The sequence below is a fragment of the Caballeronia eucalypticola genome (assembly GCF_047608185.1).
Lineage (GTDB): Bacteria > Pseudomonadota > Gammaproteobacteria > Burkholderiales > Burkholderiaceae > Caballeronia.
The window spans coordinates 1-54,811 of sequence record NZ_JBLKRU010000048.1; the positions used below are offsets into that span (position 1 = coordinate 1).

A 54,811-nucleotide genomic window follows, 5' to 3' on the forward strand; every position below is an offset into this window, starting at 1 on the left:
GGCATGCGCGTGGGACCTATCCTGCACTGGCTGCACACGGCCTCGACCCAGGCGCTGACGTGGTATGGCTCGCACCGCACGCGTGGCCGCGAAGCACTGGACAGCTTCGGCATCCTGCCCTTATTTACCGGGGTCGCGGTGCACGACGGCTGGGTGCCTTACACCTACTACGACTGCGAGCATGCGTTATGCAACGCGCATCATATGCGTGAGTTGATCGGGGTATGGGAATCCACCCAGCAGCCCTGGGCCGAACACATGCTCAAGCTGCTGCGCCAGGCCAAGCGCGAGGTCGATCACAGCATCGCCAGCGGCCATACGAGCTTGAACCACACGCGCACAAACCACTATCAGCGACGCAGCCGCGCCTTGATCAAGCAAGGCCGTAAGCTTAACCCGCAGCAGGCTCGTGACCCGACGCGTCAAGATGTGCGCGGCAGAATCAAACAAAGCGAAGCCTACAATCTGTTGGGCCGGCTCGAGCGTCATGCCAAGCAAGTGTGGCGCTTTATCGCCGACCATCGCGTCCCATTTGACAATAACCAAGCCGAACGCGATATCAGAATGCCCAAGCTCAAACAAAAGGTGTCGGGGTGCTTCCGCACCGCGCGCGGACTTCAGGCGTTTTGCATCATCCGATCGTATCTGGCTACCCTGCGCAAACAACGTCGCCCGCTCATGGCCGCGCTCGCTCTCAGCTTCGCTGGACACGTTCCCTCGCCTTTAGCTGCTGACTAGTTACCTTTGGACAAAGAAATGACGTGCCGCCACGCACAGTGGCTAATAGTGATAAAGAAGACATCCAACACTAAACTCGCGAAGACTTGGAAAGCAACAACCCGGCATTGAACCAGACCGCTAACGCCAAAACCCGTGCAACCCAACAAAACCCCCGACCGCCAACGCCAGAACCTGCACCCGAAGCGAACCCCGGGTGCGAACCCACACCTTAGGCCGCTTTCAACATCCCATGCGGATCGATCACAAACTTGCGCGGCGCACCGCCGTCAAACTGCCGATATCCATCCGGCGCCTGATCGAGCGTCACCACCGACACATTAACGATATCCGCAATCGGCAAACGATCCCACAAAATGGCTTGCATCAGATTCTGGTTGTACTTCATGACCGGCGTCTGCCCAGTAAAGAACGAATGTGATTTCGCCCAACCAAGCCCAAAGCGAATACTCAACGCGCCCTTCTTCGCGGCAGCGTCAGCGGCACCCGGATCGTCCGTGACATAAAGGCCCGGAATACCAATCGCCCCCGCCACCCGCGTGATTTCCATCAGCGAATTAAGCACCGTAGCGGGCGCTTCCTGATGACTTCCGCTGCTGCCATGACCATGCGCTTCAAAGCCGACGCAATCGACCGCGCAATCCACTTCTGGCGTACCGAGAATAGCCGCGATCTGCTCGCCAAGCGTCGCATCCTTCGACAGATCCACCGTCTCGAATCCCACCTTGCGTGCGTGCGCGAGACGCTCCTCGTTCATATCGCCGACGATCGTACAAGCCGCGCCAAGCAAACGCGCCGATGCCGCAGCAGCCATCCCAACCGGCCCCGCACCTGCGATATACACGGTCGAACCCGGCTTCACGCCGGCCATCACGGCGCCGTGATAACCCGTCGGCAAGATATCGGAAAGGCACGTGAGATCGCGAATCTTCGACATCGCCTGGTCGCGATCGGGAAACTTCAGAAGATTGAAATCAGCATACGGAACCAGCACGTATTCAGCCTGACCGCCAATCCAGCCGCCCATATCCACGTACCCGTAAGCGCCGCCCGCGCGCGACGGATTGACGTTAAGGCACACGCCCGTGTTTTGCGCCTTGCAAGTCGGACAACGGCCGCAAGCCACGTTAAACGGCACGGACACCAAATCGCCAATCTTGAGCGTCTCCACATCGCGCCCAACCTCGATCACCTCACCGGTGATCTCGTGCCCGAGCACGAGGCCGACCTGAGCCGTCGTGCGGCCTCGCACCATGTGCTGGTCTGACCCGCAAATATTCGTGGTGACCACCTTGAGAATCACGCCATGCCCGATTTGCCGGCCGCGTGGATCGACCATCTTCGGATAGTCGATGGATTGCACTTCAACCTTGCCCTGCCCCAGATACACGACACCGCGATTACTGCTCATTGCCTGTCTCCTAGTCTCGATCCTTGTCTCGTGGACGATCTGCACGGCAAAACACAACCATGCACCGCCTAACGAGCGTAGACCTGTGGCGCGCCTCGGACGCGCATCGAACGCGACATGGGTTTGGCAGAAACCGACATGGCGGTTTTATATTGATTGACCAATCAATATAAAATACCTAGGATTCAATCCTTGTTTTCCTGAAGCTTCTTCGATAAAAACCCATGCCCAAGCTAGGAATGCGCGAAATCCGCCGGGCGCAGCTGATCGACGCCACGCTGCTGAGCATCGACCATGCGGGTCTAGCCGGCACAACGCTGGCATCGGTTGCGCAGCGCGCAAGCATCTCCACGGGTATCGTCAGTCATTATTTCGGCGACAAGGACAGCCTGCTCGAAGCCACCATGCGCCATGTGCTACGAGACCTGTGGAACGCAACATCGCGCAGGCGCCGGGCCGCAAAAGACGATCCACGGGCGCGTTTGCGTGCGGTAGTGGCGGCGAATTTCGATGCCGCGCAAGTCAACAATCCCGTGATGAAGACGTGGCTCGCGTTCTGGTCGGAGAGCATGCACAAACCGCAATTGCGGCGGCTGCAAAACGTCAACACGCGTCGCCTGTATTCCAATTTATGCGCCGATTTTTCGAAGGCGCTGCCCCGCGCCGCCGCGCGTCGCGCGGCAAGCGGATTGGCGGCGCTGATCGACGGCTTGTGGTTGCGCGGCGCACTGTCCGGCGAGCCGTTCGACACGAGAGCGGCCATGCGCCTTGCCAACGATTACATCGACCTCATGCTTGATCCACGCGACACGCGGGGCCGGACCCTCACTTAAAGGACTACACCATGCCCGTTTTCGAATTGCAGCGCTTGTACATTGGCGGCGCTTACGTCGACGCCACCAGCGGCGAAACCTTCGACACGCTCGACCCCGCCACGGGCGAAACGCTCGCGAGCGTTCAACAGGCAAGCGCAGCGGATATTGATCGCGCTGTACGCTCGGCGCGTGGAGGACAGCGTGAATGGGCCGCGATGACCGCAATGCAACGCTCGCGCATCCTGCGGCGCGCGGTGGATATCCTACGCGAGCGCAACGACGAACTCGCCGAGCTCGAAACCCGCGACACGGGCAAGCCAGTCGCGGAAACGCGCGCCGTGGATATTGTCACAGGCGCCGATGTCATCGAGTACTACGCCGGGCTTGCAACGGCCATAGAAGGTCAGCAAATCCCGCTGCGCCCGAGCTCGTTCGTCTATACGCGGCGCGAACCGCTGGGCGTGTGCGCGGGAATTGGCGCATGGAATTATCCGGTCCAGATCGCCTGCTGGAAGTCGGCGCCCGCCCTCGCCGCAGGCAACGCGATGATCTTCAAGCCCAGCGAAATCACGCCGCTCAGCACATTAAAACTCGCTGAGATCTATTCCGAGGCCGGTGTCCCCGACGGCGTGTTCAACGTCGTGCAGGGCGACGGCCGCGTGGGCGCATTGCTCGCTGCGCATCCGGACATCGCGAAGGTGTCGTTCACGGGCGGTGTCGAGACAGGCAAGAAAGTGATGTCGATGGCCGGCGGTTCGTCGATGAAGGAAGTGACGATGGAACTGGGAGGCAAGTCCCCGCTCGTCATTTTCGACGACGCCAATCTCGAACGCGCCGCCGACATTGCAATGAGCGCCAACTTCTTCAGCTCCGGCCAGGTCTGCACGAACGGTACGCGGGTGTTCGTGCAACGCCCGGTATACGAACGCTTCGAATCGCTCATTCTGGAGCGCGTAAAGCGCATTCGCGTAGGCTTACCAACCGATGTCAACACCAACTTCGGCCCGCTTGTCAGCGCTGCGCAATTGCAAAAGGTTTTGGGCTTCATTGAAAGCGGCAAGCAAGAAGGCGCACGGCTGATTGCCGGCGGATCGCGCATCATTCATGACGCGTTCGCCCAAGGGCAATACGTCGAGCCGACCATCTTCACCGATTGCAGCGACGACATGCGCATTGTTCGCGAAGAGATTTTCGGGCCGGTCATGAGCATCCTCGCATTCGATGAGGAAAGCGAAGTGATTGATCGTGCCAACGCCACCGAATACGGTCTCGCCGCGGGCGTGGTCACGGAGAACCTGTCGCGTGCGCATCGTGTGATTCATGCGCTTCAAGCGGGTATCTGCTGGATCAATACGTGGGGTGAATCGCCTGCTGAAATGCCCGTGGGCGGATACAAGCAGTCGGGCGTAGGCCGCGAAAACGGTATCACCACGCTGGAGCACTACACGAGCATCAAGTCCGTGCAGGTCGAGCTGGGTCCCTACCAACCCGCATTCTAAGAACCAAGGAGCCAAGCGATGAGCGCGAACGAGTTCGACTACATCGTCGTGGGAGCGGGTTCGGCGGGCAACGTGCTCGCCTCGCGTCTCACCGAAGACCCCGACCTAACCGTGCTGCTGCTCGAAGCGGGCGGACCGGACTACCGCTTCGACTTCCGCACGCAAATGCCTGCCGCGCTGGCGTTTCCGCTGCAGGGAAGGCGCTATAACTGGGCGTACGAAACCGATCCCGAGCCGCACATGAACAACCGTCGCATGGAATGCGGCCGCGGCAAAGGACTGGGCGGTTCATCGCTGATCAACGGCATGTGCTACATCCGCGGCAACGCGCTCGACTATGACGGCTGGGCCGAGCGACAAGGCCTTGAAAACTGGACCTATTCCGATTGCCTGCCATATTTTCGCAAAGCCGAAACACGCGATGCCGGACCGAACGCATATCACGGCGGCGACGGTCCGGTGCACGTGACGACCTCCAAGCCCGGCAACAATCCTTTGTTCGCAGCGATGGTCGAAGCGGGCGTGCAGGCCGGTTATCCCCGTACCGGTGACCTCAACGGTTATAGCCAGGAAGGTTTCGGCCCGATGGACCGGACCGTGACGCCGAAGGGCCGCCGCTCGAGTACCGCCCGTGGATATCTCGACCGCGCGAAAGGTCGTCCGAATCTCACGATCGTCACGCATGCTGTTACGGACCGCGTCCTGTTCACTGGGAAAAAAGCGATTGGCGTCGCGTATCTTCATGGTGGTGAACGCGTCACCGCGCACGTGCGCCGGGAGGTGCTGGTATGCAGCGGCGCGATTGCGTCTCCGCAATTACTGCAGCGTTCCGGTGTCGGCCGATCGACATGGCTGCGCGAACTTGACGTGCCTCTAGTGCATGACTTACCGGGCGTCGGTGAGAATCTCCAGGATCATCTGGAGATGTACATGCAATACGAATGCCTTGAGCCCGTGTCGCTTTACCCTGCGCTGCAATGGTGGAACCAGCCGCAGATCGGGCTTGAATGGATGTTGAACGGTACCGGCATTGGTGCGAGCAATCAGTTCGAGGCGGGTGGCTTCATACGTACGCGCGACGACGATCTTTGGCCCAACATCCAATACCATTTCCTTCCCGTCGCGATCAATTACAACGGTTCCAACCCGATCAAGATGCATGGCTTCCAGGCGCACGTGGGTTCAATGCGTTCACCAAGCCGCGGGCGTATCAAGCTGAAGTCACGCGATCCGAACGCGCACCCGAGCATCTTGTTCAACTACATGTCGGACCCGCTCGACTGGCGAGAATTCCGCGACGCGATCCGCATTACGCGCGAGATCATGCATCAGCCGGCATTGCAAAAATATCGGGGACGCGAGCTGCATCCAGGCGCGGATCTCACTACAGACGATCAACTGGACGCGTTCGTCAAACAACGTGCTGAGACGGCGTTCCATCCTTCGTGCTCGTGCAAGATGGGTTACGACGAGCTGGCTGTGGTAGATAACGAAGGCCGCGTGCACGGTCTTGAATCGCTGCGCGTGGTGGACGCGTCGATCATGCCGCTGATCGTGACCGGCAACCTGAATGCGCCGACCATCATGCTGGCGGAAAAAATCGCGGACAAGATCCGGGGACGCGAGCCGTTAGCGCGTGTTGATACGCCGTATTTCGTCGCGCATGGAGCGAAGGCGCGGAAGGCGGATGCGATCGCTGCGTTGTAGTGAGTAATGCATACAAAAGGGGATGGCGGCTTGGCAGCCGCTATGCCCTTTAGATTTAGTCGACTGGAAGCACAGAAGCTAGATCACCCCTCGATCCGAGCACGCGCGGCCATCGCTATGCGCGCGATCGTCTCGGTACTTAATCGTGCAGCCACTTTGTGAACATACTCATGGTGGCGCCGCTCCAGCGGCGCACCCAGATACTGCGCATGCAAATAGCGGATCAACGCAATTCGCCGATGCCCGAGCGCGAGGCTGTGATCAAGCAATGCGAGCGCCGCATGAGGATCACGCTGCTCGCATGCAAGTTGCGAAAGTCCGGCAGTTTGAACGCGCGTCGACGTCATGGCCGTTTCAGCCCTTAACCATCGCATGCTCTGTATTCACCCCAGTTGACGCTCGCCACGCATCGAAATCCGCACGATGCCAGTCGAGTTCAACGCCCACGCGCCGCGTGCCTTCGCGAATCTTCGGCTTGTAAAGCTGCAGCGTCAGCGCGTCGAGCGCGGGCCATTGCGTAAACGACATTGCCGCTATTTCCACCGCGAGCGTTTCGAGCAAGCGTGTATGCGGCTTGCTCTCCAGATAGTCCGACACACCGGCGCACCACGCCTCGTAATCAATCAGTTCGTGCGCATTCTCTTCGGCCGGCACGCCTCGATAATGCAGGCTTGCATCGATGGCAACGGGCTGCGGCGCCAGATGCTCTCTGGCATACAAGCCGATGCGCGTAGGCACCACGAGCTCATCGACAACGATGCGCCAGCCTCGTCCGCCGGGCCTTAATGTTTCGAATGGTTCGTACGGTTTCACGACATCAGCGGCTCGGCCGCGTCGAGCATCATCTTCACGAAGTAGTCCGCAAAACTACGGCGGATCACGAGGTCGAAGCTGTCTTCACCGGTTGGTAACACCGTCACGGAGGCCTTGAAGTAATGGCTTTGCGCACATTGGCCGACGCCGAACAAACTCGGATGCAGATCGAGCGGACAACCGCGCGCGAGCACTTCACGCGTGCGCGTGCCGCTGATTTCGAGGACGGTGTAACCGCTGCCGATATCGACTGCCGCTGCGAACAATCCGTTGAACGCCTCGCGCAACCTGGCTTCCATTGGCGCGGCGTGCGTTGCGGAATGCGCAGCGGCCGAGCGCACCAGCCACTCATCAGGACCGAGCCACATCAGGTCATAGCCGTTGCCCGTCGCCGTTGTATTCGGCTTCTCGGGCGGCTTGCAACCAATCACGCTTTCAACTGCGGCAACGAACGCGGCATCGCGCAAATCACCACGAAGATTGACCAGTTCGAGGAACGGCCGCTCGACCAGACGGAACGCTTTCGATGCACTCGCCTGATGTTTTTTCAGCAGGCCATCTACGCCCACAAGCGGTGACTCCTGCCACACGCCTTGCCCGATTGCGCGATCCACGACCGTCTGGTTGCTTCTATTTTCATTCCACATGTTGACGTGCTCCTTCGCTGTCGTAGAACACCGAGCTGGTGATTTTTGCCGGCATCTGTTTGCCGTTCGCGAGCGGGATCATCACCGACTCGCCGATCTTGTCGAGACCGCCCTTGATGACGGCCATCGCGATCGAGCGCTTTAAAATGGGGCTGAAATAGCTCGATGTGACGTGGCCAAGCATGGGCGCGGTGTCGCCGGTGAACGGACCCGGCACGATCTGCGAACCTTCGGGAAGCACGAACGACGCATCTTCGGTCAGCAAGCCGACAAGTTGCTTCCTCCCCGCCTTAGCCGTATCCGAGCGCGTCAGCGAACGCTTGCCGAGGAAGTCCTTCGACTTCGCGACCAGTCCGCCCATGCCGAGGTCGTACGGGGTCATCGAGCCGTCGGTATCCTGCCCGACGATGATGTAACCCTTCTCGGCACGCAACACGTGCATGGTTTCCGTACCGTAGGGCGTAATGTCGAACTCGGCGCCGGCGGCCATCAGCGCTTCCCACACAGCACGCCCAACATTCGCCGGCACGTTGATTTCATAAGCGAGTTCGCCGGAAAAGCTGATGCGCATGATTCGCGACGCCGCTCCCGCCACCGTCCCCTCGCGATAACTCATGAACGGGAACGCAGCGTTGGCGAAGTCGATATCGCGACAGACCTTCTGCAACACCTTGCGGCTGTTAGGGCCGACAACTGCGAACGTCGCCCAGTGATCGGTTACCGATGCCAGCCGTACCCGCATGTCGGGCCACTCGGTTTGCAGCCAGCGCTCGAGCCATGTCAGCACGCGCGCAGCGCCGCCGGTCGTGGTCGTCATCATGTAGTGCTGGTCGGCGAGGCGCACGGTCACGCCGTCGTCGAAGATCATGCCGTTTTCATCGAGCATCAGGCCGTAGCGGCACTTGCCGACTTCCAGCTTGCTCCACGGGTTCGTATAGACCCAGTTGAGCAGCTTCGCAGCATCGGGGCCCTGGATGTCGATCTTGCCCAGCGTCGATGCGTCGAGAATGCCGACGCTCGTGCGCGTTGCCAGCGACTCGCGCGCCACTGCCGCGTGCATGCCTTCACCGTTCTTCGGGTAGTACCAAGGCCGTTTCCAGTTGCCGACATCTTCGAACTCCGCGCCGTTTTCCACGTGCCATTCGTGCACAGCGGTCTTGCGAACCGGATCGAGGAACTCGCCCAGCTCACGGCCCGCGAACGTACCGAACGTGACCGGCGTGTAGTTCGGACGGAAGGTCGTGGTCCCGGTTTCAGGGATGGTCTTGTTCAGCGCCTGAGCAAGAATCGCCATGCCGTTGATGTTGCCGAGCTTGCCCTGGTCCGTGCCAAAGCCCATCGCCGTGTAACGCTTCACGTGCTCCACCGACTCAAACCCTTCGCGCGCGGCGAGGAAGATATCGGCGGCGGACACGTCGTTTTGATAATCGATAAATTGCTTAGGACCCCGTGTCGCCAGCTCACGGCCACCGACGAGCCACAACGGCATGAGCGGTGCTTCGCTGACCTCGGCCACTTGCACGGGTGTCGGGCGCGCCACGATCAAACCTGCGGCACGCGCGGCGTCCACGCCTGCATCGACGGCGAAACGGATTGCACGGGCGAGCGTGAATTCACCGGCGCACGCGCCTACGCTGCTCTCGGCCTGCATCGCTTTGCCGGGGACGAAGCAGAGCTTTTCGTCGTGCCAGTGCGCCTTGCCGCCGGACTGTGCGAACAGGTGCAGGATCGGGCTCCAGCCGCCAGAGACCGCGAGCAGATCGCAAGGCAGGTCCGCTTGCTTCACGTCAACGGTTCCGATCGAATAGGCACTGACCTCAACCGACGCCACGCGCAACTTGCCGTGCGCCACGGTCACCACGGAGCCATTCAGGACCTTCACGCCATGGCGTTTTGCTTGGCCCTGAAGTGCGCCCTTGTCGCTGGCGAGACGCGGATCCACTACCGTCACCTGCGCGCCTGCCGCTTTCAGATCGAGCGCGCATTGGTAGCCGCTGTCGTTGTTCGTGAACACGATTGCATTGCGTCCCGGCAGGACCGCATAGCGATGCAAATACGACGACACCGCCGACGCCAGCATCACGCCCGGCAGATCATTGTTGCCGAACACAATCGGACGTTCCTGCGCGCCCGTGGCGAGAATGACGCGCTTTGCACGCACTTTCCACAGCAACTCGCGCGTGCCTTTGCGCATCGATACCGGCAGATGCTCGGTCAAGCGCTGCGTGATGGTAACGAGATTGTGGTCCTGATATCCGAACGCCGTGCTACGGCACAGGATCTTCACATCCGGCATCTTGCGCAATTCAGCTTCAATCTTTTGCGCCCACTTCAAGCCGGGTGCGCCGTCTATTTCGGTGCGATACGAGAGCAGCGAACCGCCGAGTTCCGGCTGGTCATCGACGAGAATCACGCGTGCACCTGACAGGCCGGCCGCATGCGCCGCAGCCAGACCCGAAGGGCCGGCGCCGACCACGAGCACGTCGCAATGCGCGAAGCACTTGTCGTAGCGATCTGCATCGACGTGTTCCGGCGCCTTGCCGAGACCGGCTGCATCGCGGATCACTTCTTCGTATTTCGGCCAGAACTTGCGCGGCCACATGAAGGTCTTGTAGTAGAAGCCCGCCGGAATAAACCGGGCGATCTTCTGGTTCACCGCCATGCGATCGTTCTCGATGCTCGGCTTGGCGTTCACGCTGTTGGCCACCAGCCCCTGATACAACTCGATCTCGGTGGCGCGTGCATTCGGCACGGTATAAGCGCCGGTTTCAAGCTGAACGACGGCATTCGGTTCCGCCACATCGGCCGTCACAATGCCGCGCGGCCGGTGGTACTTCCAGCTGCGCGCCACGAAATGCACGCCGTTTGCGAGCAGCGCGGAGGCGAGCGTATCGCCTTGATGGCCCTGATACGTCTTGCCGTTGAACGTGAACGTAAGCGCAATGGCGCGGTTGATGCGCCCGCCCGTGGCGAGTCGGTCTTTCTGGCTCATGTCGGTTGTCCTTCGTCTTTCTGTTCCATCACGGCAAGCGGCCGGGCGAACGTTTCATAGCCCTGGAATGCGTAGCTCACGGTGTCGCGTTGTGCCATGAACCAGCGGCGGCAACCTTGCGTATGCATCCATTGTTCACGATGGACGCCGCGCGGATTTTTCCGCATGAACAGGTAGTCGCCCCATTCCTTATCGGTGAGCTTCTCGGTGTCGAGCGGGCGCGCGATATCGGCTTCGCCGCCGCACGAGAATTCGCTTTCGGCGCGGGGCCCGCACCAGGGGCATTCAATCAGCAACATGTCTTTTCTCCAGATGCAGGTTAGTGGGCGACGGCCGCAGCGCCGTGTTCGTCGATCAAGTGACCCGTGTAGAAACGGTCGATGGAGAACGGCGCGTTCAGCGCGTGAGGCTCGTCGTGCGCGATGGTGTGCGCATAGGCCCAACCCGAACCCGGCGTCGCCTTGAAGCCACCCGTACCCCAGCCGCAGTTGAAGTAAAGGCCCTTCACATCGGTCTTGCTGATGATCGGGCACGCATCCGGCGACACATCCACAATCCCGCCCCATTGACGATTCATGCGCACGCGCGAGAACACCGGGAACATCTCGACGATCGCCTCAAGCGTCCCTTCGATGATGTGAAAACTGCCGCGCTGGCCGAAGCCCGTGTACTGGTCAACACCAGCGCCGATCACGAGATCGCCCTTATCGGACTGGCTGATGTACGCGTGCACCGCGTTCGACATCACCACCGTATTGACCACGGGCTTGATCGGCTCGGACACCAGCGCTTGCAACGGATGGCTTTCCAGCGGAAGCCGGATACCGGCCATATCGGCGAGTGTGGAGGTGTTGCCGGCAGCTACGACCGCTACCTTCTTCGCCTTGATAAAACCCTTCGTGGTATCCACGCCGATCACCTGGCTGCCGTTACGGCGAATGCCCGTGACCTGGCAGTTCTGCACGATATCCACGCCTGCCTGATCCGCGCCGCGCGCAAAGCCCCAGGCCACGGCGTCGTGACGCGCCACGCCACCGCGACGCTGGATGGACGCACCCAGCACCGGATAACGGCTATTCAAATTGATGGTCGGCTCAATCTGCTTGATCTGTTCAGGCGTGAGGAATTCTGCATCCACACCGTTCAAGCGGTTCGCGTTGACGCGACGTTCAGTATCTCGAACGTCTTGCAGCGTATGCGCGAGGTTCATCACGCCGCGCTGGCTGAACATTACGTTGTAGTTCAAATCTTGCGAGAGTCCTTCCCATAACTGCATCGCTTTTTCGTACAACGCCGCCGATTCGTCCCACAGATAATTCGAGCGCACGATGGTCGTGTTGCGTGCCGTATTGCCACCGCCGATCCAGCCCTTCTCGAGCACGGCGACATTGCGCACGCCATGTTCCTTGGCAAGATAGTAGGCAGTCGCAAGACCATGCCCGCCGCCGCCGACGATCACGACGTCGTATTCCTGCTTCGGCTCCGGGCTTTTCCACTGGCGCTCCCAGTTCTCGTGATATGACATGCCGTTGCGCAACAGGCTGAATATCGAATAGCGGCTCATGGTGTTTCCTTTTGCAAAACTTTAAAAATCAGCACTCGATGACGTTCACGGCCAATCCGCCGCGTGACGTCTCCTTGTATTTCGTCTTCATGTCAGCGCCGGTTTCGCGCATGGTCTTGATTACGTTATCGAGCGATACGTAGTGCGTGCCGTCGCCCTTCATCGCCATGCGTGCGGCGTTGAGCGCCTTGATCGCACCCATCGCGTTGCGTTCAATGCAGGGGATCTGCACGAGCCCGCCAACCGGGTCGCAGGTCATGCCGAGGTTATGTTCCATGCCGATCTCGGCGGCGTTTTCGACTTGCGTCGGCGTGCCGCCCATGACAGCGGCGAGCGCCGCTGCGGCCATCGAACACGCCACGCCAACCTCGCCTTGGCAGCCCACTTCAGCACCGGAAATCGACGCCGTTTCCTTGTAGATGATTCCGATAGCCGCTGCCGTCAGCAGGAACGTGACGATGCCCTCGTCGGTCGAGTTGTGCATGAACTTCACGTAGTAGTGCAGCACGGCGGGAATCACGCCGGCCGCGCCGTTCGTGGGCGCGGTCACCACGCGGCCGCCCGCTGCGTTTTCCTCGTTCACGGCCATTGCATAGAGGTTGACCCAGTCGAGCATGGAGAGCGGGTCGCGCAACGACTCTTCCGAGTGCTTGCGCAACTGCGCGGAGAGGTCTGCTGCGCGACGCTTCACGTGCATCGGGCCGGGCAATTCGCCTCGCACCTTGCAGCCGCGTTCCACGCACGCCGCCATGACGCGCCAGATCGCGAGCAAGCCTTCGCGCACTTCACGCGCCGGCCGCGATGCGGATTCGTTGAGCATCGTGATCTCGGCAATCGATAAACCCGTTTCGCGGCATACGCGCATCAGGTCGTCGCCGGTGCGGAACGGGTGCGGCACGCCACCGCTCGCTTGCACGCCGTTCACGCGCGTGCCCTCGCTGTTAATCACAAAACCGCCGCCGACCGAGTAGTACTCTTTTTCGACGACGAGCTGGCCGTTTTCATCGAAGGCCTGGAAGCGCATGCCGTTCGGATGGACCACGCTCGACCCGGGCGCGCCCGGCATCAGCTTGCGAAAGAAACCAATGTGCTCGCGCTCGTCGAATTTGATCGTGTGCTTGCCAAGCAAATTCAGGCTCTTGCACTCGCGGATCTCCCGCAGACGCGGTTCGATCGCATCCGGAGCGATCGAGTCGGGGAGATTGCCTTCGAGTCCAAGCAGCACGGCTTTATCGGTCCCGTGGCCCTTGCCAGTCGCGCCCAGCGAGCCGAACAAATCCACCCGCACGCGACGCACGAACGCCAGCAGGTTCGCGTCCTCGATATGCGAGGCGAAGCGGCACGCTGCGATCATCGGGCCAACCGTATGCGAACTTGACGGACCGATGCCGATCTTGAACAGATCGAAAACGCTGACGTTCATGGGGTGCCTTATCGGTGGACTGCATGGGATTTCACTAGGTAGCCATTGCACCGCACGCCAATTTCCGCTGATAGAACAAAAACGGCATGCACGTGGGATGGCGGCGTCAGCGCGGCAACATGGGTTGATGACAAGGCGCATTAGCGATGATCGGCGACAAAAAATGGCAGACGGCGGGCGCGTAACGAGCCTGAGCAGGCCTGCGGCAGGGTGGTGGCACGTCGCATGCTGAATAAGCTGATGAGCAAGCTTTTGAACGTCGGCTTGCCCGCTTTCAACAATCTATGGGCGTCTGCTCGCCCGTCCTACAGAAAGGAAATCGGCATGAAGCACTTCTCAATGGCATACGCGATCGGCGCCGTACTTTGCATTTCAAGCACGGCTTTCGCCCAAAGTAACCCGCCGAGCTCGAGCACCGGCTTACAAGCGGGTGACAACGCTCAGACCACCAACCAGTCGGCTGGAACGGCGGCAAATCCCGGCATGTCGCAACATAAGAAAATGAAGCACACCAAGGCTGCAACGGGTAGCAAAACCACCGGCATGGGCACCGCAACGCCGAGCGGCCCGGGTGCGCCGGTTAGCGCCAGCGGTTCGGGCAGCTGAGCGCCCCTTAAAGTGCCACATAAGCGCTACATGAGCGCCAGGTTGCGCTTGTTTCGATCTTGGAATCTGGGGTGATGGAACAAATCGGGTAGAGAAGAGAGATGAATTGCGAGGCGGAAATTCGGCGCAAAATTGACGTGTCGGCGGTATACAACACTTTCAGCGCCGGCCTTATTGATCCTTACAGGATTTAAGAAACGCTGATATACACTGTGACGGCATTTCCGAATGCGCTTGAATCAACCAGTCGTCAAACTCTCGCCCATCAGGTTCGCCCCATGAACAATATTCTGAAGAAAGTCCTCGCGGTCTTTATTGTTGCGGCTATTGCCGCACCGGCTATGTCGTATGCAAAGCCGCATCATCACCACAAGTACACAAAGGCCAAGCACGTCGATCACACTGCTCATTAATCCGAGCTGCTGAGGCCGCGCTGAGCCCGTATAGGCTTTTGTACTGAACCAGTCTTAATGGATTAAAAATAGTCGGGCAGGCGGCCGGCTATCGGAGACGGCTTGCCCTGATCAGGACAAGCCGTTTTCCGTTGTGGACTGCCAAACACTTCGATAGCCGCGTAAATCCCGGTATTTCAAACCCCTTAATGACGGTGATATGCTGATTGATTACCGGGTCGTCATGTCGCCCATCGCCTATGGCGCGAATGACGGCTGCACATCAAATGGCAAGCGCATGAATCCCGCTGATCTTCTCCCTCCTCAATCGCCCGACACGGCGTCCAAACAGCGCATCCGTTTTGGCATTGTGTTGTTGCCGAATTTCACGTTGACGGCGTTTTCCGGCTTCGTCGATTTATTGCGTCTATCGGCCGATGAAGGCGATTTCAGCAAGCCAGTGCGCTGCTCGTGGAGCGTGATTGGGGAAACGCTTGCGCCGGTGCGCGCGAGTTGCGGCATCCAGATCACGCCGTGGGAGACCTTCGAGAAAGCTGAGCCGTTTGACTACGTGGTCGTCGTGGGCGGTTTGCTGCATTCCGGCGCGGGCGCGAGCGATGCCACGCTGCAATTCATCCGCCGCGCCGCGACCACGGACGCGACGCTGGTTGGCATTTGCACGGGGGTGTTTTCGCTGATGCGGGCGGGCGTGCTGGAGGGATATCGGATCTGCGTGAGCTGGTTTCACTACTGGGATTTCGTCGAGCGTTTTCCCGGTGTGAACGAGGAGATGCTGGTCGCGGATCGTTTGTTCGTGATGGATCACCGGCGCATTACGTGCTCGGGCGGACGGGCATCGATTGATGTTGCCGCGGCCATCCTGTTGCGCCATTTTGAAGCTGCCACGGTGCAAAAAGCGTTGCGCATTCTGCTGGTCGATGACATGCAGAAGGGCAATGCTCCGCAGCCGCATCCGCCGGGGCTTGCGCCCGCCACGCATCCGAAGGTGAAGCGGGCAATCCTGCTGATGGAGCAGCATGTGGGGCGTTCGTTGACGCTTGATGAGCTCGCGCACAAGCTGGATTTATCGACACGTCAGTTGGAGCGTTTGTTCAAGGCGGAGACCGGCAAGGCGCCGCAGGCTTATGCGAAGCAGGTGCGCTTGCGCACGGCGGCCTGGTTGCTGACGAGCTCCGACAAGACGGTGGCGGACATTGCATCGAGTTGCGGTTTTTCCGATGCGTCGCATTTGGGGCGGGAGTTCAGGAAGCAGTTCGGGCTTCCACCGATCATGTATCGTGACCAGCGTGGGACGGCGACGCCAGACGATGCCGCGAGCGTGGCGACGCTCGACCTTGCTGCAGATTTCGATGAGACTTTTCCGGGGCGGGCGCAGGCGATTTAGAAGAGGGGGTCGTTCGCACTGTTTGGGGGTAGTGGTCGGGGGATAGGTTCTGGCGTTGGCGGTCGGGGTCAGTGCCGGGTTGCTGCTTTCCAGGTCTTCGCGCGTTTTATGTTGGCTTTTCTCTTTATCACTATTAGCCACTGCGCGTGGCGGCGCGTCATTTCTTTGTCCAAAGCGACAAAGAAACGAAGCAAAGAAAACGCTTTTAACAGCTCTACCCTAAGTGTCCACAGCGTGCAGTTTCTATTCATGGGTGCCCCAAAAGCACGGTGCTCGCCAGAGCTTAGGATGTTTGAAACCCTCCTTCTCGCGAATCCTGACAGTAAAACGCTGCGCCCCGTACGCTCTCGGGCTAGCACTAGCGACTGAACCTGCCCAAGGAGCGCCCCGCGCTATCCGCGGAAAGCCAACCTCCAATTTGTATGCATGCCGAACCATTTTTTAGACCACCAAGAAATGGATCTGCAGAATGCATAAAGCCTAACCCGGCAAATAACAATGCAAACTCATAGCTAACCCACGAAGCAGCACGGCATACGCGTGAGGCCGTGCGGGTTTCCTTGGCACCGGTGCTTGCCCGAGAGCGTACGGGGCGAAGCGTGTTACTGTCAGGATTCGCGAGAAGGAGGGGTTCACACATCCGTGGCTCTGGCGAGCACCGTGCTTTTGGGGCACCCATGAATAAAAACTGCACGCTGTGGACACTTAGGGTAGAGCGGTGAAAGCGTTTTCTTTGCTTCGTTTCTTTGTCGCTTTGGACAAAGAAATGACGCGCCGCCACGCGCAGTGGCTAATAGTGATAAAGAAAACAGCTAACACTAAACGCGCGAAGGCCTGGAAAGCAGCAACCCGGCATTGACCCCGACCACTACCCCGAGACCCTAGCAACCCGGCACAGACCCCGCGCCCCCACCCCTCACGCCAGCAAACCCACCCGTCCACCGGCGCGAGCAAAAATCACTGTGCTACATAGGCCTTCACAGCCGGCAACCCATCTTTCCCGTCAAACGTCTTCACGCCCGCCAGCCACTTATCCAGCACAGCCGGATTCGCCTTCAGCCATTGCTTGGCAGCCACGTTCGGATCGGTCTTGTTCATGATCGGCGTCATCACGTGATTCTCGATGTCCGTCGAAAACTTGAGGTTATCCACCAGCTTCGCCACATTCGGGCAGCGCGCAGCATAATCCGGCGGCGTTACCGTCAGCACCTTGGCCTCGCCATAGTTCGGGCCGAATACATCGTCGCCGCCACTCAAATAATCAATCTTCATCGAAACATTCATCGGATGCGGTTCCCAACCCAGGAACACAATCCACTTCTTCTCGCGAATCGCACGGCCCACTTCCACCAGCATGCCCGCTTCGCTCGACTCGACCATCTTGAACTTGCCCAGCCCATACTGATTCGAATCGATCATCTTCTTGATCAACGCATTACCGTCGTTACCCGGCTCAATACCGTAGATCTTGCCGTCGAGCTTGTCGTAGTTCTTGGCAATATCGGCGAATGACTTCAGACCGCCGTTATACGCATAGTCCGGCACCGCCAGCGTGTATTTCGCACCCGTCAGGTTAGGCGCCGTCAATACCTTGACCTGCCCGGCCTTCTGGAACGGCTCGACAATAGGGTCCATCGTCGGCGACCAATAACCCAGGAATACATCAATCTGCTTATTCTTGATACCGGCAAACGTAATTGGCACAGACGCAATCGTCTTCGTCGGTTTATATCCGAGGCCCTGCAGCACGGTGGTCGCCAGACCCGTGGTTGCGGCAATATCGGTCCAGCCCACATCGGCGAAACGGACGTTCTGGCACGTGGCCGGATCAGCTGCAAACGCGCCGCCGGACATCGTGACATTCAGCAAGACAGCCAGCGCCCACGACGACGCGATTCCGTGAAGTTTCATGATTCTCCCTATTTTGGAACTGCCAGACACGACGATGCCGCGCCCCAATGAGCGCAACACGTCTGAAAATGGATCATCAAGCCGATTGCCTGCGCTCAATACTCGGCGCGTGGCCAAACTGCGCGCGGTACGCCTTGCTGAAATGACACGGCGAGTGAAAGCCGCAAACGGCCGTCACGCGCGAGATCGATGCATCGGTATTACGCAACAACTCACGCGCGCGCCGCAGCCGCAACGTGAGGTAGTAATGCGTCGGCGAAACGCTCAGGAACATCTTGAACATGCGTTGCAAATGACGCTGCGACAGTTTTACCAGCCGCGCCAGCTCTTCGAGCGACAATGGCTCTTCAATGTTCGCCTCCATCAGCCGCACCACTTCAATCAATTCGGCGCGCGAGAAACCCACGCGGGCATCGACAGGAATGTGCTGGTAATCCGTCGTGCCGCGAATGCGCTCCACGATGAACTGCTCGGAAACCTGCGCCGCATGCGCCTGACCCAGCCGCTGACCAACCAGGTTCAGCATGAGATCAAGCGGCGCGGTCCCGCCCGTGCAAGTCACGCGGTCACGGTCGATCACGAAGAGTTCATCGGCGAATCGCACGTCGGGGAAACGCTTGTGCAACGGCGACATGTCTTCCCAATGCACCGTGCATCGATACCCATCCAGCAAGTTTGCCGCGAGCAACGCATACGCGCCCGTGCACACGCCGCCAAGCGGCACGCCTTGCGCCGCGACGTGCTGCAACAGCGCGATCACCTTGTCATCCACGTAATCGCGCACATGCCATCCCGCGCACACGATCAGCACATCCGGCATGCCCGCCTCGGCCAGCGTTTTGGTCGGCTTGACGGTAATGCCGTTGCTCGCCCGCGCCGGTTCACCATCCGGCGTGATCACCGACCACGTGTAGTGCTCGGCACGGCCAACATAGTTCGCCATGCGTAACACTTCGATCGCGCTGGTGAACGCGATCATCGAAAAATTAGGCAGCGTCAGGAACCCGAAGTGCGCCAGCTTCGATAGCGGTGAATTCTCAGGAGGATGAATCCCGTCCGGCTCCATCGCGTCGCGTTTCATCGGGTTTTTATCCTTGGGCCGAAGCCTGATTTAATCGCTTACTGTGTTGCTCAAAGCCATATTGCTTAGCTCTGCTGCGCAGCCGGCGCGCGGCGCACTCGCATCACACTGCGAATCCCCGACAACAGCGGTGCCCGCGCCATACCCGGCGACCGGCCAAAGCTTTCCGTAATGCGGTCAAGAATGATCGCGAGCAGCACTACTGACAAACCGCTCTCGAATCCAAGTCCGATATCCAGCCGCTGAATACTCGCCAGCACGTCGTTGCCGAGACCGCCTGCACCGACCATCGAAGCGATAATCACCATGGACAGCGCCATCATGATGGTCTGGTTGACGCCGGTCATGATCGACGGCAGCGCGTTCGGGAACTGAACCTTGTAGAGCAGTTGCCACGGCGTGCAGCCAAATGCCTGCCCTGCCTCCACGATCTCGCGGTTCACATGCTTGATACCCAGCGACGTCAGGCGCACCGCAGGCGGCATCGCGAAGATCACCGTCGACAGGATCCCCGGCACGCGACCAAGACCGAACAGCATGGCCGCCGGAATCAGGTACACGAAAGCCGGCATGGTCTGCATCAGGTCGAGCACCGGACGCACCATCGTTTCAATGGTCTTGCTCTTCGCCGTCCAGATACCAAGCGGAATGCCGAGCAGCAAACTGATCAACGTGGCGGACAGCGTGAGGCCGAGGGTGATTACCATTTCATCCCAGAAGCCGGTGGCGTAGATCAGCAGCAACGACAGCAACGTGAACAGCGCAAAGCGCCAGCCGACACGCCATAACCCGATGCCGACGAAGATCGCCATCATCAGCCACATGGGGATGGCTTGCAGGCCGTGTTCGACCAGCGCCGCGAAGCTCTCGATGACTTTACCGATTGCGTCGAAGGTGTTTGCGTCGTGGTCGAGCAGGTATTTGACACCGTGATCGACCCACGTACCGAGCGGGATAATTTCAGACATGGGAACCTCGATGCCGAGTCAGAGCCTTGAGAACATTCGTCTTGTTGACCGAACCACAATACGATCCGTCCGCCTCGACCACCGGCAGCGGTGCACGGCTGGCGACCACCCGGCTGACGACAACGTCAAGCGGCGTGGTGCGCTGGATGCATTCGATAAGATTGATTTCCGGCGATGCCTGACCAATCGCATCGCGGCACACAAAACCGCGGATCTTGCGCTCGTGGTCCATCACGAACGCGTAGTCGGCACTGCCGTTGAGCGCTTGCGAGACGCTTGATGCATCGATCTGCGAGCCGTGCTTCATCAACGGCACCACGTCCGTCTGCATCAGGTCGCCGGCCGTCAGGTAACGGCTGGTATCGATGCCTTCGAAGAAGGCCCGCACGTAGTCGTCTGCCGGATTCGAGATGATTTCCTGCGGCGTACCGATCTGCACGACCTTGCCGCCTTCCATGATCGCGATGCGCGTCCCAATGCGCAGCGCCTCTTCCAGATCGTGCGACACGAACATGATCGTGCGCTGCTGTTCGCGTTGCAGGTCGAGCAGCACGTTCTGCATTTCCTTGCGCTTGAGCGGATCGAGCGCGGAGAACGCCTCGTCCATGATCATCAGCGATGGATTCACGGCCAGCGCCCGCGCGAGACCCACGCGCTGCTGCATCCCGCCCGACAACTGCGCCGGCAGCTTCTGCGCGAACGGCGCAAGACCGACTTGCTCCAGCACGGCCATCGCGCGTTTCTCGCGTTCCTTGCGCCCGATGCCCGCAACCTCAAGCCCGAACGCGGCATTCGACAACACCGTGCGCTGCGGCATCAGTGCAAACGACTGGAACACCATGCTCATGTCTTTCCGGCGCAGCGACGTGAGTTCGGAACGCGGCACGGACGCCACGTCGCGGCCATCGATCAGCACCTTGCCGGCGGTTGGTTCGACCAGCCGGTTGATGAGGCGGATCAGTGTCGATTTGCCCGAACCCGACAAACCCATCAACACGAAAATCTCGCCTTCCTTCACTTCGAAGGACACGTTATGGACGCCGACAATCTGTCCGGTACGGGAGAAAACTTCTTCCTTCGTTGCGCCGCCGGCAAGCATGTCGATCGCCTGCTTCGGGCTCGTGCCGAACACCTTGCACAGGTTTTCGACCACGACCTTGTGGGAATTCATCGAACGCTCTCCTGGTTGGCGGACGTGCGTCCGCGCTCTGCATACATAGTTGCCAGAAAAAAGTGCGGGTTGCCGACTATTTCCGACGCTCACATGTGGAAATACGACACTCCGATTTTCCATTTTTGGCAGATGGACAGTCGGAGGCTTATGGGGCAAGGGTTTGCGAGCAGTGCCGAGCCGATTTAGACACTTTTTTACGTGTCGCGCCAGAGCAAGTGGACGAGAATTTCGTTGAGTTTTTTGGACTTTTTCAGGCTTGCCGCCCGGGTGACGGGCGGGATTACCGACCGGCTCATCATATTCCAGGAATGCAGCGGGATAGACGATGTCGGGTTTTGACTGCTTTGCAGCGCGTGGAAACAGGACGCGCCGGCGCCAGGGCAATCAAGAATTGGCGACTGTTGCCGTTAACCCTTCATATTCCCTACGTCTCGTTTATTTCGCTCATCCGGTTTATCCATGCCTCTATTCAACATCCGACGGGCCAGTGTCGGCGCGAAATTTGCCATCCTCGCTTGTGCGCTCGCGGCTACGGTCGTAGCCGGGTTTACCATCGCGGTCACGCATCTGGCCGGTCAGCAGATCGATGCGCAAGCGCTCGAACGCATGGACGACGACAGTCGCGCGATCGGCACGATGATCCGTCTCTACGACAAAGCCGTCAGCGCCGAAGTCGAGCGCTACATGACGCTGTTTTCGAGCTTCCTGCCCACGGATTTCACGCTCGATGAAACGCAGAAAGTGGATATTGGCGGCGTGGCGACACCCACGTTCAAGGCCGGCGACACGCCGATGAACCTCGATTTTTCGATCCCCGATCAGTTCCTCGACCGCAGCGGCGCAATCGCGACCGTGTTCGCGCGCACCGGTGACGATTTTGTGCGCGTGACGACATCGCTGAAAAAGCAGGACGGCGCCCGCGCGATCGGTACGCTGCTCGACCGGAAGGGCCCGGCGTACGCGCTCATGCTCGCGGGAAAACGCTTTATCGGCATGGCGACGCTCTTTGGCAAGCAGTACATCACCGAGTACAAGCCGGTCACGGATTCATCGGGACGGGTTATTGGCGCGTTGTTTGTCGGCGTGGACGTCACGCCGGAAATTGCAACGTTGCAGCAAAACATTCGCGACCTGACGATCGGTCAGAACGGCTACTTCTTTGTCGTCGATGCATCGAACGGGCCGAATCGCGGCAAGCTCCTCGTGCATCCGGGCCTGGGTGGCGCAGCGGGTGCCACTTTGCCGCCTCTCGCCGATGAACGCATCGCACCGTTCAAGCAGATGCTCGACGCGAAAGAAGGCCGTCTTTCCTTCGATGCCCCCGGGATTACCGACGCCGCCGATCCCAAGGTGCACGGCGGCGAGAAGGAAATCGTGTTTCGCACGGTGCCGGAATGGCAATGGCTGATTGGCGGGATTGCGTATCGCGATGAATTGCTCGCCGACGTGCACGCCACGCGTAATCGCTTCCTGCTGATCGGGCTGCTCGTGATCGCCGCGTTCGTGGCCGTGCTGCTCTTCGCAGTGGCCAAGCTGGTGGGCCGGCCGCTCGCGGAACTGACTCATGCCTCCGAGCGCATCGCAGCGGGCGATCTGAGCGTGCGGCTCGCAACCACGCGGGAGGACGATATCGGCCGGTTGATGATTGCCATCGACGGCATTGCGACCGGGCTTGCGCGCATCGTGACGCAGGTTCGCAGCGCATCGGCGGATATGTCTGACGGCACGGGGCGGATTGCGGCGGGCAGCAGCGACATCTCGCTGCGCATCGCGACACAGGCCAGCAGTCTCGAAGAAACAGCGGCAAGCATGGAGCAGATCACGTCGACCGTGCAGCAAAACGCCGCCAACACGGCGCAGGCGGATCAACTCGTGGCATCGGCATCCGATGCAGCGCGCGCCGGCGGCGAAGCGGTCGGCCGCGTGGTCGCGACGATGGGTGAAATCGACGCGTCCGCGCGCAAGATTTCCGACATCACGTCGGTGATCGAAGGCATCGCGTTCCAGACCAACATCCTGGCGTTGAACGCGGCCGTGGAAGCCGCGCGCGCCGGCGAGCACGGCCGGGGCTTCGCCGTGGTGGCGTCGGAAGTGCGCGCGCTGGCTCAACGCAGCTCGGCGGCGGTCAAGGAAATCGAGGCGCTGATCGCCGAGTCGGTCGGCCGTGTCGCCGATGGTTACCGGATCGCGGAAGAAGCCCGCGGCACGATGAACGGGATCGTGGAACGCGTTGCGCGGGTGAACGCGATCATCGGCGAAATCAGCGTGGCGTCGCGCGAACAATCGAGCGGCATCGAGCAGGTGAATCTGGCCGTGTCGCAGATCGGCGAGGCGACTCAGCAGAATGCGGCGCTGGTCGGCGAAGCAGAACAATCGACTGCCGGCTTGCATGAGCAAGCCGAACAGTTGAGCCGCGCGGTGAGCGTGTTTAGGCTTTAATTGCGCGCTTTAACTGCAGGTTTTAACTGCGGCTGAAGCGCCTCCGCCAGCGCTATCCCGGGCGGAACATCTCGAACATTTCGCCGATATCCGCATAATCCCCGCGATACCCCGCACGCATGACGGGCTGCGCGGCGGCGGTATCGAAGAGACCGTCTTTCAGGAACTCGCGCCGGATGTGCACGCCAACCACTTGCCCCAGCGCGAGCCAGTTGTTCATCGGCGTGCCGTCCAGCGTTTTCAGCCGGATGATCTGCAGCAACTTGCATTCGAGCGCGGCCGGCGACTCCGCCACATGCGGCACGGCGACGTTCACGCCCGGCGCTTTCGTCAATCCCGCCAGCTCGAATTCATCGACTTCACGCGGTACGGTCGCGGACGTCAGGTTCATCTTTTCGGCAAGCGGCTTGCTCGACAGATTCCATACGAACTCACCCGTCGCTTCAATATTCGCGATGCTGTCCTTACGCCCCTCGCTCGAGAATCCGATGATGTGCGGAAACGAAGCGAACGCGCCGAAAAAACTATAGGGCGCGAGGTTCACGCGCCCGTCCGGATCACAGCTCGAAATCCAGCCGATCACTCGTGGCGCGACGATCGCCTTGAACGGATCATGTCGAAGCTTGTGGCCTTCGTCGGGATTGTAGAAATGAACCGCGTTGGTATCGCTCATGAGTGCTTTCCGGTCTTCTTTGCAACGTGGTGAATCAGGCGCTTGCGCCCTTGCTTGACGCGCGCATGGTGCGCGTCATCCCATTCATAAAACCCTTGCCCGCTGCGTACGCCCGTCCGTCCTTTCTGCACGTGCGCACGCATCAGTTGCAACACGTCTTCGTCCTTCGCCAGCTCCGGCATCAGGTGTGTGCCGATATCCAGCAACGTATCCAGCCCGCCGAGATCCGCACTTTCCAGCGGTCCGACCATGCCGTAGCGTCGACCGAGCGACGCCTTCATGACCGTGTCGACGACCTCCGCCGTCGCGGCGCCCGAACGCACAATGGCAAGCGCTTCGCGCAGCACCGCAAACTGCAGCCGGTTACCGACAAAACCTGGAATTGCCTTCGTCAGCACAACCGGTTCCATGCCGATCGCCATCATCAGTTCAGCCGTGCGGCGCGTGACTTCCGGATCGGTTTCAGTGCCCGGTACGACTTCGACCAGCGGAATGGTATGCGGCGGATTCCAGAAATGCGCGATGACAAATCGCCCCTTGTTTTGCAGCACTTGCGCGAGCAGGTCGGGCGGAAAGCCGCTCGTGTTGCTGGCGAAAATAGCGTCGTCGCGCAGCAGCGGTTCGAGCGCTCTATAAATGCGGTTCTTCAGTTCGAGCACTTCAGGAACGGCTTCCACGATAAAACCCGCCGTGGCCACCCGCTCCAGTAGATCGGTAGTTTCGATACGCGCGAGCACGTCCGGCTTGTGGTCCGCATGGAAGACGCCGGCGTCGATCAATTCGTCGAGGATCGCCTCTGCTTTTCCATGCACCGATGCAAGCCGTGCGCCGTCTATATCGTGAACAATGGTCGGATAGCCGTGTAGCACCGCCTGCGTCGCAATGCCGACGCCCATCAAGCCGCTGCCCACCACGCCGATAGTGATTTGCTTCAAATTTTCCCCGCAATGCTTAGATTCCACGCTTCGATTCAACGACGTTCGAGTCCGAGGGACTCGTTGAAGCCGTCCTATGCGGCTCTCAAGGCCGCGTCACTTAAGGATAGCGCAGCGCCTCCAATCGCGCGGGGCGGCAAATGGCCTATGACTTGAAGCGGTCCGGTCGGCAGGCTCTGACCGGACACGCGTAAAGGACGAAAAAAAGCCGGCTCCCTTTGCAGGAAGCCGGCGTTCACTACGCGGTTCTGTAATCGGCTCGATTAGCCGTGATGCTCGTGGTCGTCGCGGTGATACCCCGCCGGACCGTGATCATGCGGGTGGTGGCGCATCCATTCGTCGCGCTGCCAGTAACGGTGGCCGTCCCAATAACGGTCGCCGTGCCAGCCGAGGTTGATCACGACGGCCGTCTGAACCATATGCGGTTGCGCATACGCTTGCTCGGGCGCGGGCCCGTGGATCATTCCGTTATCGACTTGCGCAAACGCAGTTGTCGCGGTCAAAAGCGCACCGCCGGTCAGCAGCGCAGCCAGGATTGAGCGTGAGGTGTTCATGACTATTCTCCCTTTTCAGCTTGATTTCGTTGAGGACGCGCGGACAGTCGAAACGATGTGCCGTCGGGTGCCGCGTCGTTGAAATCACTTTAGCGGGACGTAAGGTTGCACGACGTGAGCGCTTGTAAGTGTTCGTATCAAAGGATTTAACGCGCCCGGATTGCCCGGGAATATTTCAAATCACTGATTTCATTCGCTTTTACGTTGGCATGACGAATCAGCCCGAGGCTATTTTGCCCAATGGCGTGTAAGCAATGAAAATATGAAACCGTGAATTGGCGGAGTCGAGCGCCGGGAGAGCAAAACGGGAGGTGGTCTGGGAAGCATGCGCCGAGCGGCGCTGGAGATGAATGTCGCGCGAAAGCGACGTGACTGCCGTGGAAACAAAGTTGGCGATCGGTAACACTATAAAGCTAGAAAAACTACATAACCGACAACAATGAAAGCAGGCGAACCGCACTACGAATAAACCTTGTCAAGCACAAACTGACAACACTTCAGTTTTCCCTGCAGTTCGCCCTGCCTTCCTTACAGCTCACAGACGGATACCCATGATGGTGCCGCGTGACTTGCGAACGCGCTCTGCTTCCTGTTGACGAGCTTGGTACGAGTAGTCTGAATCCATCGGAAGATGCGGGGATTCGAACAGCGATGCGAATTTTTGCAGCAATGCGAAGAGGTAGCTCATGTCAAACTCCTAGTAGGTGGTCAAGGGTTATCCCTTAGATGTCATTATAGGGTTTTCACTAGCTGATTCCTAGTGCAACGCAGCATTTCTTTGGTAGTTTTTCTACATAATTGTGTTTCTGCCACACTTGGGAGTCGCAGGCACGTCTGGAATCAGTAGGAATTACTTGAGTTTTGGGCCCATGCGATGGGCGGGAGCACGGGAGAGAAACGGAGCGCGCAAAAATATCCGAAATTTTTGGCCAGGTTCATATCGACTTTCACGCATTAACCATCCGATCACCGGCATCCACCACTTGATAAGCCAGGCCATGTTCCGCCTTCGCAACCTTCACCGGCAGTCTCGACACGCGGCAAGCCGCCGCACCAAAGCGTTCTCCCGAATGGTCGATTCCATTGCGCGCCGTCGGCCCGTCTGGATGGTTTCGTTCGCGTTGAGCCAAGCCGATCTGTCCGAAGGGCTGAGAGCCGCATTTGCGTCGACCGCCATGCTGCTCCTCGGCAACCTTTTGCACATGCCCGAGTTCTCGTGGGCTGCCATTGGCGCGTTCTGGACCTGTCTCGCCGATGCCGCCGGCTCGAACCGCATGCGATTCGCTTCCATGACCGGCTTCGCGGTGCTCTCGACCATTTGTGGCGGGCTGACCGCGTATGCGTCCGGCGTTGGAATCGTGGCAGCGGCCGTCGCCGTCCTGGTCTTTTCATTTCTCGGCGCGCTGGGGCGCGTGTGGGGTGCGGCTGCCGCCCAGGTGTCCATCCTTGCGGCGACCGCCTGTGTGGTGATGGTGGACAAACCCATCCACGGAACACGCGGCGAGTTGCGTTTCCTCGCGCTCTACTTCGCGGGTTGCCTCTTCGCGACGGCACTCAGCTTCACCGTGTGGCGGATTCACCCGTTCGGCGCAAGCCGCGCGGCCATGCGAGCCGCTCATGCGAGCCTCGCGGACATCGCAAGCGACGGCGCGCGGCTGCTCAAGCGCGAAAGCGCAGGCTTCGGGGAGTGGGCGTCCCACGCTTCACGTTTTCGCGGCAAGGCGCGCAGCGACATCGAATTGGCGCGCAAGGCGCTTGCACGCGTGCCGTCATCGAAGACAGACCGGCGGGACACGTACAACATGCTGTTGCTCGCACTCGCCGACAGCGAACGGATCTTCGCGTACCTCATTGCGGTCACCGATGCCTGCGAGCGCGGCCATCATCGCTTGCCGAATCTGCCGCGTGCGGTGCGTGTGCTCGACGCGTTCGCCGAGGTCCTCGCGCGGCTCGCACGGGCCATTGCCGACAAACCCTGGGAACCGCCCGTCGCCCTGCGCGACCGGTTGCAGGCGCTCGCCCGCCAGCTTGAAGTTGCGTTAGGCGAGAGCGTGCCGCTTAGTTTCGATATCGACTTCAGCGAACTCGAATCCCCGGCTCCGCGACGAAGAAGCGTGTGGTCAGCGGCGATCACGACCTTGAAACGCGGCGTGGAAACCTTGAAGGCGAATGCATCGACGCAATCGATAGGCGCGCGCCATGCCGCTCGCGTCGGAGTGGCCGCAACAGCGGCTTTTCTGACCGTCAGGCTGCTGCATCTGCCCTTCGGTTATTGGGCAACGATGGCCACGCTCCTGATCCTGCAGCCGTCTATTGCGACGAGCTGGCCGCGGAGCATCGAGCGTGCGGCGGGGAGCATTGTCGGCGGATTGCTGGCGGCCGCGATCGGACTCGTTGTTCATTCGCCCATCGCGATCTCGCTGGTCGTATTCCCGCTGGTCTGCGCGACGATGGCCTTGCGACCGGTCAGCTACAGCTTGTTCGTGCTGTTCATCACGCCGGCATTCGTGCTGGTTGCCGACTTCGCCGCGCCCGGCGGCGCCGAGCTTGCCTATGCCGTGACGCGATTGGAGAACAACGTGTTCGGCTGCGTGATTGCGTTGCTCGCCACATTTCTTCTATGGCCAAGCCGCGAACCCAGCCGGTTCGGTGACCGCTTGGCGAAGGCGGTATCGACGAACTTTGAATACCTTGCCGCGTCGCTGGGACGGGGCGAAGAGAGCGAGATCGAGTTGGAGCGGCTACGACGTGCAGCGGGATTGGCGAGTAACAATGCGGAAGAAGTGCTGGCGCGCCTGAGGCTGGAAAAACTCGACACAAGCAACGACGACCGGACTGGCTCAACCGCGCTCGCCTTGCTGCGGCGCGTCGCGGGCACGGCGACTCGCGCTCGCTTTGGCCGGGCGGGCGCCGCGCCGAACCGGGATCTTGCGGCATGGGTTGAGCGTGTCGGCAAGGGCATCGAAGCGCGGATAGGGACGAAGAACGACGCGGGAATCGATGCCTGGCAAGGCTATCCCAAACACGGTCTCTCGCTGCTTGAAGCCGATGCCGTCAATCAGGTCGTGTTGCTGCGCAAGTTGCTGACGGAACACGCCGATGGCCTGAAACGCGGGGAAGGTTGAAGGGGAGCTCGCACAGAGGTGAACTTCAACCGGCGACCGACATGGGAATCCGCGTCGGCGTCGTACACCGTATGGCCGCACTTGGGGCACTCCGGCCGACCCGCTTCGGTTGAATTTAAGCCAATGGGAAATGCGATGTCATCACCCTCGATTTCGCGGCATTGCCCATTATCAGCAGCCGATCCAATTATCTCAAAATAAATCACGATGTATTAATGAGATAATCAATTTCCCACATTTCGGCACTACGTACCCTGTCTCGACAAATCAAATAACTTCAAATAAAGTGAGCTCAAGTAGTTCGCATGAAATACGCCTTGATCGTCTCGACGACTGAGCGGTCATGCACGGAGCGAAGCACCGCAGTTCGCCCGAATGGCGTGTCCCGGTTTTGCCGTGCATTGCTGCCAGCCTTATATGGCAAGCGTCACAGATATTTTGGCAGTTACATGACTTTTACGGCATCGCTTGCGCACGCTACTTTGTCTCATAAGGATGAAGGCATCGCTCAATTGTACCAATGCCATTTAAATACGAGTAGCTGCGCCTCAATATTAACAACGATTAAAAGACTCAATTAAATAAAAACTAGAAGGAGACGTCAATGAGCAATATGAAGCCGGGTATCACGCAAGATCCATTTACTCCAGGTCAAGAGAAGACTGCGCGAACTAGCCAACGACCAAGCCGTAAGCGCTGGCTGATTGCGTTGTTATTATTTGTCACCGTGGTAATTAACTATCTGGACCGCAGCAATCTGTCGATTGTGGCGCCCGAACTGATGCGCGAACTCTCCATCACGCCCGTCCAGGCAGGTTGGATTTTCTCCGCGTTCGGCTGGACCTACGCCGCCATGCAGATCCCCGGCGGCTGGCTGGTGGACCGCGTGCGACCGCGCTTCCTCTATGCACTGGCGCTCGCCTTGTGGTCACTGGCAACCGTAGGCTTGGGATTTGTCGGCAGTTTCGCCGGATTATTTGGATTGCGACTTATCGTCGGCGCCCTGGAAGCCCCGGCTTACCCGACCAATAGCCGCGTCGTCACTACCTGGTTCCCCGAGCGCGAACGCGCCTCGGCAATCGGAATTTATACGTCTGGCCAATTTGTCGGCCTGGCTTTCCTCACGCCTGTGCTGGCCTGGCTACAGCATCGATACGGCTGGCACTGGGTCTTCGTCGGCACCGGCCTGGCTGGCATTATGTGGGCAGCAATCTGGTATGCGGCGTATCGGGAACCACGGCAGTTCAAAGGCGTCAATCAGGCGGAAATTGAACTGATAAGCGCAGGCGGCGGTCTGGTGGACCTCGGACGGAAAAAACCCATTCATGCGCCTGGATTCAGCAGGTCTGGGCTTCAAGTCGTATTGAGCAAGCGTAAGCTGTGGGGGATTTATCTCGGCCAGTATGCCGTCGGCTCCACCCTGTGGTTCTTCCTCACCTGGTTTCCGACGTACCTGGTTAAGTATCGCGGCATGGATTTCATCAAGTCAGGATTCCTGACCTCACTGCCATTTCTCGCCGCTTTTTGTGGCGTCATCAGCGCGGGTCTGTTTTCTGACTGGCTGATCCGCAAAGGTGCCAGCGTCGGCTTCGCCCGTAAATTCCCGATCATCTCCGGCCTGCTGATATCGACGAGCATCATCGGCGCCAACTTTACCGACTCGACCGATTGGGTCATTTTCTTCATGGCCGTCGCATTTTTTGGTAACGGCTTCGCATCCATCACCTGGTCATTGGTGACGTCGCTCGCCCCCGAAAACATGTTGGGCCTCACTGGCGGCGTATTCAATTTTGTCGGCAATCTGGCCGCTGTCTCGACACCCCTGGCCATCGGTTACCTGGCCAGCGGCAGCGATTTCGCACCAGCCATCACGTACGTGGCCTGCGTGGCGCTGCTGGGAGCGATGTCGTACGTCTTTCTAGTTGGGAAAGTGGAACGAATCAAAGCGTAACGAGATTCCGCTCACCGTTGGGGCAAGTAACCCCCGTGGGTCACGCAAAAATACCGACCTCAACTCGCCACGCGCTCCTGCGGCCGCGGGTTGCGCCAGTCCAACAGAGCATGGCGCCGATATTTGTCGAGGCGCCTCCCCGCATAGATTCGAGGCAATAGCGCTGAATCACCGCCAGCAGTACGGCTTATTGAAAGGGGCCGTCATTTCCCTCTGCACGCAGGACATAGAAAGTGAAGAATATCTTGACGATAGGCATGGCCATCGCTCTGATTCCGGGCACAGGCCAAGCGCAATCGAGCGTCCAGTTATATGGAACTTTGGATATCGGCGTGGACTATGCCACTCATTCCGGTGCCAGGAATAGTGGCGTAGTACGGGTTGATTCAGGCACGCTCTACGGCAATCGATGGGGTATACGGGGAGGTGAGGATCTGGGTGGAGGCCTCAAAGCTCTATTTACTGCCGAGAGTGGCTTTGCTCTGAACAACGGCGCCAGCACGCAGGGTGGCTTGCTTTTCGGCCGGCAGATCTTCGTTGGCTTACAAAACCAGTTTGGCATCCTAACCATTGGACGTCAATATACGCTTGATGCAGATCTTGCTCCGTACCATGCGAATGTAGCCTCGCGTGCCAACGACTACACAGGACTTTCCCATTGGGTGGACCGCCTGGCCGATCGCGTCAATAACGCCATCAAATACCAGACCCCGAAACTGAACGGATTTACCTTCGCCGGTCAATACGGTTTCGGTGGAATCGCGGGCAATGACGCAGCCATGCGCATACTCAACGGCGGCGGCAACTATAGCCAAGGTCCGCTCGGTTTGGGCGCGACTTATCTACGCATCAATGATACCAATGGCAACCGCCTGACCGGAGTCGCCGTCGTGGACGGACAATATGTTTTCGGCCCTGCGGCGGTGCATCTGGCCTATACAGATACACGAGGTACGGCAGCAAATACGCTTTGTTTTTCAACCTGCGCAGCGCGGCCGAATCAGGTCGTGCGCACGTTTGAGGTCGGGCTCGATTATCAGGCGACGCCCGCGGCCAGTTTTTACACTGGCGGTGCATACACCCGGCTCGACAATGACCTGACCGGCAACGCCTTTCAGTTCAACCTGTCTGGATTCTATGCGCTCTCGAAACGCACGGGTGTGTACGCGCTGGCGGGATACACCAGAACCACCGGTCTGAGCGGTTTTTCTCGGGTCATGGTGGGCGCCCCCGATTTAGGGGCGACCGCTTTTGCCTCCAATGCGCAAGGCACGCCCGATCGCGGAAACCAGCTGGGTTTGCGTATCGGCATGACTCAAAAATTCTAGTCTGGGCACAGCGCGCAGAAACGCCGGCTCGAGGACGCCGGTGCTATCGAACCGTTCCGGTCCTACACGTGGAAAATCTGAGCCACGAGCGTAGCGCCAAGAAACGTCCCGGCATTCGCCACGAACGACACCAGCACGATCCGCCACCCCAGCCGGCGAAATGCCGGAATGTCCTTAGCGATGGACAAGCCCGCGAACGTAAGCATAGGCGTGGTAATGCCGAGGAAATCGTTTTGCGCGCTATACGCCGATATCTGCGATGCCCACGGACACAGCGGCGACGTCATGAACATGGCGACAATCGACACCCAGCAGACCGCTGGAATCTTGCGCCCGGTCACAGTGTAGACGGCGTCACCGACAATCGTTGCCAGCACCATGATCAGCATGCCCGGAAGGCCCATGAACGGCGTCGTGCCGTGAGCGATCCAGTCACAGCCCAATGCGAACACGGCAGTGACGCCCCACGCCAGCAGCTTGCCGCGATAACCCAATTGAGGCGCGGCTGTTTCAACATCGCCGAGTTGCGGACGGGACTTTTCAATCGCCCCCGATGCATCCGATGCCTTGCTCGTCCGGCCGATCAACGGCTCGAGCAGGCGATATCCCCACACGGCCATCGGCAACGAAATAAACAGCGTGAAATACGTGCCGATCGTCGTCGTGATCAGATTGCTCGCCGCAGCAAATGTGAGGACCGTCTTCGCCATTTCCGGCGTTTGTTGCGCGGCGATTGCACCGGAAGCAGCGGCCATCATGCTGCCTGAGCCCACGCCTGAACCCATCGCGAGCGCGAGAGGATGAAAAATGTTCAGGCTCGCGACGAAGCCCGCCAGTATCGCGATAAACACTGCGCCAAAAACGGTGCCGGTCAAATACTCGGCCAGCACGCCACGTCCTTCGGGAGAGTCCATGCCGTACTTCTCGCCGATGATCGCAAGGCTCGGCTCACGGCCAACCGAGAACGTCGCGCCGATTGCCTCGCGCTTTATGCCGAGCAGCAACGCAAGCGGAAGTCCGAGCAGAATCGTGCCGACAAAATGCCCCAGTTCCTGAAACGCCAGTGCCCAGCCGGCAGCGGCAAGCTTGGGCAACGCGCCGCCGACCATCAGTCCAAGCTTGGCGACGAAGAGCAACAGCGCGGGCTGCAAGATGGCGGCGGCCAAGAACTGAGTCTTCACGTCGAGCCGCGCAGAGCTTTTCCACCGTTCACTTGCCAATCCGAGCGCGCCGCCCAGCAGCAACGCCCAGATCATCGGCAGCAGAACGACTTTCCCCGGCCCGACCTTGAACGTGAACGAGCCGATAAACTCGGCAATGAGCAAGATGATTGCCGCGTATAAAAACAGCTTTGCGCCCCTTAATCCATCACTACCCGATTGCTGCGCGGCCAACGTATTTTCCATTGCTCTCTCCCGATTGCCCTCTCGCGTTTGATTAGCGGCGAGACGACACCTTGCTTTATAAATAGCCGAACGTCGTGGCCGGCTCTCTGGCGGTTTCCACCCAGACACTCTTGGTCTGCGTGTATTCGTACAACGCTTCAACACCGCTGGAACGCCCATACCCGCTCAAGCCATAACCGCCGAACGGAGACGCCACGTTAATGGTCTTGTAGCCATTGACCCAGAATGTTCCCGCGTTGACCTGCCCTGCTACTCGATGAGCACGGCCCACGTCGTTCGTCCACACTGCACCGGCCAAACCGAACTTGGTGTCATTTGCGATGTTAAGGGCTTCTTCCTCGGTATCGAAGGGAATTGCAGCGACTACCGGACCGAAGATTTCAGTCCGCGCTACGTCCATCTCGTTCGTCACGTTCGACAACACAGTGGGCGAAACGAAGTAGCCCTCCGAGGCGCGCTCAACCGATCCAGCCGCAAGCGTGGCGCCCGCCTGAACACCGCTCGCGATCATCTTCATGATGTGGTCGTACTGCGTGCGATTGTTGATCGGCCCAACTTCGGTTGCGTCATCAAGCGGCGCGCCCACCTTGATCTTCTTGGCGCCCGTCGCAATCATGCCGACGAACTCGTCGTAGATCGAACGCTGCACGAGCAGGCGCGAACCCGCTACGCAACTCTGACCCGCGCCGGCAAAAATCGCGGCCTGGGCGGTCAGTGCGGCACGCTTGAGATCGGCATCGGCGAAGATGATGTTGGCGGACTTGCCACCGAGTTCCAGCACGCACGGCAGCACGCGTTTCGCGGCGGCTTCTGCAATGCGCACGCCGGTTGCAGGAGAGCCGACGAACACCACCTTCTTCACAACCTTATGCGCGATGGCCGCTTGCGCAACGGTCTGGCCAAGGCCGGCAAGCACGTTGATGAGACCCTTCGGCGCACCCGCTTTTTCGGCAAGCAATCCCACCACTAATGATGTGAACGGCGTCAGTTCCGATGGCTTCAGCAAGACGGCATTGCCCATCGAAATGGCGGGTGCGACCTGCCATCCACACGTGAAGACCGGAGCGTTCCAGGGCGTGATTTGCAGGACCGTTCCAGCCGGTTCGCGACGCGTGTAGTTCAGATGCGAGGTCGGCACGGGAATGACATCGCCGTAAAACTTGTCCGCCCAGCCGCCGTAGTACTCGAACATCTCGGCGACTTTCGCCACTTCACCGCGGCAGTCGCGAATCGGCTTGCCCGAACCAAGCGACTCGAGGCGCGCAATGCTCTCCGCGTCCTTGCGCAGTTCGCGCGCGATCTCGAACATCACGCGTCCGCGCGCGGCATGGGTCAATGCCCACCATTGTTTCTGGGCGCGTTGCGCTGCGTCGGCGGCGAGTTCAACCACCGCCGCGCCGCCATCCTTGTACGCGAGGCTCGGCTTGCCCGTCGCTGCGTCGTACAACTGAATAAGCTCGCCCGTGCCTTCGATCAACTCGCCGCCGACAAACGAACCAATCGTCCTGGCGTTAGGGAAGAAATGCGCGAAGGCAGCCAACAGATTTTCTGCCGCGTTGTTTTCCATATCTGGCTCCATGTACAAGATATTCTGCTAACCGCGTTACTTCTGTTCGATGAATTGAACGATACGATTGAAGTCTTCCGCATCGCCGATCGACTGAGCGCTTTCCGCCCACAAGCGCCCGGCTTCTTCAGCAATGGGTGCATCGATGTCCTGGCTGCGCAGCAAGTCCATCGCGAGGCGAACGTCCTTGCGCATCAGCTTCATCGTGAAACCGGAATCGAACTTGTCGGTGAAGATCCACGTGGGGTAATTCGTGAGCGTCGCGCTGTTGCGTCCGGAGCCGCCGTTGAGCGCTTCGACCAGTTTCTCGGGATCGACACCGGCCGCTTTCGCCGCGCGGACCGCTTCGCTCGTCGCAAGCAGATGCACGCCGGTCAGCAGGTTGTTGATGATCTTCGTGACGTGTCCCGCGCCGACGGGACCCACATGTACCCGCTTGGCGCTCATGACCGCGAGCATCGGCTCGACGGCCGCGACGTCATCGTCGGAACCGCCCAGCACCATGGTCATGGTCGCGGTCGCCGCGCCCTTCGGACCGCCGCTGACGGGGCCATCGACAAATCCCACCTTCACTTCAGCCAGCGCCGCCGCCACCTTGCGGGTGCTGTTGGGCTCGGCCGTGGTGGTATCGACCACGATGAGGCCGGGCTTGGCGCTTGCCGCTACGCCGGCAGGTCCCAGGATTACCTCTTCCACAATCGCCGATGTAGGCAGCGAAAGAATGAGGACGTCCGAATCGCGCGTGATGTCGGCAATGGAAGCGCGCTCGGACACGCCTTCTGCCGCGAGCTTGGCGGCGACGCCGGGCGCCGCGTCGAAACCAAGCACGGTGTAGCCGCCGCGCTTGAGCGAAAGGGCCATTCCGCGCCCCATGTTTCCGAGTCCGATGACCCCAACCGTCTTCATGAATCCACTCCGTAGCAAATACGCCGTCGACCGGTCAGAGCGGTTCTCCGGGTCAACGAGCGTGTTATGGAGATGTCATCTTCGGCGCGAGAGCCCCTATAATCAATCAGCGCCAATATTGAGAATGTTCTAATTATTAGAACGCTCGGAACACCTGGAAACCTTTGGGTACTGTGTAATGGCCGACAACCTGACTGAAAGCAGAATCGTCTATTTTTTCGAAGCCGTGCGTTGCGGGACCATCCGCGCAGCCGCCGACTGGCTCGACGTCGCGCCGTCCGCGGTTAGCCGCCAGATCGGCTTGCTCGAAACCGAACTCGACGTCGCGCTGATCGAGCGGCACGCGCGCGGTGTCAAGCCGACAGAAGCCGGCCTGTACCTGATCGAATATTTCCGTGAACAACTCGCGCATAAAGACGACCTGATATCGCGGCTGCAGGAACTGCGCGGGCTGCGAACCGGGAGCGTCAACGTAATTCTTGGGGAAGGTTTTGTGTCAGATATCCTGGCCGGACCCATTCAGCATTTCTGCAGGCAGTATCCCGGCATCAAGCTCAATCTGGACCTCGGCAGTACGAACGATGTCATTCGGCGAGTCTCCGAAGATGAAGGTGAAATCGGGCTGGTCTACAACCCGCCGAGCGATCCGAAGATCGTTTCTCGCGCGATCAAACGGCAACCGATGATGGCGATCGTCAAGCCAAACTTCGTTCGTGGGAGCAAGACGAAATCCATGAGCGTGGAAGAGTTGGCTACGTATCCGATTGCGGCGACCCACCCCACCTATGGGACTCGCCAGATGCTTCAGGCAGTGGAGTTCGCGGAGAAGATCCGGCTGGAACCGGTTGTCGCAACCAATTCGATCGGCCTGCTCAAGCAGTTCGCCATGTCGGGCCTCGGCGTGGTCGTGCTACCCGCGTTCGCCGTGACAACGGAAGTGGAGGCGGGCATGCTGCTCGCCATCGAGATCGATCATCCGATCCTGATGAAAGCCGAGGCGCATCTTGTTACGCGTGTAGGGCGAAAATTGTCGGTGGCGTCGAACAAGATGCTGCAGTTGATGTCGGCGCAGATGCAGGCGTTTCGATAGTTTGGGTAAGCGCGTGGCGGCTTCAGGTGCGCGAATTCCCATGTCAATGCGGTTTGCCTTGAGCTCGCTTCGCGGCGCGGCCAAGCGGCCCGGCGTCCGGATTTTTGCTGGCAGCCGCTGCGTTCGCATTGCCCCGGTTCGGAACCTCGACGATCGAGGAATCGGTATCGAAGAAAGAGGCTAGCGTGGTTTGCTGAGTCAGCATCAATTGCTCAATGCGCTGTTGCTGCGCCGTGTTTTCGCGCGTCAGGCGAAGCAGCGCGATGTTCTGCGCCACGCCCGTCGCGACAGTCACGATCAACACGCAAATCACGATCAGCAAGACGGTTTTGACCCGTCGCGACAGGGCCGCCGCCGCACCGCGCTGGTCGGCGATCACGGCATACAACGCATCGATAGTGTCAGCGTAGGCGGTTGCGCGGGCGGTATCGAGTTCCGACGACGCTTTGCGCGAAGGCGTTTGAGAATCATGTGGAACGCTCGTGCGCGTCCGGTGGTCATCGTCGATCAATGCCGCCGCCAGGGATTGCGGCTGGCTGCGACGGGAGGTTGCTGCAGCGCGTGCGGCGGCTTTCTGTGTGCTCGCCGCGGTCGATGCGTCCAATGCGTCTGGCGAGGTGACGGCATCTTTACGTTCCACGGTCTCAGCTTCTGAGATCGCCGCGGACGGTGACGGTTCAGTCATCGACACATTCCGGGCAGCGCCCCTTCCCCGCGCCGCCGACGCGCGCCTGCTTGCCACCTGCCCACTCTCTTTCTCTTCCACCGATGCCGCCGCGATCGTTGCGCCCTGCGCACCGTCGTCCCGCGCATCTGGCTGCACCGGCCCGGCAACCACCTCGTGAGGGGCGAGAACATCGTCGAACATCAAATCCAGCGATGCAGCGTCGGCTGTCTGGCCGTCCGTTTGCGCGGCCGCCCCATCCGCCGATACCACCCCGCTACGCCAAGCCCGGCCAGCCCCGGACGATCCGTCCTCGCCCGGCACGGCCGCCATGAACACCTCGGGCAACTCGAAGCCGGGCAACGTCGATTGACGAATATCGGTATTCATCGCCTGGAGCGTGGCGCGCTCGGCATCTTCGGCGAACAGATCGAGCGTGGGCGCGCCGTAGGGCGCCCGGCTGAGCAAGGCGAGACGCTGCGCCGAGCGCGCGGCGCGGGCGAGCTTGGCATCGGCATCCGATTCAGCCGGACGGCCAGCGGACGTAGATTGAGACGTGGAACTGGAATTGGAACCAGCGGTATCAGCAACTTGTAGAGCGGGATTGACGGCGGAATCTGGCATAAGTCGATGATTGACAGCGGGGCAAGACGCGACCCGGGCGGCTAAAAACACGCCCGATGAAGCGGTCCGGCTCGACGCTTCGCAACAGAAAAAAGCGGCTGCATGGGTTTTCGAGGCCGCATTGTCGCACGCTTGCACACCCGGGCCACGGCCTCGTCCGGTTTCAAGCGGAGCCTTCTTCCTTGAATTCCCGCACGGTTTCCAGCGCGCGCAGCCGTGTGCAGATTGCCTCGTATTCAGTCGACGATATCCGCGAAAGCTCGATTTGCACGACATCGAGTTCGGGGGAATCATCGCTTTGCTGCACGACGAATTGCTTCACGCGCACGCTGCCGACGCCCAGCGCCTCGTGCAACGCATGAAAATTCAACGTCCCCCGATCGACGAGCAAGGTCAACTGGCGCCGCTGCTTCACGGAAATAAAACGCCGTTCCAACGGCTTGATCCCGGCAAGGATGATGAGGATGATGACCGTTGCAGCGATCGACGCCGTGTACATGCCGCCGCCGACCGCAAGCCCGATCGCGGCGACGGACCAGAGGCTCGCCGCCGTCGTGAGGCCACGGACAATCTCGCCGCGCAGCAAGATTGAGCCTGCACCGAGAAAGCCGATTCCCGACACGACCTGCGCCGCGATCCGCGACGGATCGAGCACGACGTGCTCGCGGGTGAGGACATCGAAGAAACCGAATGCCGAGACCATCATGATCAGCGTCGAGCCGACACAGACAAGCATGTGCGTGCGCAGCCCGGCAGCCCATGACAGCCGTTCGCGCTCGAATCCGATCACGCTGCCGAGCGCCGCGGCCAGGACCAGCCGGGAAATGAGTTCTACATTGCTTAACATGAGTGGATTTGCTCCTTATAGGTGTTGTGTGATGGGATGATGGCGCGGAGTTCGCGCACAAGCCCCGGCCGCCGGCCTTTTCAGTGCAGACAAATCACCGTTGTGCCGAAGCGCGGGCGTTTTGATTTATCCTTGGTGCCCCGCATCGGGCGGCGCGCCTGCACATTTCACGCACGCCGCCGCGCGCAACTCACATCGATAAAACCGTATGCACGACCTAGATCAGACCGCCGCAACGCCCCCGACCGCCGCCTCCCTTCGTGCGCACTATACCCACGTTGTGCTGCCAATCTGGCGCGGCCCGGGCTTCAATACAGCGCTGCGGCTGGCATTCGAGGCGGTGGCCGAGAATGGCCGCACATCCTTGCCACCACAGCGATATCGCGCCATGGCCTGCGCGCGGCAGCTATTCGTGTTCTCGCAAGCCGGCGATATCGATCACGCGGATACGCTGTTCGCTTCGCTTCGGACCTATTTTCAGGACACGAAAAACGGCGGTTGGTTCTATAGCGTCGACGCAAACGGCGCGCCGCACGAGCGCCACAAGGACCTTTATACGCATGCGTTCGTGATTTTTGCGTGCGCGGAATATGCGAAACGAGCCGGTTCGGCCGCCGCGCAAGAAGCGCTGGCGGTGCTCGAAGAGACATCGGTGGTCATTGAACGGCAGATGGCAATCAGCGGGAGCGACTTGTTCAGTTCGGCGATGGCGGAAGATTTTTCTACCGTGCTCGGGCCGCCGCTGCAAAACCCGCTGATGCATCTGACCGAGGCGTGGCTCGCCGCGCGCGAAGCGACCCGGGACGCTATCTTCGATCGGCGGCTGAAAAAGCTGGCTGCCGCGTTCGCGCAGGCTTTCGTGCACGAGGAAACGGGCTGTATCGCTGAATTGACGATCGGCAGCGCCAATAACTGGCTGGAACCCGGACACCAGTTCGAGTGGCTGTTTCTCGCCGAAGCGAGCCGCCACCCGGCGTTCGATGCAGCCGGCCTGAATCAGGCGCTCGTGCGCGGATTCGATTTCGTGCAACAGCACGGAGTCGATCCGCTGACCGGCGGCGTCGCGGCGTCGCTGAACGAACAGGGCGGCGTGATCGATTCGACGCAGCGCATCTGGGCTCAGACCGAATACCTACGGGCGCTCGCAACGCATTCGGATGAGTCGGTGCGCGCCCAACTGCCGGCGCAGATCGCGCGGTTTTCCGGACGCTTTATTCGTCCGCAAGGGTGGATTGAAAGTCAGTCGGCGGAAGGTGTTGTCATGCGCCCGGAGTTGCCGTCGACAACGCCTTATCACTTGGCCACTGCGTACGCCGCGCTGCCCTGACGTTGATCTGACGCATGGCGTCTTAAGGCAATCGCTCTCGTCGCATCTAACGCCTCGCCTCGCCGCGAGGCGTTTTTTATTGCGGCTGGAGAAATCGGCGCGATGATGAACGCTTTGCGCCTTTTCGTTTCAAATCACGAAGAAAGTCCGCGCAAACCCGGTAATTTGTCCGCGATTTTGAGATCGTCCTTGCGGAGTGACCATACGCTACCTACAGTCTTGTGCAGGACCGCGACGAAGGCTCCTGCCCCGGTGCGGATTGTGGGACTCACGCTGACTGGACCGAAACCAAGTGTAGGAGTGTCCGAATGGCCGAAATTGTCGATATCGCACGGGGCGCATTGAATGCGCAGCCGTTTAGCGCCTTGCTGGGTACGAAGCTCATGCAAGTCGACTCCTCGAGTCTCACGCTGTGTCTGACTATCCGGGACGAACTCAGGCAACAACACGGTTTTGTGCACGGTGGCGTAGTGAGTTATCTCGTCGATAACGCGCTGACCTTCGCCGGCGCATTGCGCCTGGGACCGAAAGTGGTCACGGGAGAATACAAGATCAATTATTTGCGACCGGCGGTCTCCGGTACGTTGATGGCGCGTGCGCGCGTGGTCTATGCCGGCATGACGCAGGCAACTTGCCAATGCGATGTGTATGTCACCGATGGCGGCGCCGAAAGGCTCGTGGCAGTCGCGCAAGGAACGATTCATCGGATCAGCGAAATGGCTGCGGAACTGGAGCCGGTGTTTAACGAATGAGTGGGATGGATGTGTTTGCTTGCCGGACTTGGTTTGCCGGACTTTTCATGCGTTCGCCGATGCGATGGTTTTTTGGTTTTACGGCGGTAGTGCTGGGAGCCGGCTTTATGCGCTTAAAGGTTAACGCGGTGAGAACATTCGCATTTTTGGGACTACGCTGCCACGTTCTTTGATCCGTTGGCGGTTCGACTGACCGCGGCGAATCCAACTTTCCAGTTGGAGCGTTTGGACCGGGGACAGAGTTGACACTTTCCGGCAGTCCAACTGTCTTGAAGCTGCTGTAAAAAGGTCGCTCCAACTGACGTTGGAACGACCTTATTTTTTAGCTTACCGTCGCCGGGTTGCGGCGCAACAAGCGGCTTGCTTCAAACGGCTTACTTCGCGTCGACCGTGCGTTGCTGTTGCTCGCCCAGACCCTGGATGCCGAGTCGCATGGTCTGTCCAGCCTTCAGGTAAACCGCGGAAGGCTTGACGCCCATGCCTACACCCGGCGGCGTGCCGGTGGAAATGACATCGCCGGGTTGCAGGCTCATCACCTTCGACAAATACGACACCAGCGCGGCCACGCCGAACACCATCGTCTTCGTGCTGCCGTTCTGATAACGATGTCCGTCTACTTCGAGCCACATATCGAGTTGCTGCGGATCGGCGATTTCGTCTTTCGTGACCAGCCACGGGCCGATCGGACCGAAGGTATCGAAACCCTTGCCCTTGTCCCATTGCGTGCCGTGCTCAAGTTGCCATTCGCGTTCGGACACGTCGTTGATCACGCAATAGCCGGCGACATAATCCAGCGCGTCCGCCTCGCTGACATATTTCGCTTCCTTGCCGATAACAACGCCGAGTTCAACTTCCCAATCCGTTTTCTTCGAGTTGCGCGGGATTTCGACGTCGTCGTTCGGACCGCAAATGGCGCTCGTCCACTTACCGAAAAGCACGGGTTCCGTCGGAACGGGCAGGTTCGATTCGGCCGCGTGGTCAGCGTAATTCAGTCCGATACAGACAAACTTGCCCACGGCTCCCACGCACGGGCCAATGCGCGGCTCGCCCGGCACTTCAGGCAGCGAAGCCGGATCGAGCGCGCGCAACTTGGCCAGCGTGGCGTCGGAAAGCGCCGCGCCAGCGATGTCGTCGACGACTTTCGACAAATCGCGAATCTTGCCGTTCTGATCCAGCAAACCCGGTTTTTCCTGACCCTTCGGCCCATAGCGCAGCAGTTTCATCGTGAGTGATCCTTCAGTTTTCAGGTTTTGCTTCGGTTTCGAGATGTTCGGTTTGAGCGGCCGTCTTTTCAGGCGAGATCGCTCGAGCATACGTTCGATCGCTTGCGATCGAATTTTCGGTCCGGTGCTTCAGGCCGGGCCGGTCGTGAACGACGATGCGTCGATGCGTCGTGATCCCGCTTTCGGGCTTCGCTTAGCGTTGCAAGCCTCACGGCATGCCGGATAATTGCGTTGCCAATCTTTTTACCATTCTTTGCTTTCGTTGCAATTGCAGTCGGGAAATTCAGGGTATATCGCAGTCATTCTTCATGCGGTTTTCTACACTTCTACAACCGGTAAAACTCTCGCGCGGTATCGCCGAAGATTGCCTGCTGCGCGGATGCATCGAGGTGCGCCGTCAATTGCCGCGCTGCGTCAAACCATTGTGGATAGTCACCGTTCAGATTCAGCACCGGCCAGTCGCTGCCCCACATCAACCGCTCAGGCCCAAAACAGTCGAGCAGATGATCGACATAAGGCTTGAGGGTTGGCGCCGTCCAACCGGGCGCGGCTTCCGTCGCCAGACCCGATAGTTTGCAAAGCAGCCGCTGTGGCAGCGCGGCTAATTCAGCTATGCCGTCCGCCCAGTTTTGCCACGCCGCGCGACCATCCCTGATTTGCGGCTTCGCACCATGATCAACGACGATTCGCAGCTCAGGAAAGCGCGCCGCAAACACCTTCAATGAAGGCACATGACGCGAAAATATCAATGCATCGAAGACGAGATTGTTTTTGATCAACGCGTGAATTGCCGGAGCGAGTGCGGGATTTTCGATCCAGCGATCGTCGGGCAGATCCTGCAGCATCGGGCGTACGCCCTTCAGTTTGGATTCGCGCGCCAACTCGTTGATCAACTCGACACTATTCGTCGCATCGAGCGGAACCCAGCCAACTATGCCGGCGATAGAGTCGTCGTCGCGAGCAAGATCGAGTAGATAACGCGTTTCATCGACAGTCGGCGCCGCCTGGACCACCACCGTGCGCGCAATCTGAACGGCTTCGCGAAGCGGCTTCAGATCAGCGGGACCGAAGACGCGGTACAAGGTCTGCAACTCTGGCGTCAACCAGCCATAGTCACCACGCGATGGGTCCCAGAAGTGCTGATGCGCATCGATCCGTTCAGCGTTCATGGTTTGCCTTCGTCAGAGTGATTGACGTTGGCGCGATCAATGTGCGGCACCGGCGCGTCACGATGCAACAAACCGGCCGCGCGCAACGCATCCCACAACGCGTCGGGCAGCGGATCAGCGAACGAAGCTGCATTCAAGCGCACCTCCGCCGGATTTCGTGCGCCCATCAGGACCGTGGCCACAACTTTATGCGCATAAGGAAATTGGAGGGCCGCGCTCGACAAGGCGACACCATGCGCACGGCAGATCTGCTCCAACGCGTCGACGCGTTCGACAATCGATGGCGGCGCATCGCCGTAGTTGAACTTCTGATTCGCCGCCTTCTGCGCTGTATCGGACGTCAATCCTCGCGCGAGAATGCCCGAATTGAACGCTCCGCCCAGCAGAATACCGACACCGCGTTTTTCGCATTCCGGCAGCAGGTCGTCGAGTACCGCCTGCTCCAACAACGTGTAGCGTCCCGCCAGCAACGCGCAATCGATATCGAATTCCGCCATCGCTTCCAGGATAGCGGCGCCCTCGTTCACACCGAGCCCAACCGCTTTTACGCCCCGCGATGTACGCAGTTCATCGAGCGCACGGAATCCACCTTCGTCTGTGAGCTGGCGCCAGTAGCGCGGATTATTCTCGCCGTGCGTGACGCGGCCAATGTCGTGAATCAGCACGATATCGATATCGACAATACCCATGCGTTGCTGGCTGTCTTCGAACGAACGAAGAATGCCGTCGTAGGTGTAGTCGTAGATCGCCTGAAACGGTAGCGGGTCCGACCAGCCTTCGCTGCCGTCGTAAGGCGTGGTGCGCGGGACAAAACGGCGGCCAACCTTGGTCGACAGCACGTAGTCTTCGCGCGGATATCGGCGCAACGCATCGCCTATCCGGTGTTCAGCTTTCGTATGGCCGTAGTGCGGAGCGGTATCGAAGTAACGAATCCCGCTTTGCCACGCGGCGTCCACGGTCCCCTGCGCGTCTGCCTCGGATAGTTCGTGATACAGGCCGCCAAGCGGTGCACTGCCTAGCGACAACGCCGTGACTTCCAGCGACGTCCTGCCCACCTTGCGCTTTTTCACAACGGGATTTCCGGTGATTGGGTTCATTGCGTTGGATCCGGTGCGTTGGATGGATGAGTCAGGCTCAAATTGACGTAATCGATACCGCATGCCGCGGCGTTGCGCTCGCCGGCAAACAGGCGGGGCCAACCGGTTCAAAGGTCTTGTAGGTCAGGATGAACTCCTGATGACCCAGCGATTCCGACTTCGACGCGGCGCCTGCCGCGACGCTCACGGTGAGATCGAATACTTCGCGACCCACATCGTCGAGCGTGGCACGGCCTTCCAGGATGCGGCCCGCGTCCACGTCCATGTCACCGGAAAGATTTCGATACGTCGCCGGATTCGCACACACCTTGATCACGGGCGAAATGGCCGAACCGACCACTGAACCGCGTCCAGTCGTGAACAGAATGACGTGTGCTCCGCAAGCAATCAGTTCGCCGATTTCCGCGTTGTCGCTGATGTTCGGGAAGCCGAAACGCGGTTCGCCATCGGGAACGACATCGAGCAGATATAAACCGCCAACCGGCGGAATGTCACCTGGCTTAACGATTCCCACAATCGGCGACGCACCGCTTTTCGCGTACGCCCCGAGTGACTTTTCTTCTTGCGTGGTAAGACCGCCATCCGCATTGCCGACCGCGAACGAGCCGTGTCCCATGATGGAGTAATAGCGCGCGGCCTTGTCCACGCACGCGACAATTTCGCGGCCCAGTTCCGGCCGCGCGGCCCGGCTTTCCATGTGAAACTCGCAGCCAACCAGTTCGCCGGTTTCCTCGAAAATACACGCGGCGCCGGCGTCGATCAGCGCATCGAACGCGCGTCCCACGGCGGGATTCGCCGTAATGCCGCTGGTGCCGTCCGAGCCGCCGCAAATCGTGCCGACGATCAATTCGTCGAGTCCCATTGGCACTTTCGGTTGCTGCGCGAGCGTCGCGCGCACATCGCGAATCCAGTCCATGCCGTTCTGGATCGTGCTGCGCGTCCCGCCCTTTTCCTGGATCGTCAGGACTTCAGCCGGGCGGCCGCTTGCGCGCACGGCATCGACCAGATAATGCTTGTTCATACTCTCACAGCCGAGCGAGACGAACAGGACAGCGCCCACATTCGGATGCGTGGTGAGCCGCTCCATCATCTTTTCTGCATAGCCGTTCGGATAGCAGCCCGGAAACCCGATCAGGTGCACAGGCGGTTCCTGCTCGGCGGCGGGGTCGTCGAAGGCGTCGAAGGCCGGACGAAACTGCGTGACAATTTCCCTCGCCACGTGATGCGCGCATTCGACGAGATACGCGACCGCGATCACATTGCGGATGCCCTTGCGGCCATCGGCGCGCAGGAAGCCTTGAAGCGGCGGTGTAATGGTGGCTGTCATTGGCTTAGCGGTCCCGGTGATCCACGAACGCATGGCCGGCGTCGTGGGTATAGGTCGGGAGATAGTCGCTCTCGAGATTGTGCGTGTGCAGATGTTCGCCGGGCTGAACGTCCGAGGTCACGTGGCCAATGATCGCGCCATACCGCAACACTTTTTCGTCAGTCCGCAACGCACGGCGCGCCACCTTGTGCCCAAGGTCGATCGTCTTCGCCAGCGTGACAAACTCCCCCTCGATCTCGACGCGCTCCCCCGCCGGCAGACGAGCGCCAGCAATCAGGCAATTGTCCTGCGGGCTTTGAAGGATGAGCCGGGCGTCGGTGAGCTTGTGAGGAGTTTGCTGCACGGAAACTTCCTTGAGAACGGACGGCATTCGAGATGACGTTCGTGCGGACAAACGGCATTGCCGCGGGTTTGCATCAGTACAATCATTTATCAGTGAACGTATTATTCATATGCGGACAAGTTGAAGTCAAGCTAAGTGCGCCGCTTAGCGGTCCGTGTTTTCCCTTAGCATCTTGCTTTTAAGCGACCTAACCGAAGGCCATCATGCAGGCAGACGAACCCACCGACGCCGACCGCTACCGCGCGCCCGCGCTGGATAAAGGTCTCGATATCCTCGAGCTGCTCGCTGAGCAAAAGGATGGACTCACACGCGCCGAGATCACAAAATCGCTGGGGCGCAATGCGAGCGAGATGTATCGAATGCTCGAGCGGCTGGTCGCGCGACAGTACGTGGTGCGCTCGCCCGCGGGCGACCGTTATTCGCTGAGCCTGAAACTGTATGCGCTCGCGCACCGGCACCCGCCGATGAACCGCCTGATCGCGGAAGCCTTGCCCGTCATGCAGCGTTTTGCGGATCGCGCGGAGCAATCGTGTCATCTCGCCGCTTACGATCGGGGCAATTTGCTTGTGATCGCCCAGGTTGACGGGCCGGGAACATGGGGGATTTCGGTGCGGCTCGGCGCGCGGGTCGGGTTAATCGATACCGGTTCGGGCCGCGTGATCCTCGCGTTCCAAAGCGCGGAACAACGCGCACACATGCTGACCGAACACACGCGTGTCAAGGGTGAGTCCGAGCTGGATCCGCTCGCGCTGGAAAGCGCATACAAACAGATTCGCGCAGATGGTTTTCTCCACAAGGAGAGTCAGCAGACCTTCGGCGTGATGGACGTGAGTTTTCCGCTGCTCGGGCCGTCGGGCCAAGCGATTGCGACGCTGACGTGTCCGTATCTCCGGCGTATCGACGAATACGTGGCGCCGTCTCTTGACGAAGTCAGCGCGCAGCTTGGTGAAGCGGCGGCGGCGCTGTCGATGTTTCGCGATCCGGATGCAGAGTTCGGCGATTCACCGGATTTAGGGGATATACGGGATTCGAGCGCAGCTTAGGGCCGGTGGTTTAAGGCTGGCGGATTCGTTGTGATGGGCTGGCTGGAAGGCTCCGTTCGCTTCTATGCAGAAACGCGATTCGCGGATTCCACAGGTTCCGGTTCGACGCAACGCGTTAGAATGGCGACCCTCTCAAAAAGCGAGCCGTCGCCCCCCGCGACGTTTCGCGTCTTTTTCTACGCAAGGCAATGGCGAAACTCCTTTCCGATCCCGAATTTCAGCGCTTCTCCGAACTTCAGCAAAAGCAGTCCAGCTTCACGATCACGAGCGAGGAAGCGGACGAGCTGCGCGATATTGTCGCCCGTGCGCAGCAAAAGCGCGACGATCGCGCGGCTGCAATGCAGTCCATCGAAACGTTTATCAAGCAGTTCGACATTGGCGCGGACGAACTCTTTACGGCCGACCAGATCGCCGATGCCGCCCGCAATTTCGGCCTGATTCCAGCAGCGAAAAAAGAACGTGTGATGCCGCCGCAATTGTCGTTCAACGGCAAGCCGTATCAATGGACCACTCGCGCCCTGCCCGACGATATCCGCGTTCCGCTGTTCGAAGCGTTCACGTCGGGCGCGTCGGTTAAGGCGTTTATTGCTACGCCCAAGGACGCAACGCGTTGCGCGACAACGATCGCGCGACTGGAGCGCGAAACTGGCAGCACTTACGCCGATGCGTGGCTGGACGAGTTGGCTGTATCGCGTGCACAGGTTGACGAAGCGCTCGCAAAGCTGCTTGCTTGAGGTGACGAAGGAAGGTCGCGGCCAGCATGTTGCAGCACATGTTGGCCGCTCACCACGGCGACCGGGTGCCCGCGTTTTTCACCTGCACGGGATCTGTAGTCTTCACGACGACCCCGCGCTGGCTTCCGCTTCTCCTCCCGCCAGCCGCATCCTGAAACCGGTCACGCCTGGATCTTCCGTGGCGGTTATCTCGAATCCCAGACGGCGCGCGAGTCCAATCATGCCGGTGTTCTCGCGCAACGCCTCACCGACCAGCCAGCGGGTTCCACGCGCCCGGCAATACGCGATGATCCGAGTCAGCAGCATCGTTCCCAGCCGCTTGCCCTTCAGATCCGAGCGCACCGCGACTGCGAACTCGGCGGTTTCGTTATCCGGATCGGCAACCGCGCGCACTACCCCCAATGTCTCGATAGCATCGTGTTCACCCGTGACAGCGATAAACGCCATCTCGCGGTCATAGTCAATCTGCGTCATGCGAGCGAGTTGCGAGTGATCGAAACTGCGCACGGAGCTGAAGAACCGCAGACGCAGATCGTCAGGCGTCATCGCAGCGACGAAAGCGCTGTGGGCGGCTTCGTCGTCGGGACGGATCGGCCGCACGGTGATAAGCAGGCCGCTCCAGTCAAGCGTCTCCTCGAGTTGCCGCGGATACGGTTGAATGGCGAGCGGCGTGCGATGCGCGGCCAGCGTCAGATGGGGTTCATACACCACGACCGCCTGACGGGTCACGCGCGCCGTCAACCGCAGCGCGACAATCTGCTCGATTTCGCAGACAGCCTGCGACAAGGCCGTCAACGCAATCAACAAATTTTCGGCAGGGAGTTCGCGCGCCCTCGGCGAGCGCATCACGAGGTCTCGCGCCAAAACCGGGTTAAGCGGCGGAAGTGCAAATTCATGCATTGCGTCCGGCAAACCAAGCGCGCCGATAGCCTTGAACTCGAACACCGGTCCGAACACGCGATGGTTGAGCAAGCGGACATCGATTTCGATGGCATCGACGCTGCGCGGCCCCGCCGACCCCGCCTTCACAACAACGCCAAACTGTGCCAGCACCCGCGACGCCCGCTCGCCATCCAGCTCAGCGACGCCCGCGGTCAACGCGGTCATGATCTGAGCCTGTGCACTGTCCAGCGCGACCAGGGTTTGAGGACGCGGCCCGTCGGGCGTCTGCATCAACATCTCCCGACCCTGACGATAATCCACCAGCCGTGCGAAACCCCGCGCCAGACGTTGAGGCGTGGTATGGACGGGAATTCCGTGGGCATGCAATGCGTCGCGCGTGGCCTGGTCCACGCAGCCGAAAAAACAGGTCAGCAAACCGCGATACGCATGGCTTTGCTGCTCGATCAGCGCGCGTGCGACGTCCGCGACAGGCGCGGTGTGGGTTGGTGCGTGAACCACGAATGCCGTGCCGGTTTCGCGGTGCGGCGCCAGTGCTGCGAGCGCCGCGCCGAAGTCCGCCGCGGTGGCGGTGTCTCCGAGTTGCAGCGGGTTCCCCAGACGCGCGTGCGGCAGCGCCGCGGCGACTGACACACGCGCAGCCTCGGGCCAGAGCGCGAGCGCATCTCCGGCCGCGGCAAAGGCGTCGGCAGCGAGCGCAGCCACGCCGCGATCACTGGTGATGACGGTCGCCCGGTCGCTTGCGGCCACACGGCCGACGCCGAGAGTCTCGATTTCATCGAGCAGGTCGTCGAGTGAGTCCACCCGTACCAGGCCGGCGCGCCGAAAAGCGGCACTGTAAAGCGCATCGAAAGGATCGTCATGGCCCGTGCGCAAAACCAGCACGGGCTTGTTGCGCGCCGCCGCTCGCGCCGCCGACATGAATTTGCGCGCCATTCGCACCGATTCGATGGCCATCAGGATGGCGCGCGTCCGTGAGTCGCTTGCAAGGAAATCGAGGATGTCGCCCACGTCAACGTCGGCCTCGTCGCCCAGCGCGACCACCCTAGAAAAGCCCAGGCCGCGTGCGTTCGCCCAGCCCATCACGCCGTTGGTCAACGCGTTCGACGCCGATACCCACGCCACACCGCCTGCCGCGATGGCGCACGGCGGCGCCCCAAGCACCGCGCCCACTGCCGGCGTTGTCACACCGACGCTGGCCGGGCCGACTACGCGCAGCAAAAATGGCCGCGCAGCCGCAAGCGTACGATGCGTCCAGTCGCGGGCCTCCCCTTCACTTGCCTCCCCTGCCTGCCCCGCTTGCCCGATGATGACCACCGCCCGCGTGCCACGCTCACCCAGTTGGCCAACGATCTCCGGCCATGTGGGCGGTGGCGTGCACAACACCGCCACGGTAGGACCATCCGGCAAGTCACCGATGCCCGCAAACACCGCAACCCCATTCAACTGACGATGCTTCGGATTCACCGGCCAGACCGGGCCCGCGAAGTTGGCGGCGCTCAGCCGTGACCACACCATTTCGCCGATGCTGCCCGCACGCAGCGACGCCCCGATTACGGCGATCGACTTCGGGTTGAACAATGCATCGAGATTGCGTACGGTCATGCGGCCTCCGTAAATTGGATCTATCCAGCATAGGCGATTCGCAACACCGCAACTACTAGCCAGATGGCCTATGCCCCGCCTTTGCCAACACAGGTTCCCATATTTCCTGATGACTCAATATGAGAATTCGTTTTGCCCCAGCGTCAGCCGAACGGGCTATTGTCTCGCACCGGGAACCAAGGTAATTTGGTTGAACGCGGGGCAGGAGCGATTCTGGTTCGCGGAGGAGGCACGTTTACTCGGCCACAAGAAAAGCCGAGAGGGTTGGGCGGTCAGGAATCACTATGCGACATCTTCCATCATTGATTGCGTTGCGTTTCTTCGAAGAAACGGCGCGTCATTTGAGTTTCAACCGCGCGGCGCGAGCGTTGTGCGTTACGCAAGGAGCTGTAAGCCGTCAGATCAGGCTACTGGAAGAATCTCTGGGCGTGAAGCTTTTCGAGCGCGACCACAGAGGAATCCGCTTAACGCAGGCAGGTGTGTCGCTGATGCCATCGGTGACAGAGGCATTTGACGTGATCGAGCGCGGAACGCGTCACCTGACTGGAACCGTCGAGCGCAAGCGTTTGATTGTGTCATTGCCGCCCACCTTCGCCACGCAGTGGTTTTCGTCGCGGTTAGGCGCATTGTCGGAACAGTTGCCGGACGTCGACCTGTCTATTCGCACGCAGGAAAGCGACGAGTGTCATTGCAGCGTGCGCTTTGGGCGCGACGCGGCAGCGCATGGGTGGTCGGAACTGCTGATCGTAGAGCGGCACGCGCTGGTGGGATCAGCATCGCTTAAAGGAACGCCGGTCGAGACCTTGCTGGATCGATTGCCCGCGCTTCATGTGCTGCACGAGGACGTGCGTTTGAACCTATGGCCGGACTGGCTGGCAAAAGCGGGCCTGCCGCCACGTTATGCCGAGAACGGTATTGAATTTTCGAATCTGCAGCAGGCAATCCATGCGGCGCGACGCGGCGTTGGGCTTGCCGTTGTGGATCTGAACATGATTGCTGATGAGTTGGCCGAGGGTGCGCTCGTGAGAATGTCGGACGTCGAGATCAGTGGACCATTCGGATACTGGCTGGATATACCGGAAGCGCACCGCGACGCCAGCACCGTGACCGCTTTCGCCGATTGGCTGCGCCATGAAGCCGCCCTGCCCGTTTGAATGGCCGTCTTGGGCAGTCTCGGCTTACGCTAGAGGTACGGGGGGAAATCGCAGCCGGGAACATCGTCAAATTCGACGCTATCTTCCGTCAGCGCGACCGGGCTCTACCGAGCAACAGTCGCCGGCGTCGCAGCGCTGGTCACGCCACGCTCTCCACCCGCCGCCATTTCACTTCCCAACACGCAATGCGACTGCAACGATAAATACCCGGGGTTATAAGCCTTCGCATCTTTCTTTGGCAGCGTATAAGCAATCCGGCACTGCTCCACCGGACCGCTGCCCCATTTCACCGTCAGCGCGCCCTGTTCCTCGAGACCGCGTGCAAATATTCTGCTGTCCTGACCGACCACGCCAACGCTCCTGCCTTGTTCGTCTTCCACACTCGCTCCAAAGGGTAACGATCCACCACCCAGTTTCGGCGCCTGAATCAGTGCCGCCCGGCCACTCACCGTCTCGTACTTCATCATCACGATAGAACCCGCGTGCGGCGCCACTTGCGCTGACGTCGATTTAAATTCAACGTCAGTGGACGTGCCCTTCGGGTCAAGATCCACCTCGTTCATGCTGTACGGCGACAAGTAAGGTATCACCGCGTAACCGCGCGAATCAACCTTCGTTCCCGGTGAACTCGTCACCATTGCACCCGCCGCATCAGGCGCCTCCACAATGCCGATCGTGTCACCCACCGTCTGCGATAACGTCACCCCGCCCGGGTGCGCCACCACGGATCCTTGCACGCCCGCCGACACTTGACGCGTCCCCGCGCCGCCACTCGCCGATGCATTCAACGTCGCGTAAGGCGCACGATATGTCGCGCTCACCCCCGCGTTGCCGTTATTCGCCGACGTGCCGCCCGCGTTATACGTGCCATAGCCGTTGTACGAGAACTGGTTTGTTTCACCCAGCGAACCACTCACATTTGCCTGCATGTCGCTCGCGCCGTCGGAGGTGTGCGAGGCGTTGGTGGTCAGCATCGGCGCATGCGCCTTATGACCCAGCGGAATGGTCGTGCTCAGCATGAAGTCGTTCGATAACTGCCCGTCCATCGAGCGCGTGCGCCCAGCCGTCAAGCTGTACGTTCCGTACTTGAACGCGTTGGTGTAGCCCGCCTGGAACAGCGTGTCGTTGCCGCCCCGGTTCCAGTAGTTCTGCGACGAGCCCGTCACGAACATCGTGCCGTGATCCCCCAGCTTCTGGTTCACCGACACCTGCATGCGGTTACGTTGCCGGTAAATCGAGTTGATATCGCCACCGTGCTCCGCCATATCGCGCACCGTCGCCGCATCGCTCAGGTTCATGTAGCCCGCCGTCGAGAAACGATACGCCGCCACCGATATATTCGTGTCGGTCGCCGCGATGAACTTGCTGTAACCCACGCGCAAGCTCGTGCCGTGCATCGACTGCGCATTCGGCACGCTCGTGAACGCACCCGTCACGTCCATCGAGAAGGCACCGACTCCCGTGTTCAACGCACCACCCACGTTCAACGCACCATAACCACTCGATGCCACCACGCCGCCGTACGCGGTGACCGCGTTGGTGAGACCCCGCTGAATCGTGAACTGAGCGAAGACGGGCTTCGTATCGAGTGAATCGTTGCGCAACTGGCCAGCGGTTGCGCTGAAACGCGTGACACCCGGACGCAGCAATTGCGCCACCGATGCAAACGGCACCGTGAACTCCTTGCTGCGGCCATCGGCTTCGGTGACCGTGACGACGAGGTCGCCGCCGTAACCCGTCGAATACAGGTCGTTGATTTCAAACGGCCCGGGCGCAACGTTCGTTTCCTGCAACACCTGGCCGTTCTGGCGAATCGTCACGCGTGCGTTCGTTTCCGCCGTGCCGCGCACGACCGGCGCGTAACCGCGCATCGATTCAGGCAGCATGCGGTCGTCGGTCGCCAGTTGCACGCCGCGAAACGACACGCCGTCGAAGATCTCGCCGGTCGTGTTCGCATCGCCCACGGTCAGTTGCGAGCCCAGCTTGGTGATATCGCGCTGCGCGTAGGTCGCGATGTTGTCGAACTGGGTCTTCTGACCCGTGCCCGCTGACACCGACGATTGATGGCGCAGATGCCACGCGCCAATGTTCACGCCCGCGCTCAAGCCCAGGTAGCTTTGGCTCGAGCCCACGCCCGAACCTTCCGTGTGATACGTGTTCGCGTTGTAGCTGATAAAGCCACCGTTGACGCCCCGGTCCCACTGTTCGGGCGGCACGTAGCCACGTGCCGAGTTCTTCATGAACGCCTGCGGCACGCTCAGTTCAAGCGTCTGCTGCGTGAAGTCGAAATCGACTGTCGCGCCCGGCACGATAGTGCCGATTTCTTCGCAGGTTTCGGCGTGGGCAGCAGCCGTTGCAGCGCTACGTCCGGCGGCAGCATCAGCCTTCGTCAGATCCACCCCGGCGCGTTGCAACAGCGCGCGGCTGAAACACGGCTTTGAGCCCAGCTTGCCGTCAGGCGAAGCAAAGCGGATGTCTTCACGCGCCAGACGCGCTCCATTCACGATCAGGTCCACCGGATACGTGCCCGGCGTCACCGCGTTGCCGCGCGTGAAACGGCTGGTATCGACTGCACTGCCCGCGTCTCCGCGCAAATACGTGTTGTCGAAGCTGACTTCATCGACGGCGCCGGTCTGCGTTTGCGGCGTAATCGCGACATCGGCCACGGCTTGAGAGATTGCACCGCACGCCATCATCGAGAAAGCGATCGCGGCAAGCGGCTTCAGGCGCAGCCGGAATGCGACCGGGTACTGAGCATTGAATGCGGTTTGAGCAGCGTGTTTCATGATTCAGCCTGCGATGATTGGGTCAATTCAGACGCGAGTTGACCCATCGGGCTGTTCGGAACAGTCCGCTCGGTAAAACGCGTGTTGAGTGTTGGG

At 60.1% G+C, this 54,811-nt stretch carries 45 protein-coding genes; 17 read left to right on the forward strand and 28 right to left on the reverse strand.

Going from position 1 to position 54,811, the window contains the following annotated elements; genetic code table 11:
- Positions 1-738 (forward strand): IS66 family transposase (locus ACMX25_RS33675; protein ID WP_414953521.1); only part of this gene is annotated, 738 nt, incomplete at its 5' end.
- Between the two features lie 211 nt (positions 739-949).
- On the opposite strand, the gene fdhA is transcribed toward ACMX25_RS33675, so the two are convergent.
- The gene (gene fdhA / locus ACMX25_RS33680) at positions 950-2,149 is read right to left on the reverse strand and encodes a formaldehyde dehydrogenase, glutathione-independent (protein ID WP_414954222.1); all 1,200 of its coding nucleotides are present in this window, start codon (positions 2,147-2,149) and stop codon (positions 950-952) included.
- A 224-nt stretch (positions 2,150-2,373) separates the two neighbouring features.
- Here fdhA and betI point away from each other — a divergent pair, with 224 nt between their 5' ends.
- The 3 genes from betI to betA are packed head-to-tail and all read left to right on the forward strand — an operon-like array spanning position 2,374 to position 6,170.
- Positions 2,374-2,982 carry a transcriptional regulator BetI gene (gene betI / locus ACMX25_RS33685; RefSeq protein ID WP_414954223.1) on the forward strand — a complete coding sequence of 203 codons (609 nt, stop codon included), beginning with the start codon at positions 2,374-2,376 and terminating at the stop codon, positions 2,980-2,982.
- An 11-nt stretch (positions 2,983-2,993) separates the two neighbouring features.
- Positions 2,994-4,463, forward strand: coding sequence for a betaine-aldehyde dehydrogenase (betB, locus tag ACMX25_RS33690; protein ID WP_414954224.1), 1,470 nt, complete (start codon positions 2,994-2,996; stop codon positions 4,461-4,463).
- A gap of 18 nt (positions 4,464-4,481) precedes the next feature.
- Complete coding sequence (betA, locus tag ACMX25_RS33695; RefSeq protein ID WP_414954225.1) at positions 4,482-6,170, forward strand: choline dehydrogenase; 1,689 nt, start codon at positions 4,482-4,484, stop codon at positions 6,168-6,170.
- An 83-nt stretch (positions 6,171-6,253) separates the two neighbouring features.
- Here betA and ACMX25_RS33700 read toward each other — a convergent pair whose 3' ends face one another.
- From ACMX25_RS33700 to ACMX25_RS33730, 7 genes are read right to left on the reverse strand one after another with little or no spacing between them, the layout of a single operon-like run.
- Positions 6,254-6,517 carry a hypothetical protein gene (locus ACMX25_RS33700; protein WP_414954226.1) on the reverse strand — a complete coding sequence of 88 codons (264 nt, stop codon included), beginning with the start codon at positions 6,515-6,517 and terminating at the stop codon, positions 6,254-6,256.
- Positions 6,518-6,524: 7 nt separating this feature from the next.
- Positions 6,525-6,983 (reverse strand): dihydroneopterin aldolase, encoded by a 459-nt coding sequence (locus ACMX25_RS33705; protein ID WP_414954227.1) that lies wholly within the window; start codon positions 6,981-6,983, stop codon positions 6,525-6,527.
- Positions 6,980-7,630 carry a sarcosine oxidase subunit gamma gene (locus ACMX25_RS33710; RefSeq protein ID WP_414954228.1) on the reverse strand — a complete coding sequence of 217 codons (651 nt, stop codon included), beginning with the start codon at positions 7,628-7,630 and terminating at the stop codon, positions 6,980-6,982. Before ACMX25_RS33710 ends, ACMX25_RS33705 begins: the two co-directional genes overlap by 4 nt.
- Positions 7,620-10,622 carry a sarcosine oxidase subunit alpha family protein gene (locus ACMX25_RS33715; protein ID WP_414954229.1) on the reverse strand — a complete coding sequence of 1,001 codons (3,003 nt, stop codon included), beginning with the start codon at positions 10,620-10,622 and terminating at the stop codon, positions 7,620-7,622. Before ACMX25_RS33715 ends, ACMX25_RS33710 begins: the two co-directional genes overlap by 11 nt.
- Positions 10,619-10,921 carry a sarcosine oxidase subunit delta gene (locus ACMX25_RS33720; protein ID WP_414954230.1) on the reverse strand — a complete coding sequence of 101 codons (303 nt, stop codon included), beginning with the start codon at positions 10,919-10,921 and terminating at the stop codon, positions 10,619-10,621. Before ACMX25_RS33720 ends, ACMX25_RS33715 begins: the two co-directional genes overlap by 4 nt.
- A gap of 20 nt (positions 10,922-10,941) precedes the next feature.
- Positions 10,942-12,186, reverse strand: a complete 1,245-nt coding sequence (locus ACMX25_RS33725; RefSeq protein WP_414954231.1) for a sarcosine oxidase subunit beta family protein — start codon at positions 12,184-12,186, stop codon at positions 10,942-10,944.
- A 28-nt stretch (positions 12,187-12,214) separates the two neighbouring features.
- Positions 12,215-13,609 (reverse strand): L-serine ammonia-lyase, encoded by a 1,395-nt coding sequence (locus ACMX25_RS33730; RefSeq protein ID WP_414954232.1) that lies wholly within the window; start codon positions 13,607-13,609, stop codon positions 12,215-12,217.
- A gap of 324 nt (positions 13,610-13,933) precedes the next feature.
- On the opposite strand from ACMX25_RS33730, the gene ACMX25_RS33735 reads away from it, so the two are divergent.
- The 3 genes from ACMX25_RS33735 (at position 13,934) to ACMX25_RS33745 (ending at position 16,012) form a co-directional block, all read left to right on the forward strand.
- A complete protein-coding gene (locus ACMX25_RS33735; protein ID WP_414954233.1) occupies positions 13,934-14,215 on the forward strand; it encodes a hypothetical protein in 282 nt (93 codons plus the stop codon).
- A 278-nt stretch (positions 14,216-14,493) separates the two neighbouring features.
- Complete coding sequence (locus ACMX25_RS33740) at positions 14,494-14,628, forward strand: hypothetical protein (protein ID WP_414954234.1); 135 nt, start codon at positions 14,494-14,496, stop codon at positions 14,626-14,628.
- Positions 14,629-14,905: 277 nt separating this feature from the next.
- Positions 14,906-16,012, forward strand: coding sequence for a GlxA family transcriptional regulator (locus ACMX25_RS33745; protein WP_299716319.1), 1,107 nt, complete (start codon positions 14,906-14,908; stop codon positions 16,010-16,012).
- A 957-nt stretch (positions 16,013-16,969) separates the two neighbouring features.
- Here the strand turns inward: ACMX25_RS33745 and ACMX25_RS33750 are convergent.
- From ACMX25_RS33750 to ACMX25_RS33765, 4 genes are all read right to left on the reverse strand, one after another.
- Entirely contained in the window at positions 16,970-17,866 is an 897-nt protein-coding gene (locus ACMX25_RS33750) for a choline ABC transporter substrate-binding protein (protein WP_414954260.1), read from the reverse strand.
- A 133-nt stretch (positions 17,867-17,999) separates the two neighbouring features.
- Positions 18,000-19,004 carry a GlxA family transcriptional regulator gene (locus ACMX25_RS33755; RefSeq protein ID WP_414954235.1) on the reverse strand — a complete coding sequence of 335 codons (1,005 nt, stop codon included), beginning with the start codon at positions 19,002-19,004 and terminating at the stop codon, positions 18,000-18,002.
- A 65-nt stretch (positions 19,005-19,069) separates the two neighbouring features.
- On the reverse strand, positions 19,070-19,972 hold the full coding sequence (choW, locus tag ACMX25_RS33760) for a choline ABC transporter permease subunit (protein WP_414954236.1): 903 nt from the start codon (positions 19,970-19,972) through the stop codon (positions 19,070-19,072).
- Positions 19,965-21,143 (reverse strand): quaternary amine ABC transporter ATP-binding protein, encoded by a 1,179-nt coding sequence (locus ACMX25_RS33765; RefSeq protein WP_414954237.1) that lies wholly within the window; start codon positions 21,141-21,143, stop codon positions 19,965-19,967. Before ACMX25_RS33765 ends, choW begins: the two co-directional genes overlap by 8 nt.
- A gap of 462 nt (positions 21,144-21,605) precedes the next feature.
- Here ACMX25_RS33765 and ACMX25_RS33770 point away from each other — a divergent pair, with 462 nt between their 5' ends.
- Positions 21,606-23,585, forward strand: coding sequence for a methyl-accepting chemotaxis protein (locus ACMX25_RS33770; protein WP_414954238.1), 1,980 nt, complete (start codon positions 21,606-21,608; stop codon positions 23,583-23,585).
- 52 nt (positions 23,586-23,637) lie between these two features.
- Here ACMX25_RS33770 and ACMX25_RS33775 read toward each other — a convergent pair whose 3' ends face one another.
- The 4 genes from ACMX25_RS33775 to ACMX25_RS33790 form a co-directional block, all read right to left on the reverse strand.
- Complete coding sequence (locus tag ACMX25_RS33775; protein WP_414954239.1) at positions 23,638-24,258, reverse strand: flavin reductase family protein; 621 nt, start codon at positions 24,256-24,258, stop codon at positions 23,638-23,640.
- Positions 24,255-25,193, reverse strand: a complete 939-nt coding sequence (locus ACMX25_RS33780; protein ID WP_414954240.1) for a 3-hydroxyacyl-CoA dehydrogenase family protein — start codon at positions 25,191-25,193, stop codon at positions 24,255-24,257. The genes ACMX25_RS33775 and ACMX25_RS33780 overlap by 4 nt, the downstream gene beginning before the upstream one ends.
- 263 nt (positions 25,194-25,456) lie before the next feature.
- Positions 25,457-25,747, reverse strand: a complete 291-nt coding sequence (locus ACMX25_RS33785; protein ID WP_414954241.1) for a hypothetical protein — start codon at positions 25,745-25,747, stop codon at positions 25,457-25,459.
- 535 nt (positions 25,748-26,282) lie between these two features.
- Positions 26,283-26,435, reverse strand: coding sequence for a hypothetical protein (locus tag ACMX25_RS33790; RefSeq protein WP_174254643.1), 153 nt, complete (start codon positions 26,433-26,435; stop codon positions 26,283-26,285).
- Between the two features lie 382 nt (positions 26,436-26,817).
- On the opposite strand from ACMX25_RS33790, the gene ACMX25_RS33795 reads away from it, so the two are divergent.
- The 3 genes from ACMX25_RS33795 to ACMX25_RS33805 all read left to right on the forward strand — a co-directional run bounded on the left by ACMX25_RS33795 (position 26,818) and on the right by ACMX25_RS33805 (position 32,151).
- A complete protein-coding gene (locus ACMX25_RS33795) occupies positions 26,818-28,872 on the forward strand; it encodes an FUSC family protein (protein ID WP_414954242.1) in 2,055 nt (684 codons plus the stop codon).
- Between the two features lie 613 nt (positions 28,873-29,485).
- The gene (locus tag ACMX25_RS33800; RefSeq protein WP_414954261.1) at positions 29,486-30,823 is read left to right on the forward strand and encodes an MFS transporter; all 1,338 of its coding nucleotides are present in this window, start codon (positions 29,486-29,488) and stop codon (positions 30,821-30,823) included.
- A gap of 233 nt (positions 30,824-31,056) precedes the next feature.
- A complete protein-coding gene (locus ACMX25_RS33805; RefSeq protein ID WP_414954243.1) occupies positions 31,057-32,151 on the forward strand; it encodes a porin in 1,095 nt (364 codons plus the stop codon).
- Between the two features lie 62 nt (positions 32,152-32,213).
- Here ACMX25_RS33805 and ACMX25_RS33810 read toward each other — a convergent pair whose 3' ends face one another.
- Genes ACMX25_RS33810 through ACMX25_RS33820 form a run of 3 tightly spaced genes read right to left on the reverse strand, consistent with a single transcriptional unit; the run spans position 32,214 to position 36,048 of the window.
- Positions 32,214-33,557 carry a DUF3100 domain-containing protein gene (locus ACMX25_RS33810; RefSeq protein ID WP_414954244.1) on the reverse strand — a complete coding sequence of 448 codons (1,344 nt, stop codon included), beginning with the start codon at positions 33,555-33,557 and terminating at the stop codon, positions 32,214-32,216.
- Positions 33,558-33,612: 55 nt separating this feature from the next.
- The gene (locus ACMX25_RS33815; protein ID WP_414954245.1) at positions 33,613-35,124 is read right to left on the reverse strand and encodes an aldehyde dehydrogenase family protein; all 1,512 of its coding nucleotides are present in this window, start codon (positions 35,122-35,124) and stop codon (positions 33,613-33,615) included.
- A gap of 36 nt (positions 35,125-35,160) precedes the next feature.
- The gene (locus ACMX25_RS33820) at positions 35,161-36,048 is read right to left on the reverse strand and encodes an NAD(P)-dependent oxidoreductase (protein WP_414954246.1); all 888 of its coding nucleotides are present in this window, start codon (positions 36,046-36,048) and stop codon (positions 35,161-35,163) included.
- A 160-nt stretch (positions 36,049-36,208) separates the two neighbouring features.
- On the opposite strand from ACMX25_RS33820, the gene ACMX25_RS33825 reads away from it, so the two are divergent.
- Entirely contained in the window at positions 36,209-37,120 is a 912-nt protein-coding gene (locus tag ACMX25_RS33825) for a LysR family transcriptional regulator (RefSeq protein WP_414954247.1), read from the forward strand.
- A 43-nt stretch (positions 37,121-37,163) separates the two neighbouring features.
- On the opposite strand, the gene ACMX25_RS33830 is transcribed toward ACMX25_RS33825, so the two are convergent.
- A complete protein-coding gene (locus tag ACMX25_RS33830; protein WP_414954248.1) occupies positions 37,164-38,408 on the reverse strand; it encodes a hypothetical protein in 1,245 nt (414 codons plus the stop codon).
- A 163-nt stretch (positions 38,409-38,571) separates the two neighbouring features.
- Positions 38,572-39,255: an MgtC/SapB family protein gene (locus ACMX25_RS33835; RefSeq protein WP_414954249.1), complete on the reverse strand. Its 684-nt coding sequence runs from the start codon at positions 39,253-39,255 to the stop codon at positions 38,572-38,574.
- Between the two features lie 208 nt (positions 39,256-39,463).
- On the opposite strand from ACMX25_RS33835, the gene ACMX25_RS33840 reads away from it, so the two are divergent.
- Both ACMX25_RS33840 and ACMX25_RS33845 read left to right on the forward strand, forming a co-directional pair.
- The gene (locus ACMX25_RS33840; RefSeq protein WP_414954250.1) at positions 39,464-40,582 is read left to right on the forward strand and encodes an AGE family epimerase/isomerase; all 1,119 of its coding nucleotides are present in this window, start codon (positions 39,464-39,466) and stop codon (positions 40,580-40,582) included.
- A 308-nt stretch (positions 40,583-40,890) separates the two neighbouring features.
- Positions 40,891-41,334, forward strand: a complete 444-nt coding sequence (locus ACMX25_RS33845) for a PaaI family thioesterase (protein ID WP_062085280.1) — start codon at positions 40,891-40,893, stop codon at positions 41,332-41,334.
- A gap of 374 nt (positions 41,335-41,708) precedes the next feature.
- On the opposite strand, the gene ACMX25_RS33850 is transcribed toward ACMX25_RS33845, so the two are convergent.
- The 5 genes from ACMX25_RS33850 to ACMX25_RS33870 all read right to left on the reverse strand — a co-directional run bounded on the left by ACMX25_RS33850 (position 41,709) and on the right by ACMX25_RS33870 (position 46,493).
- Positions 41,709-42,557, reverse strand: a complete 849-nt coding sequence (locus ACMX25_RS33850; RefSeq protein ID WP_089164352.1) for an ureidoglycolate lyase — start codon at positions 42,555-42,557, stop codon at positions 41,709-41,711.
- 326 nt (positions 42,558-42,883) lie between these two features.
- The gene (locus ACMX25_RS33855) at positions 42,884-43,726 is read right to left on the reverse strand and encodes an amidohydrolase family protein (protein ID WP_414954251.1); all 843 of its coding nucleotides are present in this window, start codon (positions 43,724-43,726) and stop codon (positions 42,884-42,886) included.
- Positions 43,723-44,823, reverse strand: coding sequence for an aldo/keto reductase (locus ACMX25_RS33860; protein WP_414954252.1), 1,101 nt, complete (start codon positions 44,821-44,823; stop codon positions 43,723-43,725). The genes ACMX25_RS33855 and ACMX25_RS33860 overlap by 4 nt, the downstream gene beginning before the upstream one ends.
- Before the next feature lie 37 nt (positions 44,824-44,860).
- Positions 44,861-46,150 (reverse strand): UxaA family hydrolase, encoded by a 1,290-nt coding sequence (locus ACMX25_RS33865; RefSeq protein WP_414954253.1) that lies wholly within the window; start codon positions 46,148-46,150, stop codon positions 44,861-44,863.
- Positions 46,151-46,154: 4 nt separating this feature from the next.
- Entirely contained in the window at positions 46,155-46,493 is a 339-nt protein-coding gene (locus tag ACMX25_RS33870) for a UxaA family hydrolase (RefSeq protein ID WP_414954254.1), read from the reverse strand.
- A 203-nt stretch (positions 46,494-46,696) separates the two neighbouring features.
- On the opposite strand from ACMX25_RS33870, the gene ACMX25_RS33875 reads away from it, so the two are divergent.
- Both ACMX25_RS33875 and ACMX25_RS33880 read left to right on the forward strand, forming a co-directional pair.
- A complete protein-coding gene (locus ACMX25_RS33875) occupies positions 46,697-47,536 on the forward strand; it encodes an IclR family transcriptional regulator (RefSeq protein ID WP_414954255.1) in 840 nt (279 codons plus the stop codon).
- Positions 47,537-47,724: 188 nt separating this feature from the next.
- Positions 47,725-48,270 carry a hypothetical protein gene (locus tag ACMX25_RS33880; protein ID WP_414954256.1) on the forward strand — a complete coding sequence of 182 codons (546 nt, stop codon included), beginning with the start codon at positions 47,725-47,727 and terminating at the stop codon, positions 48,268-48,270.
- 102 nt (positions 48,271-48,372) lie between these two features.
- Here ACMX25_RS33880 and ACMX25_RS33885 read toward each other — a convergent pair whose 3' ends face one another.
- Positions 48,373-50,775, reverse strand: a complete 2,403-nt coding sequence (locus ACMX25_RS33885) for a bifunctional acetate--CoA ligase family protein/GNAT family N-acetyltransferase (RefSeq protein ID WP_414954257.1) — start codon at positions 50,773-50,775, stop codon at positions 48,373-48,375.
- A gap of 284 nt (positions 50,776-51,059) precedes the next feature.
- Here ACMX25_RS33885 and ACMX25_RS33890 point away from each other — a divergent pair, with 284 nt between their 5' ends.
- Positions 51,060-51,929, forward strand: coding sequence for a LysR family transcriptional regulator (locus tag ACMX25_RS33890; protein WP_414954258.1), 870 nt, complete (start codon positions 51,060-51,062; stop codon positions 51,927-51,929).
- A gap of 104 nt (positions 51,930-52,033) precedes the next feature.
- On the opposite strand, the gene ACMX25_RS33895 is transcribed toward ACMX25_RS33890, so the two are convergent.
- On the reverse strand, positions 52,034-54,715 hold the full coding sequence (locus tag ACMX25_RS33895; RefSeq protein WP_414954259.1) for a fimbria/pilus outer membrane usher protein: 2,682 nt from the start codon (positions 54,713-54,715) through the stop codon (positions 52,034-52,036).
- Positions 54,716-54,811 lie beyond the last annotated feature (96 nt).

Coding starts and splice junctions, on each gene's coding strand:
- fdhA (WP_414954222.1), bottom strand. CDS start 2,149: ATGAGCAGTAATCGCGGTGTCGTGTATCTGGGGCAGGGCAAGGTTGAA.
- betI (WP_414954223.1), top strand. CDS start 2,374: ATGCCCAAGCTAGGAATGCGCGAAATCCGCCGGGCGCAGCTGATCGAC.
- betB (WP_414954224.1), top strand. CDS start 2,994: ATGCCCGTTTTCGAATTGCAGCGCTTGTACATTGGCGGCGCTTACGTC.
- betA (WP_414954225.1), top strand. CDS start 4,482: ATGAGCGCGAACGAGTTCGACTACATCGTCGTGGGAGCGGGTTCGGCG.
- ACMX25_RS33700 (WP_414954226.1), bottom strand. CDS start 6,517: ATGACGTCGACGCGCGTTCAAACTGCCGGACTTTCGCAACTTGCATGC.
- ACMX25_RS33710 (WP_414954228.1), bottom strand. CDS start 7,630: ATGTGGAATGAAAATAGAAGCAACCAGACGGTCGTGGATCGCGCAATC.
- ACMX25_RS33715 (WP_414954229.1), bottom strand. CDS start 10,622: ATGAGCCAGAAAGACCGACTCGCCACGGGCGGGCGCATCAACCGCGCC.
- ACMX25_RS33720 (WP_414954230.1), bottom strand. CDS start 10,921: ATGTTGCTGATTGAATGCCCCTGGTGCGGGCCCCGCGCCGAAAGCGAA.
- ACMX25_RS33725 (WP_414954231.1), bottom strand. CDS start 12,186: ATGAGCCGCTATTCGATATTCAGCCTGTTGCGCAACGGCATGTCATAT.
- ACMX25_RS33730 (WP_414954232.1), bottom strand. CDS start 13,609: ATGAACGTCAGCGTTTTCGATCTGTTCAAGATCGGCATCGGTCCGTCA.
- ACMX25_RS33735 (WP_414954233.1), top strand. CDS start 13,934: ATGAAGCACTTCTCAATGGCATACGCGATCGGCGCCGTACTTTGCATT.
- ACMX25_RS33740 (WP_414954234.1), top strand. CDS start 14,494: ATGAACAATATTCTGAAGAAAGTCCTCGCGGTCTTTATTGTTGCGGCT.
- ACMX25_RS33745 (WP_299716319.1), top strand. CDS start 14,906: ATGAATCCCGCTGATCTTCTCCCTCCTCAATCGCCCGACACGGCGTCC.
- ACMX25_RS33750 (WP_414954260.1), bottom strand. CDS start 17,866: ATGTCCGGCGGCGCGTTTGCAGCTGATCCGGCCACGTGCCAGAACGTC.
- ACMX25_RS33755 (WP_414954235.1), bottom strand. CDS start 19,004: ATGAAACGCGACGCGATGGAGCCGGACGGGATTCATCCTCCTGAGAAT.
- choW (WP_414954236.1), bottom strand. CDS start 19,972: ATGTCTGAAATTATCCCGCTCGGTACGTGGGTCGATCACGGTGTCAAA.
- ACMX25_RS33765 (WP_414954237.1), bottom strand. CDS start 21,143: ATGAATTCCCACAAGGTCGTGGTCGAAAACCTGTGCAAGGTGTTCGGC.
- ACMX25_RS33770 (WP_414954238.1), top strand. CDS start 21,606: ATGCCTCTATTCAACATCCGACGGGCCAGTGTCGGCGCGAAATTTGCC.
- ACMX25_RS33775 (WP_414954239.1), bottom strand. CDS start 24,258: ATGAGCGATACCAACGCGGTTCATTTCTACAATCCCGACGAAGGCCAC.
- ACMX25_RS33785 (WP_414954241.1), bottom strand. CDS start 25,747: ATGAACACCTCACGCTCAATCCTGGCTGCGCTGCTGACCGGCGGTGCG.
- ACMX25_RS33790 (WP_174254643.1), bottom strand. CDS start 26,435: ATGAGCTACCTCTTCGCATTGCTGCAAAAATTCGCATCGCTGTTCGAA.
- ACMX25_RS33795 (WP_414954242.1), top strand. CDS start 26,818: ATGGTCGATTCCATTGCGCGCCGTCGGCCCGTCTGGATGGTTTCGTTC.
- ACMX25_RS33800 (WP_414954261.1), top strand. CDS start 29,486: ATGAAGCCGGGTATCACGCAAGATCCATTTACTCCAGGTCAAGAGAAG.
- ACMX25_RS33810 (WP_414954244.1), bottom strand. CDS start 33,557: ATGGAAAATACGTTGGCCGCGCAGCAATCGGGTAGTGATGGATTAAGG.
- ACMX25_RS33815 (WP_414954245.1), bottom strand. CDS start 35,124: ATGGAAAACAACGCGGCAGAAAATCTGTTGGCTGCCTTCGCGCATTTC.
- ACMX25_RS33825 (WP_414954247.1), top strand. CDS start 36,209: ATGGCCGACAACCTGACTGAAAGCAGAATCGTCTATTTTTTCGAAGCC.
- ACMX25_RS33830 (WP_414954248.1), bottom strand. CDS start 38,408: ATGCCAGATTCCGCCGTCAATCCCGCTCTACAAGTTGCTGATACCGCT.
- ACMX25_RS33835 (WP_414954249.1), bottom strand. CDS start 39,255: ATGTTAAGCAATGTAGAACTCATTTCCCGGCTGGTCCTGGCCGCGGCG.
- ACMX25_RS33840 (WP_414954250.1), top strand. CDS start 39,464: ATGCACGACCTAGATCAGACCGCCGCAACGCCCCCGACCGCCGCCTCC.
- ACMX25_RS33845 (WP_062085280.1), top strand. CDS start 40,891: ATGGCCGAAATTGTCGATATCGCACGGGGCGCATTGAATGCGCAGCCG.
- ACMX25_RS33850 (WP_089164352.1), bottom strand. CDS start 42,557: ATGAAACTGCTGCGCTATGGGCCGAAGGGTCAGGAAAAACCGGGTTTG.
- ACMX25_RS33855 (WP_414954251.1), bottom strand. CDS start 43,726: ATGAACGCTGAACGGATCGATGCGCATCAGCACTTCTGGGACCCATCG.
- ACMX25_RS33860 (WP_414954252.1), bottom strand. CDS start 44,823: ATGAACCCAATCACCGGAAATCCCGTTGTGAAAAAGCGCAAGGTGGGC.
- ACMX25_RS33865 (WP_414954253.1), bottom strand. CDS start 46,150: ATGACAGCCACCATTACACCGCCGCTTCAAGGCTTCCTGCGCGCCGAT.
- ACMX25_RS33875 (WP_414954255.1), top strand. CDS start 46,697: ATGCAGGCAGACGAACCCACCGACGCCGACCGCTACCGCGCGCCCGCG.
- ACMX25_RS33880 (WP_414954256.1), top strand. CDS start 47,725: ATGGCGAAACTCCTTTCCGATCCCGAATTTCAGCGCTTCTCCGAACTT.
- ACMX25_RS33885 (WP_414954257.1), bottom strand. CDS start 50,775: ATGACCGTACGCAATCTCGATGCATTGTTCAACCCGAAGTCGATCGCC.
- ACMX25_RS33890 (WP_414954258.1), top strand. CDS start 51,060: ATGCGACATCTTCCATCATTGATTGCGTTGCGTTTCTTCGAAGAAACG.
- ACMX25_RS33895 (WP_414954259.1), bottom strand. CDS start 54,715: ATGAAACACGCTGCTCAAACCGCATTCAATGCTCAGTACCCGGTCGCA.